Consider the following 57,671-nt stretch of genomic DNA (forward strand, 5'->3'; position numbering starts at 1 on the left):
CACCTCTACCTCGAATACGACTGGCCCGATGTCGATCCGCAACGCCTGACGGCCGCGTGGAACCGGGTGGTCGACCGGCATCCGATGCTGCGCGCGGTGATCGAACCGGACGGCACCCAGCGCGTGCTCGAATCGGTTCCCGTCTACCGGATCCCGGTAGTCGAGGCCGACGTCGCCGCCATCCGGGAGGAGGTCTCCCGCGATCTGGGTGACGCAGCGAACTGGCCGCTGTTCGACATCCGCGTCGTCCGCGACGGCGCGAGCGTCACCGTCTGCGCCGCCGTCGACACGCTGATCGCCGACGGATTGAGTGTGCTGGTGCTGCTGTCGGAATGGACGCGGCTCTACGCCGACCCCGGCCTCGAGCTGCCGGTCCCCGAACTCGAGTTCCGGGATTATGTGCTCGGGTGTGCGCCGTCGGAGGCGGACGTGGCGGCGGGGCTGGCGTATTGGCGGGAGCGGCTGCCGGAGTTGCCGGCGGGGCCGCAGCTGCCGTTACGGGTGTCGCCCGCCGCGATCGAGCGTCCGCGGTTCACTCGCCGGGAAGCGAGGCTCGGCCCGGAGGTCTGGGCGGGCATCGTGACGCGTGCGCGGGCGCTGGGCGTGACGCCGAGTGTGGTGTTGCTGGCCGGATATACCTGGATTCTCGGTCGATGGAGCGCCGAGCGTGAGCTGTCGGTGACACTGACGCGTTTCGACCGCCGTGACGTCCATCCCGACATCATGCGGGTGGTGGGGGATTTCAGCTCGCTGCTGCTGGTGGCGGATCGCCCCGGCGCGGGGGAGAGCTGGGCGGGCCGTGTCCGGCGGTTGCAGCGACAGTTGTGGAGCGACCTCGACCACCAGCAGGTGTCGGCGGTTCGGGTGCTGCGCGAGCTGGGGCGGGAGAGCGAACTCGCCGCCGAGCCGGTGCCGGTGGTGTTCACCTCGATGCTGGGGGTGGACGACGAACTGGCGCGGTCGGTGCGGTGGCCCGATTTCACGCGGACGCAGACGCCTCAGGTGTGGCTGGACCACCAGGTGATCGAGCTGCCCGGCGGTGTGGTGCTGAGCTGGGATTCGGTGGATGAGCTGTTCCCCGACGGGCTGATCGATGACATGTTCGACGCCTACCACCAGCTGCTGCTGAGGTTGGGTGATCTCGATTGGGAGCGCCCGCTGGAGCCGGTCCTGCCGTCCGGGCAGCGGGCCGTGCGCGATCGGGTCAACGACACCGCCGCAGCGGCTCCGGTGGGCCGGCTGCTGCACACGGCGATGTTCGAGGTCGCCGCCGAGGACCCGGATCGGATCGCGCTCGTCGTCGGCGAAACCACCGTCTCGTTCGGCGAACTCGCCGATCAGAGCCGCCGGATCGCCGCCATGCTCGCGCACCGGGGTGTGCGGCCGGGTGATGCGGTCGCGGTGTGTGCGGCAAGGGGTGCCGCGCAGGTGGCGGCGCTGTACGGGGTGCTCGCCGCGGGCGCGGCGTATGTACCCGTCGCGGTCGACCAGCCGGTGCAGCGGCGGTCCGCGATCCTGGCGCAGGCCGAGGTGACGGCCGTGCTGACCGATGACATCGACCGATTCACCGCACCGGCGCACCGTGCCGGCGGCCGAAGCGGTACGGGCACAACGGTTCAGGTCGCCCACCGCGCGAACGGTGCAGTCCGGGCTCCCAGTTCGATTTCGGTCCCGGTGCTGGACACCGCGGACGCCGACGGGCACGAACCCGCGCCCCTGCATCCGGGACGCGCGAGCGATCTCGCCTATGTCATCTTCACTTCCGGTTCTGCCGGCACTCCGAAGGGTGTGGAGATCGAGCACTGCCAAGCGGTGAACACCCTCGCCGACCTCGAGGATCGCTACCGTCTCGGCCCGCAGGACTGCGTACTCGCGCTCGCCGCAGTCGATTTCGATCTGTCGGTGTTCGATCTGTTCGGGGTTCTCGGTGCTGGTGGTCGTGCGGTGATCGTGGCGGATGCGGATCGGCGTGATCCGGATCGGTGGCTGGCGCTGGTACGTGCGCACGGTGTCACGGTGTGGAACACGGTGCCCGCGATGCTGGACATGCTGCTCACCGTCGCGGAGTCCGGGGCGGGTGACGCGTCGTCGCTGCGGCTGGCGCTGGTGTCGGGCGACTGGGTGGGGCTCGACCTTGCCGATCGTCTCGCGGCCCGCGCCCCGCACTGCCGGTTGGTCGCGCTCGGTGGTGCCACGGAGGCGGCGATCTGGTCGAACTTCTTCGAGGTCGATGCGGTCGATCCGGACTGGAAGTCGATCCCGTACGGTCGTCCGCTGCGGAATCAGCGCTTCCGGGTGGTGGACGAGAAGGGCGAGGACCGACCGGACTGGGTTCCGGGCGAGCTGTTGATCGGTGGTGCGGGCGTGGCCCGTGGCTACCGGGGCCGGGCCGATCTGACGGCTGCCGCGTTCTTCGACGCCGACGGCCAGCGGTGGTACCGGACCGGCGACCTGGGCCGGTACCGCTCGGATGGGGTGCTGGAGTTCTTGGGCCGTGCCGATCGTCAGGTGAAAATCCGGGGCCACCGGATCGAACTAGGTGAGATCGAACAGGCGATCACCGCCCATCCGCGGGTGCGGCGCGCGATCGCGGTCGCGGTCGGGGAGCGCGCGAGTGCGCGGTTGGTCGCCTTCGTCGAACCCGGCCTGCCAGAAGACCTTTCGAGCTTCCTCGCCGATCGAATTCCGGCCGGCTGGATGCCGGAGCTGATCGCCTTGCCCGACCCGCCGCTGACCGGCAACGGCAAGATCGACCACGCCGCACTCGTCCGGATCGCAGCCGACGCCTTCGACGCAACCGGCACCGGCGGCGACGAGCCGCTGCGACCCGGGCTGGAGACCCGGATCGGGCAGATCTGGTGTGATGTGCTCGGCGGCGCTCTTCCCAGCCGCACCGCCAACTTCTTCGGCGCGGGCGGCGATTCGCTCTCGGCCACCCGGCTCGTCGGCCGCCTCGCCCGTGAACTCGGCGTCACCGTGCGGCTGCGTGAGTTCTTCCTCGACCCGACCATCGCGGCACTCGCGGCCACCGGCACCGAGGAGGCGCGGCCGGTGGCCTCGCGTGCGCTGACTATCGACCCGCACCATCGATTCGACCCGTTCCCGCTGACCGATATCCAGGTCGCCTACTGGCTGGGCCGGTCGGCCGATTTCGACCTCGGCGGCATCGGCGCCCAACTGTATTTCGAGTACGACTGGCCCGACCTCGATCCGGCACGCCTGGAGCAGGCCTGGAATCGGGTCATCCGGCGCCACCCCGTGCTGCGGGCGGTGATCGACGGCGACGGCCGGCAGCGCATCCTGCCCGGCGAAGCAGACCATCGCATCCCCGTGATCGCCGCCGACGGTGACTTCGATACGGCCGCGAGCGTGCTGCGCGAGGAGATGACCGGCGGGGCCCTCGACGCCGCGACGGGACCGCTCTTCGACATCCGGGTGCTGCGTGATGGCGACCGTGCGCGGGTCTGCGTCGTCTTCGACAGCCTCGTCGTCGACGGGCTCAGCGCCCTCGTCCTGATCGCCGACTGGACCCGCTGGTACACCGACCCCGCCTACGAGCCCGCGCCCCTGGAATTCGAGTTCCGGGATTATGTGCTCGGGTGTGCGCCGTCGGAGGCGGACGTGGCGGCGGGGCTGGCGTATTGGCGGGAGCGGCTGCCGGAGTTGCCGCCGGGGCCCCAATTGCCGCTGCGAAAGCTGCCCGCCGTGATCGAGCGTCCGCGATTCACCCGCCGCGAAGCGAGACTCGCACCGGCGGTCTGGGCGGAAATCGCGGCACGTGCGCGCGGCCTCGGCGTGACACCGAGTGTGGTGCTGCTGGCCTGCTACACCTGGATTCTCGGTCGATGGAGCGCCCAGCGCGAGCTGTCGGTGACGCTCACTCGTTTCGACCGCCGCGACATACATCCCGACATCATGCGGGTGGTCGGCGATTTCAGCTCCCTGCTGCTGGTGGCCGACCGGCCCGACCCGGGCGAGAGCTGGGCGCAGCGCGCGCGGCGCTTGCAGGAACAACTGTGGAGCGACCTCGACCACCAGCAGGTCTCGGCGATCCGCGTGCTGCGTGAACTCGCCCGCGACAGTGCCGCACCCGTCGAGCCGGTACCGGTGGTCTTCACCTCCATGCTGGGGGTCGACGACGAACTGGCGCGGTCGGTGCGCTGGCCGGATTTCACCCGGACGCAAACGCCTCAGGTGTGGCTGGATCACCAGGTGATCGAACTGCCCGACGGGTTGGTGCTGAGCTGGGATTCGGTGGACGAGCTGTTCCCCGACGGGCTCGTCGGTGACATGTTCGACGCCTACCACCGGCTCCTGCTGACGTTGGCGGACCTCGACTGGGAGCAGCCGCTGGATACGCCACTTCCCCAGCGGCAGCAGGTGATTCGCGATCGAGTCAACGACACCCGGCTGCCCGCCGCCCTCCCGAGGGACCGGCTGTTGCACACGGCGATGTTCGAGGTCGCCGCCGCTCATCCCGATCGCCCGGCGCTCATCGACAGCGGCCTGACCGTGACGTTCGGCGCCCTCGCCGAGCACAGCCGCCGCATTGCCGCGCTGATCGCCGAGCACGGTGTGCGACCCGGCGATGCGGTCGCGGTATGTGCCGGCAGGGGCGCCGCGCAGGTGGCAGCCTTGTACGGCGTGCTCGCCGCCGGAGCGGCGTACGTACCGGTCGCGATCGATCAGCCGGTGCGGCGGCGGGCCGCCATCCTGGCGCAGGCCGAGGCCGCGGCCGTACTGACCGACGACATCGGACGCTTCACGGCACCGGCGTCCGGCCCCCACGCCGCAGCCGGAACTTCCCCCCGTCCCGCGGGCGAGAGCGCCATCGACGCCGCACCGCGACCGGCGTCGTCCTGGCTGGACACCGCATCCGTATCCCCGTGCGCGGACTCGGCTTGGACGCCGATACCCGTGCCCGTGATCGACATCGCGGACGCGGCCGGGCACGATCCCGCGCCATTGCACCCGGGAACCGGCAGTGATCTCGCCTATGTCATCTTCACCTCGGGGTCGACCGGCACCCCGAAGGGTGTGGAGATCGAGCACCGCCAGGCGGTGAACACCCTCGCCGACCTCGAGGTCCGCTTCGAACTCGGCGCAGACGACTGCGTACTCGCGCTCGCCGCAGTCGATTTCGATCTGTCAGTGTTCGATCTGTTCGGGGTTCTCGGTGCTGGTGGTCGTGCGGTGGTCGTGGCGGATGCGGATCGGCGTGATCCGGATCGGTGGCTGGCGCTGGTACGTGCGCACGGTGTCACGGTGTGGAACACGGTGCCCGCCATGGCGGACATGCTGCTCACTGTCGCCGAGACGAACGGCGTCGCGCTGACTTCGCTGCGACTGGCACTGCTGTCGGGTGATTGGATCGGCCTCGACCTGCCCGGCCGCCTCGCGGCCCGCGCGCCGCATTGCCGATTCGTTGCGCTCGGTGGTGCCACGGAGGCGGCGATCTGGTCGAACTTCTTCGAGGTCGATGTGGTCGATCCGGGGTGGACGTCGATCCCGTACGGTCGTCCGCTGCGAAATCAGCGCTTCCGGGTGGTGGATGACAACGGCGAGGACCGGCCGGACTGGGTACCAGGCGAATTGCTGATCGGCGGAGCCGGCGTCGCCCGTGGCTACCGGGGCCGGGCCGATCTGACGGCTGCCGCGTTCTTCGACGCCGACGGCGAGCGGTGGTACCGGACCGGAGATCTGGGCCGGTACCGCTCGGATGGGGTGCTGGAGTTCTTGGGCCGCGCCGATCGTCAGGTGAAAATACGCGGGCACCGAATCGAACTCGCAGAGATCGAACAGGCGATCATTGCCCACCCGCAGGTGCGACGGGCGTTCACGCTCGCGGTCGGACAACGTGCCGCGGCCGGGCTGGTCGCCTTCGTGGAACCGGCTCTGCCGGAAGGCCTTTCCCACTTCCTGGCGGAGCGGATCCCCGCCACGTGGATACCGGAGCTGATCGCCTTGCCCGATCCGCCGCTGACCGGCAACGGCAAGATCGACCACGCCGCACTCGTCCGGATCGCCGAAACCAGTGCGAGCACACCGGTTCCCGCGATCGGCGAGCCGATCCGTCCCGGCCTGGAAACCAGGATCGCCGATATCTGGACCGACGTCCTCGGCACACCGCCACCGGACCGGCACACCAGCTTCCTCGGCGCGGGCGGGGACTCCCTGACGGCCACCCGGCTCGTCGGCCGTCTCACCCGCGAGCTCGGCCTCCCAGTGACACTTCGCGATTTCTTCCTCGACCCGACCATCGCCGGACTCGCCGGCAACCACCCGCACAACGCGCTCGACCTCGAAGAAGGTGCTCTGTGAACGTTTCCGAATTGGTGACCGATCTGCGACAGCGCGGCGTCCACCTGTGGGCCGACGGCGACCAGTTGCGGTTTCGCGCCCCACAGGGGGCGCTGACGCCCGAGGACAAGCAGCGCCTGGTCGCGAACAAACCCGCCGTGCTCGCCCACCTCGCCGACGATCAGGCGACGTTCACCGTTACCCCCGATCCGGCCGCCGCACACGAGCCGTTCCCGCTCACGCCGGTGCAACAGGCCTACCTCGTCGGCCGCGACCCCACCTACCCGTTCGGCGGTGTGGCCTGCGCGAGCTACCTCGAGATCCGCTACGACGGTGTCGAACCGGAGCGCGTGGAGCACGCGTGGAACGCGCTCGTGCGCCGCCACGACATGCTTCGCGCCACCGTGCACCCCGACGGCCATCAGCAGGTCGCCGCGACGGTCCCGCATTACGAGATCCCGGTGACCGACGTCCACGGCGACGCGGACGCCCTCGACGCCGTGCTCGACCGCCAGCGCGACGACCTGCTCGGCCCCGCAGGCCCGACCGGCACCTGGCCGCTGTTCGCCGCGCGGATCACCCGCACCGGCACCGGATGCGTGCTGCACCTGCTGGTGGAACTGCTGGTCGTCGACGCCGCGAGCATGCAACTGCTGCTGGCCGAGCTGGACGAGCTCGTGCACGCCGGCGGTACTGACGCCGCGCCGCGGCCGGCCCCCGCCATCGGTTTCCGCGACTATGTTCTCGGCGTCCAGAAGCTGCGTAACGGCGCTCGGTACCAGCGCGACCGCGAATACTGGCAGCAGCGGATCGACACCCTGCCCGCCGCCCCGGAGTTGCCCACCCGCACCGACGACGCCGCCGAGACCGACCCCGGCTTCAACCGGTTGCATCACCCACTGCCGGCTGCCGTCCTGGCCGGGCTCACCCGCGCCGCGGCACCGCACGGGCTCACCCCGTCCGGCGCCGTCCTCGCCGCCTACGCCGAAGTCGTCGGGCGCTGGAGCCGCACCCGGCAGTTCACGCTGAACCTGCCGGTCGTCAACCGGCTTCCGGTGCACCCCGACATCGGCGCGGTCCTCGGCGACTTCACCTCCGTCGAACTGCTCGGCATCGACCTCGACGCCGAGGACACCTTCGCCGCCCGGGCACGGGCCATCACCGGCCAGTTGTTCGCCGATCTCGACCACCGCTGCTTCGACGGCGTGGAGGTGCTCGGCGAACTCACCCGCCGCGCGGGCAGCCCCGTGCTCATGCCGGTGGTCTTCACCAGCACCCTCGGCTCGGACGACGCGGGCGCCCGCGCGCTGCGCGGCCGCATCCGGCGCGGCATCACCCGCACCCCGCAGGTCTGGCTGGACTGCCAGGTCACCCCCTACGACGACGGCCTGATGATCGCCTGGGACGTGCGGCGCGGCGTGCTGGCGGGCGACACCGCCGCCGCGGCCTTCGCCGCGTTCATCGACCTGCTCACCCGGCTGGCCGAGGAACCCGGCACCTGGACCGAGCCGTATCCGGTCGCGCTGCCGCCCGCGCAGCGCAGTCGGCGCGATGCCTACAACGACACCGCCGTCGAACAGGCGCCGCGGCTGCTGCACGAGCGGATCCTGGCGCGTGCGGACACCGACCCCGACACACCCGCGGTGATTCACCGCGACACCGTGCTCGGCTTCGCCGAATTGCGCCGCCGCGTCGCCGCGACCGCAACCGCGCTGCGCAAGGCCGGGGTGCGGCCGGGCGACCATGTGGCCGTCGCGATGGACAAGGGCCCGGAACAGGTCGTCGCGGTGCTCGCCACTTCGGTGCTCGGCGCGGCGTATGTGCCGATCGCGCTCACCCAGCCGATGGCGCGCCGGGAGCGGATCTTCGACCGTGCCGGGGCCGCCGTCGTGCTCACCCAGTCCTGGCTGCGCGATCGCGGTGAGATCCCCGCTGCGGCGGCGCCGCTCGCCGTCGACCTGCTCCCCGGGATCGATACCCTGCCCGAGACCGCAGGCGATCCCGACGCGCCCGCCTACGTCATCTTCACCTCCGGTTCCACCGGCGAACCGAAGGGTGTCGTCGTCACCCATCGCGCCGCCGCGAACACCCTCGACGACATCGAGGATCGCTTCGCCCTTTCACCGGCCGACCGCGTCCTCGGCGTGGCGAGCCTCGCCTTCGACCTGTCGGTCTGGGACATCTTCGGGGTGCTCGCCGCCGGCGGCGCCATCGTGCTGCCGGAACAGGATCGGGTGGCCGACCCGGCCCACTGGCTCGACCTGGTACAGCGGCACGGGGTGACGCTGTGGAACAGCGTGCCTGGCCAGTTGCAGATGCTGCTCGACATGCTGGAGAGCACCCCGGGAGCGCATGCCGAGTCGCTGCGGCTGGTCCTGCTCTCCGGCGACTGGATCCCGCTGGACCTGCCCGGCCGGCTGCGCGCCCACCACCCGGACACGGCCGTCATCGGTCTCGGCGGCGCCACCGAGGCCGCCATCTGGTCGCTGCACCATCCGATCCGGGATATCGACCCACAGTGGCGCAGCATCCCCTACGGAACTCCGCTGCGGAACCAGACCATGCACGTGCTCGACGCCGCACTCCAGGACTGCCCCGAGCACGTGACCGGCGAAATCTTCATCTGCGGTAGCGGATTGGCCGAAGGCTACCTGGGCGACGACGAGCTCACCGCGCACCGGTTCCTCCGCCATCCGCGCACGGGTGCCCGGCTCTATCGCACCGGCGACCTCGGCCGGTTCCACCCGGACGGGCGACTGGAGTTCCTCGGCCGCGAGGACACCCAGGTCAAAATCCGCGGTCACCGGGTCGAACTGGGGGAGATCGAGTCCGCGTTGCGCCGCCACCCCGCCGTCGCCGACGCCGCCGTGCTGGTCGACGGCCGGGGCCCGGCGGCACGGCTGCTCGGCTTCGCCGAGATCGCCACCGACGGCGAGCAGGACCTCGGCGAACAGGCCGCGGCCGACGTACTCGCCGCCGCCGAGAACGCCGCGGCGGCGGCCCACCGGGACATCGACGGCGCGGCGTTCGTCGAGCTGATGCACGCCGTCGACGAGATGGCCATGCTCTCCATCGCCGCCGAATTGCGCGCCAAGGGGCTTTTCGCCGATCGCGAACACTCCCACGATCTCGCCGAGATCGCCGCGGCCACAGGTGTTTCCGAGCGCCAGCACGGCCTGCTGAAACGGTGGCTCGCGGCGCTCGCGGACGGCGGCGCGGTCGAGCACGATCCGCGCACCGGCCGGTACCGCGACCTGATCGCGACCGGGCAGCGTGCGGTCGAACAGGCGTGGGAGCGCATCGATGAGCTGGAGGCGACCGTCGGGTACGGCAGCGAGACCCTCGCCTACATCCGCGCCTGTAGCTCCCGGCTCGACGAGCTGCTGCGCGGCGCGCTCGACGTGCGCGAACTGCTCTTCCCGGCCGGGCAGGACGGTGCGGCGCACGCGGTGTACCGGACGAACCTGGTGGCGCGCAGTTCCCATCGCGTCGTCATCGAGGCCGTGCGCGCGATCGCCGGGCAGCTGCCGCACCGGTTGCGGGTGCTCGAGGTCGGCGCCGGGATCGCGGGTACCAGCACCGATCTGATCCCCGCGCTGGCCGAGTTCGACCCGGACTATCTGTTCACCGATCTATCCGAGTACTTCCTCGGCGAGGCCCGCGCGAAGTTCGCGGACTATCCGTGGATGCGCTACGGGCGCTTCGACATCAACGCCGATGCGCTCGAGCAGGGGATGCGGCCCAACTCCGCCGATGTCATCCTGTGCGCGAACGTGCTGCACAACTCGGTCGATGTCGACGAGGTGCTGGCACGGCTGCGCGACCTGCTGGCCCCGGGCGGCTGGCTGGTGTTCCTCGAGCCCACCCGGCAGCACAACTACGCGCTGCTGGTGTCGATGGAGTTCGAATTCTTCAGCGAACTCACCGCTTTCACCGACGTGCGGGCCGGCACCGGGCAAGCGTTCTTCACCCGCGACCAGTGGCTGCGCCAACTCGGCACCGCGGGCGCCGAGCATGTGCGGGTGCTGCCCGCCGAGGACACCCCGCTCGCGGCGTCCGGCCAGGGTGTTTTCCTAGCGCGGTTCAAGGGGCAGCGACGCACCGTCACCGAACAGCAGCTCACCGAGCACATCGCGACCCTGGTACCCGAGCACATGGTGCCCGGCGAGCTGAACCTGCTCGACGCGCTGCCGCGGTCGGCGAACGGGAAGCTGGACCGGGCCGCGCTCGCCGCGCGGGTCGCCGCCGCTCCGGCCGCCGCTGCGGACCCGTCCTACACTCCGCCCGCCGATGAGATCGAGGAGCGGATCGCGGCATTGTGGCAGGAGATGCTCGGCGTCCCGAAGGTCGGCCGCGACCAGAACTTCTATGCCCTGGGCGGTGATTCGCTACTGCTGTCGCAGATGGTGGGCAAGCTGCGTGACCGGGTGCCCGAGGTCGCCGATATCGAATGGCAGGAACTGCTGCGCGATGTGCTGCGCAACCCCACCGTCGCCGCGCTCGCGGCGCGCCGCCACCGCGGTCAGGAGCCGGTGGCGCCCGCACCGGCGCGGACGGCCGTGCGCTCGCTGGGCGGCGGCCCCGGGCACCCGAGCGGCAGCTGGGTCCTCGTGCACGGCGGCACCGGCACCCTCTCGCCCTATGACGCGCTGCTTCCGTACCTGCTCGACGCGCATCCGGGGCCGCTGCTCGGAGTCGAGGTCACCGATCCAGCCAAGTATCTGAACCTGCCCGCCGATACCGTGATCGGCAGGCAGGCAGCCGATTACGCGACCGAGTTGCTCACTCATGACCGGCGCTTCCGGATCATCGGCTACTCGGTCGGCGGCCTGCTCGCCGCGGAGATCGCCCGCATCCTCACCGAGGCGGGCGCGACGGTGGACGAACTCACCGTGATCGGCTCCTATCAGCCGCCTGCCGTGCACGACGAGCTGCTCACCGAGTACATCTTCGCCCAGTCCATCGGCATCGACCCGGCCGCGGTGGGTTTTCCTGCCGACGACGCCGCGGTCGCGGCCGCGCTACGCACGATCCTGGACCGCACCCCCGACCGGATTCCCGCCGGTGCGCTCGCCGGACTCACCGGCGACCCGGCGCTGCCTGCGGCGGTATTCCGGAAGCTGGCGACCGTGCCGCGGGCCGACCGCCTCGCCGCGCTGCACACCGCGGCAGGCTCAGGCACCGGGCCCTACCGGTCGAGCGGAACCGAGTTCGCGCAATTCCGTGCGCAATTCGAGATCTTCGCGCACAATCTGCGGGCGATGGGCGCCCACCGCGCCGAACCGTACTTCGGCGCGGTGCGGGTACTGAGCAACAGCAGCACCGCGACCCTGCTGGGCACCCGCGACGAGGTGGAGCGGTTCTGGTCGCGGGTCGGGCTCGGCGAGTTGGTGATCGAGGAGATCCCCGGCGACCACCTCACCAGCATGTCGGCCGCCCATGCCGCCGCACTCGCGGCCCGGATCACCGCGCCGCTCCCGCAGCCGGGAACTGCGCCGTGACCGGTTCGACGGGCCCGGTCGCGGTGCTCGGCGGCACCGGCGTCGTCGGCCGGGCCGCGATCGCGATGCTCGGCCGGCTCGGCATCGACGCGCTGCGCGTCGGTGCCCGTCGGGCGGAACCCGGTCGGCGACAGCATGATTCAGCGGCCATCGAATGGTGCCGGGTAGACGCGGACGACCCGGCCGCGCTGGCGCAGTTCTGTGCGGGAACGCGCCTGGTACTCAACTGCGCGGGTCCCTCCTATCTGCTGGCGGACCGGGTGGCGCGGGCCGCGCTGGCGGCAGGTAGCGACTACGTCGACGTCTCGGGGGACGGGCCGGCATATCGGCTGCTCGACGGTTCGACGCTGCTGGCCGGTGCGCGCACGGCGGTGCTGTCGGCCGGCATGCTGCCCGGCCTGGCGAATGTCGTACCGCGGGTGCTCGCCGACGATCTGACCGGTGCCCGGCTGGTCGTCTACGCGGGCGGCATCGAGCCGTTCGCACCGGCCTCGGCGGGGGATCTGGCCTTGTCGCTGGACAGTTCCGACGCCACCGACGGCGAGGGCCCCTGGTACGGCGAGACTCTCGCCGCGTGGTCGGGCGGGCGGCGCAGACGTCATGCCCTGTCGGTGCGCGAGAACGTCGAGGTCGCCGGGTTCCCCGGCCGGGTCACCACCATGCCCTTTCTCACCGCCGACGCCGAACGGCTGGCGCGTTCGACCGGGCTGGACGAATTGCACTGGCACAACGTCTTCGTGGGGCATGCGCTGCGGCTGCAACTGAGCACCCTGCGCGGACGCGTGCCGTCCGACCCGGCCGCGCTGGCCGCGATCACCGGCGAGATCGCCGCGGCCGCGGAGCTCGACCTCGCCGGGCTGGACCCCTTCTACCTGATGGCGTTCACGCTGCACCGGGCCGGCCGCACCGACACCGCGGTGCTGCGCACCCACAGCAGTTTCGAGCTCACCGCCGCGACGGCCGCCTACACCGTGGCCCAGGTGCTGTCCGGGGCGGTCGCACCGGGCCTGCACTACGCCGACGACGTACTCGACCCGCGCGGCCTGCTCGACGCGGTTACCGCCCTGGGGGCGTTGCCGGTCGTGCACACCCACCGCCACGCCCACGACGAGCCGATGGAGGCAGGCATCCTGTGAACGATGTGCAACCGAAGGTGGTCGTGTGCGGTACCGCGTTCGGCCGGGTGTACCTGCGGGCGGTCCACGACGATCCGGATGTCGAGCTCGCCGGCGTCGTTTCCCGGGGCAGCGCGGCGTCGGCGGAGTACGCGAAAATCTATGGGGTACCGCACTACACCGGCGTCGACAAGCTGCCCGACGACATCGATATCGCCTGCGTCGCGGTTCGCGCCGGGGCCGCCGGCGGCGACGGCGCGAAGCTGGCGCAGCGGTTGCTGAGCCGCGGCATCCACGTGCTGCAGGAGCACCTGCTGCATCCCGACGAACTCACCGACTGCCTGCGCACGGCCCGCGAACACGGCGTCCACTACCGGCTCAACGCGTTCTACCCCCACTTGCCGCCGGTGCGGCTGTTCCTGGCAGCGGCCGACATCCTGCGTGAACACGCGCGGCCGCTGCACGTCGACGCGGTGGCGGGCGGCCAGGTGGTCTATTCGCTGCTCGACATGATCGGCCGCGCGGTCGGCGGCCTGCGACCCTGGTCGATCGCCGACCCGGCGCCACTGCCGGCCGACATCGCCGCACTCGCCCACTCATCCCCGCCCTACACGCACCTGCATGCGGTGATCGGCGGTGTCCCGGTATCGCTGCGGGTGCAGAACCAGATCCACCCGGGCGACCCGGACAATCACGCATTGCTGCTGCACCGGCTGGCGATCGCCTTCGACGGCGGCGTGCTCTCGCTCGCCGACACCCACGGCCCGGTGCTGTGGAGTCCGCGACTGCACACCGGCCGCGATGCGACCGGGCGCCTGGTCATGGGCGGGCCCGGTACCGAACGACTCGACGTGCCGAGCACCGAGATCCTCGGGCCCGCCGCGGCACCGACCTTCCGGACCATCTTCGACCAGGTGTGGCCCGGCAGTGTCCGAGAGGCGCTGGGGGAGTTGCGTGCCGATATCGCCGACCCACACCGATCGACGGCCGCCGCCCAATGGGCGGTCACTGTCACCGCCCTGTGGCAGCGGCTCACCACCGCGCTCGGCCCGCCGGAACTGATCCGGCCCCCCGAGCCCGAGCCGGTCGCGCTGCCGGAGCTGCTCGCCCGGCGCCGGAACCGGGCCGGTGCCGCCTCATGACAGCGACCGGATCGCCGCGCGCACTGGCCGACCTCCAGGACTTCTCGGCCGATCCGTTCACGACGATGGACCGGCTGTACCGTGAGAACGGAGCGATCTCCGAACTCGGAGCGGGGCCGATGCGTTGCCGAGTCGCCCTCGGCGCCGAGGCGAGCGCGTTCATCCTCGCCAACAGCGACCTGTTCAGCTGGGAAGCGGCCTTCACCGCGCTGGCTCCGCTGACCGGACCGTCCGCCCTGCTGGTCACCGACGGTGAGCGTCACCGCAGACTGCGCCGCCTGGTCACCCCGGCACTGACCGCGCGCCGGGTGGAGCGCCACCTCGGCACCGTCACCCGCCATATCGAGGACGCGATGGCGGGCTGGGCGCCCGGCGATATCGTCGACCTCTACCCGCCGCTGCGCCGGGCCACCCGCGCCGCGACCCTGGAGAGCCTGTTCGGCGCGGCCGCCGTCGACCGGTCCGAGGGGCTGGACGATTGGCTGCACGATATCCACCGCGCCATCGACACCGACGTGGTCGGCGGCGGCATCGACCGCGGGTCCGGTTCGCGGGTCTGGCGGCGGGCGCTGCTGGCCCGTTCCTCGGTGCACCGCTGGGTGGTCGCGGAGATCCGGCGGCGCGGCGAACGGAACACACCGGGGGACGACGTGCTCGGCGTCCTGCTGCGCGGCATCGAGGGCGATCGGCTCACCGCCGACGAGATCACCGATCAGCTGGTCAGTCTGCTCGAGGCCGGTGCCGAGACGACGGCGGCGCAGCTGTCCTGGCTGCTCTACTGCACGCTGAGCGATCGCGAGCGCTGGGCCCGGGCCGCCGCCGGGCTCGACCCCGCCGCGCTCGACCATCACGTCTCGGAGGCGATGCGGCTGTATCCCGCCACGGCTGTCATCTCCCGGAAGGTCGCCACCGGATTCACCCTCGCCGGAACCGATTTCGCACCCGGCGATCTGCTGATCTTCAGCCCGTTCCACACGCACCGCCTGGCGAGCCTGTGGCCGGATCCGGAACGCTTCGACCCGGGCAGATGGGATCCCGGCTGCGATCGATACCGCCGTCCCGCGCCACACGAGTTCCTGCCGTTCGGCGTCGGACCGCACCGCTGCATCGGCGCCAATTTCGCCACCATGGCGATCAAGGTCGCCTTCACGACCATCGCGGGACGGATCGACGCGCAGCCGCTGACCACCGACGCGCGTCCCGCGGGGCTGATCGGTATGCATCCCGCGGACGGAATCACCGTGCGCATCACCGCGAAACGATGAGCTGGTGGGTACCCGTTCCCGGGTACCCACCCGGTTCAGCGGCGGGCGCGCAGCACCCCGGCCTGCGCGGTCAGCTGCTCGCCGGCCAGTCCGGTTTCCTCGGCCAGATCGTCGATGCCGAAGGTGTGCCACTCGCTGACATTGCGCACCGTCCGCGGCGGCGCAGCGGCACCGGTGATCTGCCAGGTCGAGGTCATCCGGATGAGGTCGCCGCCGATCGGCTCGGCCTCGAGAGTGCCTTCGTAGGTCAGGTCGCCGATCTGCTCGCGCCCCAACGGCATCGACGGCAGTACGGTGGGCCGCGCTACCGGCAGCAGTTCGACCAGCACCGGAGCGCCGGGAGCCAACCGGGGCAGCACCCGATCCCACAGCGCGCGGCGGTCGTCGGCGCCGATATGGCCGAGCACGCCGAACAGGATCAGCGCCGAGATCGACTCGGGCAGCCGCATCGATTCCGCGCGTTCGGCGACGATGGTGACCCGGCGCCGCAGGTCCGCGTCGGCGAGCACATCGTGGGTCAGCACCGCGCGCATCGCCGGGGCCGGCTCGCTCGCCAGGATCTTCGCGGTGGGCAGCACGTCGGCGACCACCCGGCAGGTGCGCCCGGTGCCCGCCCCGATGTCGACGACCGTGCCCGCGTCCGGATCGACCTCCGCCAGGATTTTCCGTAGCGCCGCTTCGCCTTCCGCGTGCGCACGGGGCACGAGGTCGTAGAACTCGGCAACGGGTGAATAGAAGTCGTCCATGCGCATCTCCTGTGTCGCTGACGGGCATCGCTCCCGGTTAATGAAAAAGATTATCATTATGCTTAGTTCACCGGTTCCGCCGAACGGCGCGATCTCCGGCACTTCCCTGTCGGGACGCGACGGGTTCCCGGCAGTAGTCGAGGATCCCCACGCGAGACTCGGCGCAGTTATGCTGACCCAGAAAAAAATACGCGTGTGTAAATTCGGATCGGGTTGTGGTGAGGCAGATGTCGCAGACCAGCAAACCGGCCGCCGTGCTGGCGACCGTGGTGATCGTGCAGTTCATGGTGTCGCTGGATCTGTCGGTGGTGAACGTCGCGCTACCCGCCATCCAGGCCGAGTTCGCCCTTCCGGCCACCACGTTGCAGTGGGTCGTCAACGCCTACGCCGTCGTCTTCGGCGGGTTCCTGCTACTCGGCGGGCGGCTCGGTGACGTGATCGGCCGCCGCCGCACCATGATCGCGGGACTCGTGCTGTTCGGCAGCGCCAGCCTCGTGGGCGGTCTGGCCACCCACGAATCGCTGCTCATCGGCGCGCGTGCGGTGCAGGGCCTCGGCGCCGCCGCACTGTCGCCGCTGTCGCTGGCGCTGATCACCGTGACATTCGAGGAGGGACAGGCCCGGACCAAGGCCGTCGGACTGTGGGCCGCGGCGACCATGCTCGGCGGCGCCCTCGGCGTCGTCGCCAGCGGGCTGCTCACCGATTTCGCGGACTGGCGCTGGGTGCTGCTGATCAATGTGCCGATCGTGCTCGCCGCACTCGCCACCGCCGTGCGGGGCATCGGTGGAGCTGTCGAGCAGCAGCGGCCGCGGCTCGACGTCGTCGGCGCCGTGCTGGTCACCGCATCGATGCTGCTGCTGATCTTCGGCGTGGTGCGCACCGACCAGCACGGCTGGGCCTCCGCCGTCACAGCCGTCACGCTCGGCGCCGGTGCACTGCTGCTGGCCGCGTTCGTCGCCGTGGAACTGCGGGTCCGCGACCCGCTCATGCGTCTGGGCCTGCTCGCGCACGGCAGCGTGGCGGGCGCCAACGTCTTCGGCTTCATGATCACCGCGGGCCAGCTGACCGCCTTCTATTTCGTGTCGCTGCATATGCAGTCGGTATTGCAGTACTCGCCCGCGACCGCGGGTGTGTGCTTCGTCCCGTTCGCGCTCGGCGCCGTGGCGGGCATGCGTCTGGTCGCGCCGCTCGTGGACCGGTTCGGCCACCGCGCGGCGCTGGTGACCGGCGGCCTTCTCGGCGCTGTCGGCATCGCCTGGTTCGGCGCGGGCGGACCGGGCGGCACCTTCCTCACCGACATTCTCGGCCCCTCGATCGTGGCCAGTATCGGCATCGGCATCAGCTTTGTGGTCATGGGAACCATCGCGATGCGCGGAGTGTCCGCCGAGGAAGCCGGCATGGCCTCCGGTTTGCTGAACAGCTCCCGTCAGCTCGGCGGCGCCCTCGGCCTCGCGGTGCTCACCACCGTGGCCGCCACCGTCACCGGCGCCGACCACACGCCCGCCGGGCTCAGCGACGGCTACTCCACCGCGTTCCTCCTCGGCGGTGCGCTGATCGCGGCCGGAACGGTGATTGCGGGGCTACTCGTCTCCCGGACGGCGGCCGAGCCGTCCGACGCGAAGGCCCCGGTGCAGGGGTGAGATCCGGCCGCGCCTACCGTGTGCGCACCACCGTCGAGATCGCGAGTCCGCGCGGCAGCTGTCCGGCCTTGCTCACGGAATGGCGGCGATACAGAGCGCGAGGTGGTCGCGCAGGTGCCCTTGTTCTTCGGCGGACAGCGGGGAGAACATCTGCCGTTCGACCGCCCGTACGGCCGCGCTGGCAGCGTGCAGCTTTTCTCGCCCGGACCTCGTGAGCTGGGTGGGCAGCACTCGGCCGTGCGGGGCCCGCCCGGGGCGGGTGAGCAGGCCGCGGTCTTGTAGCCCGCGCAGAACGAGGTTCATCGATTGGCGGGTGACGAACGCGCCGCGGGCGAGTGTTGACATACCGAGGGCGGTCGTCCACCCGAAAGAGTCCGGTCCGGCTTCGGCTCTATATCCACGACGGCAAGGAACACCGATGGCTGAGGCGCGCAATAAGGCGGACGATATCGACGACATCAATCGGCGGATTGGCAGCAGGAATACACGACCCGCGACGATCTCCGACAGCCACCTCGAAATTCTCGGCAAGAAGGGCTTCGCGCATCTCGCGTCTCTCGGCCCGGACGGTGAGCCGCAGTCACATCCGGTGTGGTTCGACTTCGACGCCGCCCACGGGCGGCTGCTCGTCTCGACCGGCACCGACCGGCAGAAGTACCGCAATATCCAGCGGGATCCGCGGGTTTCGGTATCGATCCTCGATCCCGACGACCCCTATCGCTACCTGGAAGTCCGCGGCCGCGTCGTCGAGATCGAGCCGGATCCGGGAAAGGACTTCCTGGATCAGCTGGCGCGCAAGTACCTGGATCTGGACACCTACCCCTACGAGCAGAGGCGGAATGTGCAGCGGGTGATCCTCCATATCCAGCCCGATCACGTCGTTGCCTGACCGGGCCAGCCCTCCCAGGCTCCCTTCTGGTACCGCCCGCGTGGCATGATCACCCGCTCGGTGTGCCGATCACAGGTACCGGACCCCGTCGAGAGGCCCCCTGCTGCTTGTGCGTTCGGTCCGGCTGGCGCGCAGTGAGTCTCGTCATGACCGGTGGGTCCTCACGCTGCGGCCGAAAACCCGGCCCGCTAGCTTGGTCTGCGACATCTAGATCATTTCAGGGGATGACACTGCTCATCCGCCGGTAGAGGGGAAATCGTGCGCGTCCTGCTAGTTGCCAGTGCCTTCAATAGTCTTACCCAGCGCGTTCACACCGAACTGCGTGCGCGTGGCCACCGGGTGGGGGTCGAATTGGCGCTCGGCGATGATCTGCTGCGGGCGCGGGTGGCGCACTTCCGGCCCGAGCTGATCGTGGCGCCGATGCTCACCACGGCGATTCCGGAGGACATCTGGACCGAGCACACCGTGCTGATCGTGCATCCCGGGCCCAAGGGCGACCGCGGGCCTTCCTCGCTGGACTGGGCGATCGCCACCGGTGCGCGGGAGTGGGGCGTGACCGTCCTGCAGGCGGTCGAGGAGATGGACGCGGGCCCGATCTGGGCGTCGGTGCCGTTCGAGGTGGCCGCCTGCGGCAAGAGCGAGCTGTACCGCAACGAGGTGTCCGATGCGGCCGTGGCGGCGGTGCTGCTGGCGGTGCAGCGCTTCGCGGACGGCACATTCGAGCCCGAGCCGCTGGACTACAGCCGGCCGGACGTGCAAGGCCAGTTGCGGCCGTATCACTCGCAGCAGTACCGCCGCATCGACTGGTCCGCCGACTCGACCGTTGAGGTGCTGCGCAAACTGCGAGCGGCCGACTCCCAGCCGGGCGTGCTGGACGAATTGTTCGGCCGGGAGTATTTCGTGCACGGCGGCCACAACGAGGACCAGCTGCGCGGTGCGCCGGGTGCGGTGATCGCCACCCGCGACGGCGCGATCTGCCGGGCCACCGTCGACGGTGCGGTGTGGCTGCCGCAGCTGCGGCCCCGCCGGGTTCCCGGTGGTCCGGCGACGTTCAAGCAGCCGGCGGTCGACGCCTTGGGCGCAGATCTGCCGGAGGTCCCCGAGGTGCCGGTGACGCCGGCCGAGGCAGCGATCCGCGACACCTGGTCCGAACTGCGCTACCGCGAGGACGGCTCGGTCGGCTACCTGGAGTTCGCCTACAGCGGCGGCGCAATGAGCACCCGCCAGTGCGAGCGGTTGCTGGCCGCCTACCGGGACGCCTGCGCGCGGCCGACCGGCGTGCTGGTTCTCGGACCCGCCCGGGACTTCTTCTCCAACGGCATCCACCTCAACGTCATCGAGGCGGCCGCGGATCCGGCGCTGGAGTCCTGGCACAACATCAACGCGATGAACGATCTGGTCGAGGCGATCCTGACCACCACCGACAAGATCGTCATCTCGGCGCTGGCCGGCAATGCCGCGGCCGGCGGGGTGATGCTGGCGCTGGCCGCCGACGAGGTGTGGTGCCGGGAATCGGTGGTGCTCAACCCGCACTACCGGCTGATGGGGCTCTACGGCTCGGAGTACTGGACCTACTCGCTGCCGCGCCGGGTCGGCGAGACCGAGGCCGCCCGGCTCACCCGGGAGACGTTGCCGGTGGGTGCCCGCGCCGCCGCCGAGATCGGACTGGTCGACCGGGTCGCTCCGGGCAGCACCACGGCCTTCCGCGACTGGGTGCGCCGCGAAGCCGCCGCCCTGGCCGATTCGCCGGAGCTGGAGGCCCGGCTGGTCGCCAAGAAGCAGCGCCGCGAGGCCGATGAGATGAGCAAACCGCTGGCCGACTACCGGGCCGAGGAGCTGACCGAAATGCGCCGCAACTTCTACGGTGAGGGCGAGCCCTACCACCGGCTGCGGCGCGAGTTCGTCTACGGCGCGGTTCCCGCCGCTACACCGGCGTATCTGCTCAGCTGACCGGCCCGGGCGCCCGATGGCGCAGAGGAGACACCGATTGGCGACGCCCAGCACATTCGTGGTGAACTTCTCATCTTGAAATCCTCATTTCGGTGGTTCGCACACTCGTGCACCCGATCGCGGATCGGAAATCGACTAGCTACATCGGAGTAGACGTGCATCTCGAGCACTTCAGCAATGGGTGGGTAACCCCTGCCCTGGCGTATTTCATGTCTTTCATCGGTTCGGTCCTCGGCCTGCGCTGTGCCGCGCACGCCCGTACCGCGAAGTCGCCGGCCGGGTGGCTGGTCGCGGCGGCGGTGGCCCTCGGCGGCGCCGGTATCTGGGTCATGCACTTCACGGCGATGCTCGGGTTCGCCATCGACGGCGTGGACATCCGCTACGACGTGCCGTTGACGCTGTTCAGCGCCGCCATCGCGGTGGTCGTGGTGCTGATCGGGCTGGCGATCGTGGTGCGCGGGCACCGGGAGGTGATCGCGCTGCCGCTGGGCGGTGCGATCACCGGTTTCGGCGTCGCGGCGATGCACTACCTGGGTATGGCCGCGATGAACACCGGCGCCGCGATGGAATACGACGCCGGTCTGGTGGCGCTGTCCATCGCCATTGCGGTCGTCGCGGCGACCGCGGCGTTCTGGTTCATGGTGCACGTGCGTGGCTGGGCCAACACGGTCGGCGCCGCGGTCATCATGGGCTTGGCGGTCTGCGGTATGCACTACACCGGCATGATGGCGATGAGCGCCCACCACGGTGACCACCAGGGGACACCGGAGGGCCTGGCGCCGGTGGATCTGCTGACGCCGCTGATCACGACCGTCGCGCTGGTCGTCGTCGGTCTGGTCGTGCTGGTCGGCGTGGCCGAACTGGAGGTCCGCAGTACGGCCGCCGCGGCCGCGTCGCTGGAAGCCGAACGTCCCGTGGCCAGCACCTTGGCCAGCACCGATCCCGCGACCCTGGTGAGCAGCGGACGGGAATGGCCGCGGCAGATGGTCGACAACTGACCCGCCCGGATCAGGGCAGTGGCTGGGCGTCGCGCTGTCCGAGCAGGGCGGCCATCACCCCCGATTCCTGGGACTGGGCGTGGATCATCGACCGGGCGGTTTCCTTGACCGGCCCGGATTCGATGAGTTGATCGGCGGCTTGCGCCATGGCCACCCCGCCCTGGTGGTGGCGCAACATGAGTTGCAGGAACAGGATCTCCGCGGCGCGCCCCCGGGCGGTGGCCAAGGCGTCGAGTTCGGCCATGGTCGCCATGCCCGGCATGGTGTGGCCGGTGGTTTCCGCGGCGGGCGCCGAACCGGCGTGGTGATGGTCCGGTTCGGTGCCCGCTCCGTGCATCCACGCCATCGGCTGCGGTGACAGCGGCGAGGCGTTGGCCAGCCGCAGCCAGCCCAGCATGGTCCCGATCTCCAGGCGCTGGGTGTCGGCCATCTGCTGAGCCAGCCGGGTCACGGCCGGATCGACCGTTGGATCGAGCCGCTGCACCATGAGCAGCGCCTGCTGATGGTGGGCGGTCATGTCTTGGACGAAGCCGATCTCGACTGCGTTCAGCACCGGATCGGCCGCCCGGTCGTCATCGATGAACAGCGGACGTAGCGCTGCCCCGATGACGAGCAGCAGTACCGCGACCGCCGCATAACCGGCGATCCGCATTCCGCGCGGCATGCTCACGATCCGACGATCGAGGACTGGTTCGGTGGTGGCGTGTACACGCCGTTGTTCAGCTCCAGCACCATGAAGCCGTTGTCCGAACACGCAACGTACAGCTTGGTGCCGCGCCATTCCGGTGGGGAGAAACACCAGTCCGTGGAGACGTCACCGAAGGCGAGTCGCCCGGTGCGCGGAGTCAGCGCGTCCATGGGGTTGAACTGGCCTTCGAGCACCGCCCGCACCGCGTTCGGCGCGCTCATCAACGGCACTCCGATGATGGAGGCCAGGGCGTGCGGGGAGTTCCACAGTTCCAGATTGCGTCCGGTGCGGGCGGGCGGGTTGAAGTAGGCGATCTCGCGGATATTGTGCGGATCGCGTACGTCGAACACCCGGATACCCGAGGAGATCCAGCCGCAGGCGAGCGCGGTCGGATTCTCCTGCCGGTCGGCAGCGCAATAGTGCGATTCGTAGGCGAAGGCCGAACCGCCCATCGAGGATCCGATATTGCTGTCGATGTGTTGCGGCAGGTTGATCTCGAGCTTGAGCTTGGCCGCGACCTTCGGTGCGGTGTCGTCGGAGATATCGATCAGTTTGACGCCACCGGAGCCACCCTCGTCGACCGTGTAGAGATACGGCTTGCCGTCGTAGCTGACCGGAACACTGTGCTGGGTGGCCCACCCGTCGGTCCAGAACACCCGGCCGATGTGATGGACCTGCGGATTCGGGTCGCGCCGCTGGACGGCGCTGATGTCGAGCACGGTGAAGCCGCCCAGCGCGGAAATGTACATCCGGTTGCCGTCGGGGCTGATGCCGAAACCGTGCGCTTCGATCCCGGTGAGCCCCTGCCAGATCACGTGCGGATTCGCCGGGTCGGTGAGGTCGACGGCGCTGACGAAACCGGGGGCGATACCCGAGGCCCAGTAGGTGCGGCCGTCGGGGGAGAAGCCGCCCTCGTGGGTGGTGATCGGTAGCGGCATGGCCAGATTCGTGCCCGGACCCGGGTTGAGCAGCCGCGGGTGCGCGCAGTCGGAGATGTCGTAGACCGACAGGTAGCCGACGCCGATGCCGACGGGCACGCCGGTGCCGACCAGCAGTTTGCGCTCCTTGTTGACCTTCAGGCTCTCCCAGGTGCCGGCGAGCATGGCCGGTTCGGTGAGGGTGGCCGTCGGGCGTGGGTTGGCCGGATCGGAGACGTCGAGTACCTGCACACCCCGGCCCTCGCCGAGCAGATTGCCGGGGAAGAACGAGCCCATGTACGCGCAGTGTTCGAAGCTGGTGGAGGTGATGCCCGCGCCGCGCCCGGCGAATTGGCCGACCATCGACATATTGCAGCGGTAGCCCTGGGTGCTGCGGCCGCTGTCGCGATCGGCGGCCGGCACATCGCCTTGGAGTCCGGGTTCGGGCATCGAGCCGGGGCCGCAGTCGGCACGCGGTACCGAAGTGCGGCCGACATCGAGGAATTCGCGGACGCCGTTGGCGATGTCGGATTGCAGGTCGGCCGACGCGCCCGCGGGCAGCATCATCGTGGCGATCAGTGCCGCCGCAGCAAGGGCGAACGGTCTGACACGGCGCAGCATCAACGGACGCCTCATCGCATCCCCCAACTTCCTTGTTGTCGTCTGACGCCTGCCCAAGGCTGAGATCCAGCGTCTCAGACACCTGGGCGGACGTTACTGACCGGAGTTTAATAAGGGGTCTGGGCTCCGGGGGTGTTTTCGCGGAATTGTCCGGGATCACAGCGGCGGTGAGTTCGCTTGTGTCGGTGACCGGTGAAATCGATGGCTGGGTGGCTGAATTCGGGCCTGATGGCGGTGAATGGTGGAAGCTACTAGTAGCCAAGCGCTATGAAATGCCGAGGCTTGACCTGTCTGGGTCGTGGGCTCGCCGATCGGGCTATTCGTGCCGATCGGCGACGTCCAGCAATTCCTCGCACTCCGCGAGCAGTCGCGCCCGCAGCGGTGCGGCCCGCTCGGCGAGTGCGGCTTGTGCTCGCGCGTATTCGGCGCGCCCGGGCGGAGTTTCGATAGCGACGGGGGCGTAACCGTAATCGGTGAGATCGTAAGGGCTGGCGCGCATGTCGAGTTCCCGTGCGGCACACGCGAGTTCGAAGCAGTCGGCCAACGGGCCCGAACCGATGAGGGGAACCAGCTTGAAACCCCACTTGTACAGATCCATGTTCGCGTGCAGGCAGCCCGGCTGCTCGCGCAACGGCTGATCGTCGCGGGTGAGGACTCGAGAGTTGCGTCCGACGGCATCCGGGGTGAAGAACCGGTAGGCGTCGAAATGCGTGCAGCGCAATGACATCGACTCCACGACGGCGTCGGTGCCCGTTCGCCCCAGGCGCAGCGGCACCGCACCGTGGCGCACCTCCTCGGAGCGATACACCATGGCCCATTCATGCAGTCCGAAACACGACAGTTGAGCGGGCCTCGTCGCCGTCGCGCGCAGCAACCGGGCCACGAACTCGACGGTGCCGCGTCGTTTCGCCAGAAACGCCGGATCTGCCGTCACGATCATGCCCTCGGCATTCACCCGGTGGTAGCCCCGGGCGCCGTCATACTCGGCGGCGTCGGCGAGCCCGACCCCGAAACCGGGATGCCAGCGCCGCAGCTGCGCCGGCTTATGGCCGTAGTAGGTGAACAGGAAATCGATGACCGGATGGGCCGCCCCCGATGCACGGCGTCGCAGATAGGGCCCGATCAGATCATCGATCCGCTCCCGGTGTGCCCGCGTCCGTGCTCGCCACTCGGTCTGCGGTAATACCCGCAGGTCGAGGGAGTGGGCGAGAGGGATGCGCGTGCTCACCCGACCATTGTCTCGTATCGGTTCGGGCTCGTTGATCTGCCCCGAAACGCCGAGCACCGGTCCCGGCACCGGCACGTCCTACTATCGGAGCGGCTCCGGGCTATCGACCAGGAACCACATCGAACCGAAGGGATCGAGGAGACACCATGCTGTTGTCACCGTCGCCGCGCGGGGCCGAATTGGTCGGACGAGTGAAGGAGTTCATCGACACCGAGATCGCACCGGTCGAGGCGATCTATCACAGTGAGCTTGCCGAGGCGCGCGCCGCGGGCACAGTGTGGGCGCCGCTGCCGCGGATGAAGCAACTGCAAGCCAAAGCGCGGGCGGCCGGATTGTGGAATCTTTTTCTGCCTGCCGGGCACGGTGACGCCTACGCCGAGCGATTCGGCACCGCGGGCGGCGCGGGCCTGACGAATGTCGACTATGCGCCCATCGCCGAACTCACGGGGCGCTCGCTGATCGCGCCGTATGTGTTCAACTGCAACGCACCCGACACCGGTAACGCCGAGGTGCTGTTGCGCTACGGCAGCCCCGAGCAGCAGCGGCAGTGGCTGGAACCGTTGCTGGAGGCGAAGATTCGCAGCGCCTTCCTGATGACCGAGCCCGGGGTGGCGTCCTCGGATGCCACGAATATGGAGGCGACCGCCATTGTCGACGGCGACGAGATCGTGCTCAACGGCACCAAATGGTGGTCCACCGGCATCGGCCACGCCGATTGCGAATTGCTCATCTTCATGGGTCTCACCGATCCGGAGGCGTACCGGCACCGGCGGCATTCGATGGTGGTCGTGCCGCGCAGCGCGCGGGGTGTCGAGGTGGTGCGGATGCTGCCCACCATGGGCTGGTACGACGAACCGCACGGACATGGCGAGATCCGACTCACCGATGTGCGCGTTCCATTGTCGAATGTGATCGCCGGTCCCGGTCGCGCCTTCGAGATCGCGCAGGGCCGACTCGGTCCGGGCCGCATCCATCACTGCATGCGGCTGATCGGGCTCGCCGAACATGCGCTGGAGCTGGCGTGCCGTCGTGCGTTGTCCCGCACCGCATTCGGCAAGCCCCTGGCCAACCTGGGTGGAAATCGTGAGCGCATCGCCGATGCGCGGATCGCCATCAATCAGGCCCGTTTGCTGGTGTTGCACGCGGCCTGGCTGCTGGATACCGGGGATTTCTCGGCCTACGGCGCCGTCAGCGAGATCAAGGTCGCCGTCCCGGCAATGGCTCAGCAAGTCATCGATATGGCCATGCAATTGCACGGAGGTGCGGCCATGTCCGAGGACCTGCCGTTGGCGGCGGCCTGGGTGCAAGCGCGCGCGATCAGGTTCGCAGATGGACCCGACGAAGTGCACCGCGGCGTCGTCGCCCGCCTCGAACTCGGCAAATACCAGCGGAAGGCCGACGCCTGAATTCGTAGTGCCGGCCCGCCGACCGCTGGACACTGAACGAGGGCGACGTGCGTCCGTGGCGCATCTGGGCCGAGGAAAAGTAGCGGGTCCGCTCCGCTCCTTCTTCGAGGACGGATGAGGCGCACCGCCGTCGCGACACCGATTGCCGCATACGGGCAGCAAACAAGCCTCGTCGCCGTGACCGAGAGCTGACAGCTCAGTCGGTAGCGGCGACCGCGGTCGATCTTGTTGCCCTCCCGTGTCATCGCCACGCCGCGTTGTGATCGGCGACAGGAAACGGTTTCGGTTGTGATCGTGGACGGTTTCGGCCGTTATGTTCTGTGCGGCCTCCAGGACCGCTTGCGGTCGTGGCCTTCCCCCATCCACTCGGCCGGGTGTGGCGTGACGCGAAAGGTGTTGCGGCACACCGTCGGCCATGCGGTGCTGCCCGAAGGAAAGTCTTGTCCAGATCTGCATTCCGACTACTGACCCTGGTGCTGAGCGTTGCCTGCCTCGGCTTGCTCTGCGCGCCCGCCGGTTCCGAACCGAGATATCCCGACCCCGACCCGGACCCGTTCTACACCGCACCGGCCGATCTCGCCGCACGCCACCCGGGGGACGTGGTGCGCATCCGCAAGATCGACACCGGCCTCTACGTCGGGACCGAGGGCTGGCAGGTGGCCTTTCGGTCCACCGACTCCACCGGCGACCCGATCATGGGCATGACCACGGTGCTGATGCCGATCGGTGTGCCGAACCCGCCGCTGGTGTCGTATCAGGCGCTGATCAATTCGCTGGGTACCCAGTGCAATCCGTCCCGTTCGCTGTTCAACGGCGAGTTGCAGGATGCGGTCGGTGCCATGCTGCCGATCGGGCGGGGCTGGGCGATCTCGCTGCCGGACTACCTCGGCCCCAACGTCGCCTACGGTGCGGCGCGGTTGAGCGGCATGGTCACCCTCGACAGCGTGCGCGCCGTCCAGAAGGTCGCCGAACTGGGATTGCACGATGCGCCGGTGGTGATCGCCGGGTACTCCGGCGGCGGTATGGCGACGGCCTGGGCCGCGGCACTGCAGCCGAGCTATGCGCCCGACCTCGAACTCACCGCCGCGGTGGCCGGCGGCATCCCCGCCGACCTGGAACAGATGGCGCTGGGCCTCGGTTTCGGCCCGCATCCGGGCTTCGGGCTCGCCTTCGCCGCCGCCATGGGCCTGGAACGGGAGTATCCGCAGCGGCTGCCGATCTCCGACCAGCTCAACGACCACGGCCGCTGGTTCCGCGAGTTCACCCATAACGCGTGCCGGCGCTTCCTGCTCTTCCACGGTGTGTTCCGCAGTGCCGAGGAGATGGCAGCGTCCAAGAGCCTGATGGACAGCCCCGAGGCGCGGGCCGTCCTGCACGAGAACAGCCTCACCCATTTCGACGGCGTCCCGACCGCACCGACCTACCTGTGGCACGGCCGCTACGACACGCTGACCCCGTACAACGCCATCTCCACCGTCGCCGATCGCTACTGCCGCGCCGGCGCACCGGTCAAGCTGGTCACCTACGACATCGCCGAACACATGACCGCCGCCGTCGCCGGATTCGCCGACGCCTGGAACTTCGTCGAAGCCCGCTTCCGCGGCGACCCGTCGCCGCGCGGGTGCTGACTGATGCGGGACCGTGCGCCCGGCGGTCCCGCATCGACTTCACCCTGATCGGGTGAGGTTGCTCCATCGGCCCGCCGCATACGGTCGGTGACGGCGTCGAAGCCACACCGGTTCGGGCCCGGCGGTCGGCGGCCGCACCGACATAGCGCGGGCGAACCGGGAGCGTCCGGTCAGCGTCGACCGGCAGCGGTGCCGGCACACGCGAGCGAGGCCGGTGCCCCATCGACACGATCGACGCTCACCCAAGTCGAACTCGTTTGCGATGGAGGGATCATGAGGACCGTAGCTGCCGACCTGCGCACATTGAGTCGCGAAGCCTACATCTACCTGTATCCGCTGGTGACCACCGACGAAACCCGGCGCCAGCAGATCAACGGGGCGACCGGGTCGAAACCCGGCTTCGGTCCGCCGAACCAGTTTCACCACATTCGTACGTTCCCGGACGCTACGTTCCGGACGGTCGTGCGCCCCAACTTCGACACCCTGTACTCCAGCGCTTGGATCGACCTCGGCAAGGGCCCGGTCCAAGTGCACGCACCCGACAGCGGTGATCGCTTCTACATGCTGCCGATGCTCGACGCGTGGACCGACGTATTCGCCAGTCCAGGCACACGCACCACCGGCACAGGACCCCAGGATTATCTGCTGGTCGGGCCGGGATACCGCGGGGACCCTCCGCCCGATATCCCGGTGATCCACGCACCTACCCACAATGTCTGGATCATCGCCCGCCCGCAAACCAATGGGCCCGCCGATTACGCGACGGTCAACGCCTTCCAGGACGGACTACGGATCATCGAGATCGGCGAGCGAGCACCGTTCGAGCCCGATCCCACCGTCGAGAGCAGTGTGGAACCGCTGCATGTCGTCGAATCGTTGTCGGCGACGGATTTCTTCCGCCGCGGTGCCGCGGCGCTCGCCGTCGATCCGCCGCACCTCACCGACTTCTCCCAGCTGGCCAGGATCGAGCCACTCGGCATCGTCCCCGGCCGCCAGTTCGATGCCGACCGGTTCGCAGCCGCCGAACTCGACCAGATCGAGGCTGGTGTGGCCGACGCGCGAGCGGCGATCACCAACGCGCCGCGATCGGTCGTGCCGCCGGTCGACGGCTGGGTGACGCTCAACACCGGCGTCTACGGCAACGACTATCTCACTCGTGCGGCCATCGCCAAGGCCGGGCTCGGCGCGAACCCGCCCGAAGATGCCATCTACCCGTTGCTTCTCACCGATTCCGAGGGCAAACCGCCCATGGGCGACTCCGACTACACCATCCATTTCGACGCGGACCGGCTGCCGCCCGTCGACGCCTTCTGGTCGATCACGATGTACGACGCCGAGGGATTCCAGACACCCAACGAGCTGAATCGGTTCGCCATCGGCGACCGCGACCCGCTGCGCTACAACTCCGATGGCTCCCTCGATATCTATATCTCGCACACCAACCCGGGGCCGGACCGCGAATCGAACTGGCTTCCGGCACCCCTCGGACCGCTCGGAATCACCCTGCGCCTGTACGCACCGCACCCCGCGGCGCTCGATCGCACCTGGACACCGCCGCCGCTGCACAAGGTCGGGTGAGTATCGCCGTCGCTCCCCGCTACTCGATCACCCGGTGGGTGCCGTCGCGCACTGTGCCGACGAACTCCTCCACCAGATCCTCGAGCGCCACGATGCCGACAGTATTGCCGCGATTGTCGACCACCCGCCCGAGGTGACTGCTGGTCCGGCGCAACCGGGCCAGCGCCTCGTAGAGCGGGGTGCCGGCCAGCACGGTGGGCAGCGGACGGATATCGGTGCGCGGGATCGGGGTACTCGGCCCGGCCGACTCATCGGCGACCAGATCCAGCACGTCCTTGACGTGCAGATACCCGACCAGCGAGCCGTCGTCGGCGGAGACCGGGTACCGGGAGAACCCGGTTTCGGCGACCGCTGTCTCGATATCGCCGAGGGTGGTGCCGTTGCCGCGCAACGGCACCGTCCGGGTGGTGTCCAACCCCACCATGACATCGCCGACCACCCGTTCGGAGGTGCCGAGGGCCTGGGTGAGCCTGCGGTGCTCCTCCTCGTCGAGCAGCCCCTCCGAGCGGGATTCGCCGATCATCTCGGCCAGCTCCACACTCGAGACGGTCGCGTCGAGTTCGTCTTTCGGCTCGATCCGCAGCATCCGCAGCGTCAGGTTGGCCGCCAGGTTGTAGACCGCGATCAGCGGTCGGGCCAGCCGCAGCCACATCAGGTGGATCGGCACCAGCAGCAGCGCCGAGCGTTCGGGCCCGGCCAGTGCGATGTTCTTCGGGATCATCTCGCCGAACAGGATGTGCAGGACCACCACGATGGCCAGCGCGATGGTGAACGCCACCGGATGCAGCAGTTGATCGGGCAGCCCGGCCAGATGGAACGGACCTTCCAGCAGGTGCGCGACGGCGGGCTCACCCACCCGGCCCAGCAGGATCGAGCAGATGGTGATGCCCAGCTGCGCCGCCGCCAGCATCATCGACAGGTTCTCACCCGCCCGGATGACGGTGTTGGCATTGCGTTTGCCTTGTGCGGCAAGAGCTTCCAGCCGGTCGCGGCGCGCCGAGATCAGCGCGAACTCGGCGCCGACGAAGAACGCGTTACCGGCCAGCAGGACCACGGTGAGCGCGACACCGAACAGATCACCGCCCATGATCGGCCTCCTGCCCGTCGAGCACCTCGGCGGTGACCGGGATCAGCCGCACCCGGTCCACCCGCCTGCCGTCCATCCGCTCCACCCGGGCCAGCCAGCCGCCCTGCCCGTCGCCCGGATGACGTTGATGCGAGCGCGGATCCGGCAGCACCACGATGTCGCCGGCCTCCGGAATCCGGCCCAGCCGGATGAGCACCAGCCCACCCAGGGTTTCGTATTCGCCTTCGGGCGCTTCGTATCCGGTGGCGCGGGAGACCTCGTCGATGCGCAGCAGGCCCGAGCAGTCCCAGCCGTCGGAGACCCGCCGCACATCGCGTTCCTCCTCGTCGTGCTCGTCGCGCACATCGCCGAGGATTTCCTCGATCACGTCCTCCATGGTCACCAGGCCCGCGGTGCCGCCGTATTCATCGACCACCAGCGCCACCTGCATGCCATCGGCCCGGATACGTTCGAGCACCTCGTCACCGTCGAGGCTGGCCGGCACGATCGGCACCGGCCGGGCCAGCAGATGCAGGGCCAGCCCGCGCCGGGATTCGGCCGGAACGGTGAACGCCTGCTTGACGTGCACCACGCCGAGGGTGTTGTCCAGATCGCCGTCGATGACGGGGAACCGGGAGTATCCGGTGCGGCCCGCGGCGGCGATGAGATCGGCAATGGTGTCGGACTTGTCGAGCGCTTCGATCTTCACCCGCGGCGTCATCAGTTCCTCCGCGCTGCGCTCACCGAACTCCAGCGAGCGGTCCATTACCTGTGCGGTGCGCTGATCGAGCGCTCCGCGCTGGGCGGACGTGCGCACCAGCGAACCCAGTTCCTGCGGTGAGCGTGCCGATCGCAACTCTTCGGCCGGTTCCACGCCGAGTCGGCGGACCACCCAGTTGGCGGTGCCGTTGAGGAAATGGATCAACCATTTGAACACCACCGAGAACGCGACCATCGGGCCCGCGGTGATGCGGGCGGTGGCCAGCGGCGCGGCGATGGCGATGTTCTTGGGCACCAGCTCGCCGTAGATCATCGACAGCGAGGTGGCCAGGATCAGCGCGAGCGCGAGCGAGACGCCGCGGGCGGCGCTGTCGGCGAGGCCGACTGCCGAGAACACCGGGGTCAGCAGCCGCGCCAGCACCGGCTCGGCGATATAGCCGGTGATCAGGGTGGTGATGGTGATGCCGAGCTGGGCGCCGGACAGTTGGAACGACAGCGTGTGATGGGCTTTGCGGACCATGCGGGCCCGGACGTCACCGTCGCGGGCATGCGCTTCGACAGTGCTGCGTTCGAGGGCGGTGAGGGAGAATTCCGCGGCCACGAACAGCGCCGTCCCCGCGGTCAATGCGATGAAACCGATCAGGCTGAGCACGGTGAGCACGACGGACACGCCTCAGCACCACCCGGGCCGGTGAGCGGTGGGCACGGTCGTGCGTACTGCGGTGAGCTGGACGGCTGCGAGATGGAGGACGCCGGGTTGGTCACCCGGCTCGATAGAGGAGCCCTCCTGTGCGGCGTCCTCGGACGCGGGTGACAACTGGTTCCTTTCGCATGGGGAATGGATACCGGCGGTGCCGGCAACCTTTATGCTACCGGCCCACGCGGTGCTCGCGTGGGCCGGTCCGGGGTTGATTCACCAACCACTGGGCAGCGGCCGCCCCTCGGCGAATCCCGCCGCCGACTGCACACCGAGCACCGCCTTGTCGTGCAATTCGGCCAGCGTGCGCGCGCCGGCGTAGGTGCAGGCGCTGCGCACACCGGAGCAGATGTGGTCGATGAGGTCTTCGACGCCGGGACGTTCGGGGTCCAGCCGCATCCGCGAACTCGAGATGCCTTCCTCGAACAGCGCCTTGCGGGCCCGGTCGAAGCCGCTGTCGGCGGCCGTGCGGGCGGCGACGGCACGCTTGGAGGCCATGCCGAAGCTCTCCTTGTAGGCATTGCCGTCGCGGTCGATGCGCAGGTCGCCGGGCGATTCGTAGGTACCGGCGAACCAGGAGCCGATCATCACGTTCGACGCGCCCGCAGCGAGGGCGAGGGCGACGTCACGCGGATGCCGCACGCCGCCGTCGGCCCAGATGTGCACGCCGAGTTCACGCGCGGCGCGCGCGCATTCGGCGACCGCGGAGAACTGCGGCCGGCCGACGCCGGTCATCATGCGGGTGGTGCACATGGCGCCGGGGCCGACCCCGACCTTGATGATGTCCGCGCCCGCTTCGGCCAGATCCTTGGTGCCCTGCGCCGAGACGGTGTTGCCGGCGACCAGTGGCACGCCGAGGCCGAGATCGCTGATGGCGCGCAGGGTTTCCAGCATCTTGACCTGGTGGCCGTGCGCGGTGTCCACGACCAGCAGGTCGGCGCCGGCGTCGACCAGGGCCTTGGCCTTGGCGGGCACGTCGCCGTTGATGCCGACGGCGGCGGCGATCCGCAACTTGTTCGCGTCGTCCACGGCCGGGGTGTAGATGCCGGTGCGGATGGCGCCGGTGCGGGTGAGCACGCCGGCCAGCGTGCCGTCCTCGGCGAGCAGCACGGCCAGGCTCGCATGCGCGGCCTCGAGCAGATCGAAGATCTCGCGCGGTGCGGCGGTGACCGGCGCGGTGACGAAATCGGTGGTGGCCACATCGCGCAGCCGGGCGAAGCGGTCGACGTCGGCGCAGGCGGCCTCGGTGACCACACCGATGGGCTTGCCGTGCTCGTCGACCACCACCGCGGCACCGTGGGCGCGCTTGTGGATCAGCGCGACGGCCTCCGACACCGACTGCTCCGGGCTGAGCGTGACCGGGGTGTCGGCGGTGAGCGAGCGGCTCTTGACGAAGGCGATGGTGTCGGCGGCGGCATTGTTGGGCAGATCCTGCGGCAGCACCACGATGCCCCCGCGGCGGGCCACGGTCTCGGCCATGCGGCGCCCGGCCACGGCGGTCATATTGGCCACGACGATGGGGATGGTGGTGCCCGAACCGTCGGTCGTCGACAGATCGACGTCGAACCGCGACGCCACATCCGTCCGGTTCGGGACGAGGAAGACGTCGTCGTAGGTCAGGTCGTACGGCGGCTGATGTCCAGGGAGAAACTGCACTGCACCGATGGTAATCGCGCCGCACCGAACGTGCGTCGTTCTCGGACTCGGCGGTGGTTGCGTCGCCCAGCCCCTTGGGCGATGGTCGATCCGGACCACCCGAGTCCTGCCCGCCCTCGAGAAAGCGAGTCGGCCGATGTCATTCACCGAAGACGAGCTCACCTACCTGCGGTCGCAACCGGTGGCCAGGGTCGCCACCCTGGGCGAGGGCGAGCAGCCCGACGTCGTGCCGCCGGCGTTCGAGTTCGACGGCACCTACTTCTGGATCGGCGGCGTCGGGGCATCCGTGCTGGACACGCGCAAGTTCCGCAATATCCGGGCGGGCAGACGGAAGGTGGCGCTGGTGATCGACGACGTGGTGTCGATGGACCCGTTTATCAGCCGCGCGATCCGGGTCTATGGGGAGGCCGGCGATCCCGTCGAGCGAGTCGGCATGGTCGGACCGGGCATCTTCGTTCCCATCACGCCGACGGTGTCGTGGAGCTGGAACATGGCGGGCGAGCCGGCGGGGGAGAGCTGGTATCCGGCGCGGAAGACGGTGCACCGCCGGCCCGAGTGAGAGGCGGGCGGCCGGATGGTTGAGCGCGTGGTTACCGGAACTCCAGCTAGTTGCCAGGTGACAGCCTGCAGCCAGCCCCCAGTGTTCCCGAATGGTGGAAATCGGTGGGCGGGTCGACGGCCGTGGCGCCGAAGACGGCGCCGCGATGGCCTTCGATGACGGCGCCGGTCTCGTCGTCCAGGATCCGGGCATCGGTTGCCGATATGCACGCAGTGCCGGATTGCTCGCGCTGCGATGTTCAGTGGTCGTGCGTGGGCGCGCCGCGTGCGCAGGCGTGTGACGCCGAGTTCGCGATGGAGGCCGGCTCGTAGTCGGGTCGTCGGCGTGGATGGCGCCGGGCGAATCGTCAGTTTGCGCGGCGGTTGCGGTCTGGCCGGAATCGCGCCGAATTCCCGGTGTGGCGTCGCGGCTTCCCGAGCGTGTCGCGAGGACGACCCGGGCGTCGCGGCGTCGAAGACTCCGCCGGCGAAACCGTCGCGGGCGGCGGAACCGGGACGCCTGGTGGTTTGCGGGCACCGGTGAGGCGGCGCAGCAGCCGATCGCCGGGCGCGATAGTGGACTCGGCGGCGTCGATGCCGGCGCGGCGGGTGAGGGCGGCGGCCTCGGCGCGTTGGTCCTCGGTGACCAGGGTGACGACCGTTCCGGTGGCGCCGGCGCGGGCGGTGCGGCCGGCGCGGTGCACGTAGTCCTTCGGGTCGGCGGGCGGGTCGACGTGCACCACCAGCGAGATGTTGTCGACGTGGATGCCGCGGGCGGCGACATCGGTGGCCACCAGCACCGGAACCGACCCGTCGGCGAACGCGGCCAGCACCCGATTGCGGTTGTTCTGCGATTTGCCGCCGTGCAACGCCTGCGCCGCGATGCCGACCTCGCGCAGCCGTCCGGTGAGTTTGTCGGCGCCGTGCTGGGTGCGCACGAACAGCAGCGTGCGGCCGTCGCGGGCGGCGATCTCGGCGACGACCTCGCGTTTATCGGCCTTGCGCAGATACAGCAGGTGATGGGTCGCGGCGGGTGTGGCGGCGTCGGTCTCGGGCACCGGATCGGCGGCGTGGGCGACGGGGTCACGCAGATAGCGGCGCACCACCTCGTCCACAGCGCCGTCGAGGGTGGCCGAGAACAGCAGGTGCTGGGAGTCGGCGGGGACCTGATCCACCAGAGCCTGTACCTGCGGCAGGAAGCCGAGTTCGGCGAGATGGTCGGCCTCATCGATGGCGGTGATGCGCACCGCGTCCAGCGACAGCGCCTGCTGGGCGACCAGATCGGCCAGCCGGCCGGGCGTGCCGATCAGCAGGTCGACGCCCCGGGCCAGGCGCTCGGCCTGTCGCTTGATCGGCAGCCCGCCCACGGCGGTGCCGAGGCGAAGACCCAACGCCAGGGCAGCCGGATCCAATGCGGCCTCGATCTGCACCGCCAGTTCGCGAGTCGGGGCCAGCACCAGCCCTCGCGGGCGCCGCGGCGCCGAGGGCGCGCCGGCGAGCCGAACCAGCATGGGCAGCCCGAAGGCGAGGGTTTTTCCGGACCCGGTGGGGGCCCGGCCGAGCACATCGCGCCCGGCGAGCACGTCCGGAATGGTGGCCGATTGGATCGGGAACGGTGTGGCGATACCGTCGCGCCCCAACGCGTGCACGAGCACGACGGGCAGCCCGAGCGCGGCGAATGTGGGCGCGGCAGTGCTGGATTCAGGCACGGAACAGCCGAGTCAGCTCGACCAGCCACGGAATCGCGACGGCCAGCGTCGGCACCACCAGAATGGCGATCGAACCCAGATAGGCGGCGGCCGCGATCTTCACATCACCCAGCGGCCCGGACAGCCGCTGGATGCGGATGAGCGTGCTCGGACCGCCGACGGCCAGCGCACCCTGCGGCGCCGAGGACTTCGAACAGGCCACCAGCGCCCGCGCCAGCGGCTTGGGTCCGGTGACCTTGACCGCGGAATCGTCGGCCAGCAGCTCGATCAGCAGCTTCACCGAATCGAGCGCGGACTTGCTGCGCACGAAACGCGGGAAGGCCTCATGGGCTGCGGTGAACGCCTCGAGCACCAGATCGTGGCGGGCCCGCAGATGCGAACGCTCATGGCTGAGGATCGCGGTGAGTTCGCGCTCGTCGAGGTTGTCCAGCGTCCCTGCGCTCACCACCACGCGCTGGCGCAGCCCGGGCAGGCAGTAGGCGATCGGCTCGGACGCGGCGAGCACCCGGATATCGGCGGCACGGCGTTCGGGACCGCTCTGGTCCAGCAGGTCGACCAGCATGCGGTGGCGGGCGCGGCGGCGGCGGGTGTGCACGCCGACCCGGATCGAGGCGTAGATCAGCCGGGCGCCGACCATCAGCGTCAACGCGAACACGAACACATAGGCCAGCCACAGCGGCAGCCCGAGCGCATCGATCTCGTCGGTGGGTGAGGTGGTGGGCCGTCCGTCCTCGCCGGGCACCAGCAGTTCACTGGCGATGGCCAGGCCGGAACCGAAGGCGCTGAGCACGGCGGCCAGCGCGATCGCCTGCCACAGCACCAGTGCGGCCCGGGGAGTGCGGTATGTCCACTTCGACCGGGCGAGCAAGGCTGGGGCAGGCCCCGCGAGAAGCAATGCGAGACCGGCGAAGACCGGCGCGGTTGCGTTCATCGACTCAGCTCACTGCGTTGTGGGGCCAGGGGTCGAAGACACTGCGGTCACGGCGACGGTGCGGTGTCCTCATCTGCTTCGAGCTTAGCGAGTGCCTCGCGCAGCGCCGCAGCCTCGTCCTTACCGACCTGTTCCACGAAGTGCACCAGGGCGGCGGCCTTGCTGCCCGCTTCCTCGGCCTGCTGCAATGCATCGACCATGAGGCTGGCCACCAGCTCGTCGCGGGTATGCACGGGAGCGTACCGATGGGCGCGGTCATCGCGCCGCTGAACGACCAGGTTCTTCTTCGCCAGACGCTGGAGCACCGTCATCACCGTGGTGTACGCGAGCTCGCGGCGCGCCGACAGCGCTTCGTGCACCTGCCGGACCGTTTGCGGTTCGTCGGCCGACCACAGTTGGTCCATGACCGCTTTCTCGAGTTCACCAAGTCCTGCCATCCCACAATTTTACGGACTCAACGACGCGGATGCGTACTACAGGGTGTCGTAACTGGCTGGTAGCTGGTGTGGTATTGGTCATACTCCGTCGGTGGCGGCCTCGGCGACCGGTCCGCCGGCCGTACCGAGCACATGCCTGGTGCCGATCGGCACGATCATCGGCCGCCCCGACATCGGATCTTCCAGCACGGTGGCCTCGAGGCCGAACACCTCGCGCAGCAGATCCGCGTCGATGATGTCGGCGGCGGCGCCCTGGGCGATGATGCGGCCGTCGCGCATGACGATCAGCTGGTCGCTGTAGCGGATGGCCAGGTTGAGATCGTGCAGCACCATCACCACGGTGCGGCCGAGCTCATCGTGCAACCGGTCCACCAGATCCAGCACCTCCAGCGAATGCGCCAGGTCCAGGTAGGTGGTCGGCTCGTCGAGCAGCAGGATGTCGGTGCCCTGAGCCAGCGCCATGGAGATCCAGGCCCGCTGACGCTGACCGCCCGACAGCTCATCGAGCGAGCGATGCGCCAGATCGGCGATGCCGGTCTGCTCGAGTGCGGTGAGGACCTCGGATTCGTCGGTGGCCGACCACTGCTTGATCCAGGACTGATGCGGATGACGACCGCGCGCGACAAGATCGGCCACGGTCAGCCCCTCGGGCGCGACCGGCGTCTGCGGCAGCATGCCGACGATGCGGGCGACGTCCTTGGTCTTCATCGACGAGATCGCCTTGCCGTCGAGCAGCACCTGCCCGGTGCTCGGCTTCAGCAGCCGGCCCAGCGAACGCAGCAGCGTGGACTTGCCGCAGCCGTTGGGCCCGATGACGGTGGTGATCACCCCGGGGGCGATGTCGAGGCTCAGTCCGTCGACGATGACCCGTTCACCGTAGCCGAGCGTCACGCCGTCGGCGGCCAGCCGATGCGAGCCGTTCTGCGGGGCTTGTCCGGTCTTCACAGCGTGGCCTTCCGATTCAAACGAATGAGCAACAACAGCAGGAACGGGCCGCCGATGGCCGCGGTCACGATGCCGACGGGCAATTCGACCGAGAACAGCGTGCGCGAGACGATATCGGCGCCGACTACCAGGATCGCACCGATCACCGCCGAACCGATGAGTGGTTCACCGGGGGTGCGCAGCAGGCGGCGGGCGATCTGCGGGGCGGCCAGTCCGACAAACGCGACCGGTCCGACCGCCGCGGTCGCCACCGCCGCGCCGATCACCGCCGCACCGATCAGCACCGCCTGCTGGGTCTGGATGCGCACACCGAGGACCCGGGTGGTGTCGGTGCCCAGCCGCAGTGCGGCCAGCGTGCGCGCCGACCCGACCGCCACCACCAGCACCACGGCCAGCGCGATCGCGGCGGGGATGAGTTTGGAGTCGTCGGCGGAATTGAGCGAGCCGGTCAGCCACAGCTGGGCGCGGGCGGCGTCTTCGAGTTCGGCGCGGGTGAGCAGCCAGCTGATCGCCGACAGCAGCAGCGAGTTCACCCCGACGCCGATGAGTACCAGCCGCATGACCGTCACCCCGCTGCCGCCGAGCGGGTTGCGTCCCCAGGCGAGCAGGTAGATGACCGCGGCGGTGCCGAGGCCGCCGATCATGGCGGCGATCGGCGTGCCGAGCGAGATCGCCCAGCCGGTGGTCGCGCCGCCGGTGCCGACCATCACCGCGACGGCGCCGAGCGCGGCACCGGAGGTGATGCCGAGAAAGTCCGGCGCGGCCAGCGGATTGTGCAGGATCGATTGGGTGATGGCGCCGGCGATGGCGAGCGCCGCCCCGACGACGACGGCCGTCAGCGCGCGTGGCAGCCGGGATTCGAACACGATGAACCGCTGCGACCGGCTGCCACCACCGGCCAGCACATCGAGCACCTTGCCGAAGCCGAGATTGGTTTCGCCGATGGCCACATCGAGACAGAACAGCCCGAACAGCGCGACCGCCAGCACCGCGATGATCAGTACCATCCGCGGCCGCAGCACCAGAGAGACCGGTCCCCACCGCAGCGCCGCACGCAGCGGTGGCGCTGCGGTCTGTTCGGTCTTGGTCAGCGAGATCGTCATACGCTCACCAGCTTCCGCCGCCGGACCAGGGCGATGAAGAACGGCGCGCCCACCGCGGCCAGCATCACTCCGACCTGAAGCTCGCCCGGTCGCGCGACGACCCGGCCCGCGGTATCGGCGATCAGCAGCACCAGCGCACCGAACAGTCCCGAGTAGGGGATCAGCCAGCGGTTGTCCGGGCCGGTGAACACCCGCGCGATATGCGGAACAACCAGGCCGATGAAGGCGATCGGCCCGACCGCCGCGGTCGCCGCACCACACAGCAGCACTACCGCGGTCAGGCCCAGTGCCCGGCTGCGCCCGATGTGCACGCCGAGTCCGCGCGCCACATCGTCACCGAGGCTGAGCAGGTTGAGGCCGGGTGCGGCGATCAGGGCCAGCAGGGCCCCGGCGCCGAGGAACGGCAGTACCTGCCAGAAGACTTCGGCGCCGCGTCCGGCGACCTCACCGACCACCCAGAACCGGTAGCTGTCGAGCGCGCTGGTGTCGAGGGTGACGATGGCGTTGGTGAGTGCCTGGAGGAACGCCGTCACCGCGGCGCCGGCCAGCACCAAGCTCAGCGGGCTCGCCGAACCGGCCCCGATCGAGGACGCACCGAACACGACCACACCCGCGATCAGCGTGCCCGCGAACGCGAACCAGATGTACTGCTCGGGCGCGGTGAACGCGAACAGGTACATGCTCAGCGCCGCCAGGAACGCCGCACCGGCATTGAGGCCGAGCAGTCCGGCATCGGCCAGTGGGTTGCGGGTGTAGCCCTGGATCAACGCACCGGCCATGCCGAGGGCGATGCCGGTGACGAGCGCGAGCACGGTACGCGGCAGCCGCAGCCCGCGCACGATCTCCTCGTCGGTGGACAGGGCGGCGCAACGGAACGGCCCGTCGGCGCAGGACAGGGCGTGGTCGAGGGCGTCGTAGACGGTGGACGGGGCCAGCGATCGGGTACCGATCGCGACGCTGGCGATCAGCGTCAGCCCCAGCAGCGCAATGAGCAGCAGGAGACCGGTGATACGACGCCGCCTCATGGTCGCAAGGGCGGTCACGGCGGCGGGAGACTCCTTCACTGTGTTCGACGCAATACTTGCTAGGTCTGGTAAGGCTAACCTATCTTCCGAGTGACACCGCGACGGAGTCCACCCCGAGGAGGTTCGATGCCCGAACTCGCGACCACTGGCACATTCCGTGCCACCCAGCCGGCCTTCGGGCGCGCCTGTTCCCGGCTGCGGGCATTGCAGCCGGAGCATCCGCGAGTGTATGCCGTCGCCGCCATGGCCGAACAAGGCAAACGCCGCTGGTGGCGGCTGGCCGACGGGCTGCGTGAGGGCCGGATCGAGCTGATGTACCGGCGGCACGCGGCGGAGATGATCAGCGCCGATATCGCCGCGGAAGTGGTTGCCACCGCGCTCATTCACGCCGTGCTCGGCCGGGTGGTCGCGCTGCTGGTGGCCGAGGGCCGGGCCTGGGATCCCGGCTTGGAGAACCTCTGGATCCACACCGACAACGACGGCGGCATCGACTGGGCGGGCCTGGTCGACACCACCATTCGCGCCCTCGACGAGGACATGCGCCCGGGGGAGCAGGGTGTCGTCGGATTGCCATGTGAGCAGGCGTTGTTCGTCTGGCTGGCCCATCGCTGCGAGCCGTCGCTGACGCTGATCCAGGAGTGCCTGACCCGCTGCGCGGGACTGAGCGCGCGGCGGTTCTGGGCCCTGGTCGGCGAATCCGTTTCGGGCGCCGCGACTTACGTGCCCGATCTGGCGCGCACCGATGCCGCGGTGGGCATGCGCCGTGGTCAGGGCCTGCTCATGGCGCTGGAAGAGCGCGGGCTGCCGGTGCGGCGCGCAACGGGTTGCTTAGTTAGGTAAGCCTGACCTATACTCGTTTCCGGCGTACGGATCGCGCGAGAGTCCCGAGGGCTGCGGTGACCCCCGATCCATTGCCGCGACGGGCTCCACTCCGGTGGGGCCCGTCGCTCTGTCTCGGGAGGCCGATAAACCGGACATCGCGCCGACGGCCGAGGCCGGTGGTGTAAAGGTGGATCCATGACCCAACAGCAGACCCACGCGCCCGCCTCGCTGGCCGATATCACCCCCGAGCTGATGACGAAGTACAGCGAAGGCACCTTCACCGATCTGATCGGGCTGCGCTACACCGCGGTCGGGCCGGATCTGGTGCGCGGCGAATGGGAGGTCACCCCGAAGCTGCACCAGCCCGCGGGCATCCAGAACGGCGGCGTGCTGTGCACCGTCATCGAATCGCTGGCCAGCGTCGGCGGCGGCGTCTGGTACGGCGAACGCGGCAACGTGGTCGGGGTGAACAACAGCACCGACTTCCTGCGCGCGGTCCGCGAGGGCGTGCTCACCGGCGAAGCCACGCCGATCCATCAGGGCCGGCTCCAGCAACTGTGGCAGGTCGTGATCACCGACGAGACCGGCCGGCTGGTGGCGCGGGGTCAGGTGCGGTTGCAGAACCTGCCCCATCAGTCCTGATTCATCTCCTCGGTAGTCACTCGTAGCGCGCTCGGGTCGGGCACGGCGGGGCTGAGCAATCGGCTCCGCTAATGTCCAGCGTTTCCCTGCCGGCTCCGTCGCGCGTGCGGAAACGCTTCTCGCTCAGCGGCTTTACCGGCGGGGTTGTTACGATCGCGCGGGCGTCGGCCGCGGCGCCCGGTGGCCGATGTCACCCGAAGTCGACGTGAAATCGGTGGCGTCCAGCAGCTGGGCGCGGCCGCGCGGGAGTGAGGGAAAACGCTGTGTTCGGACTGACCAGGCGGCGCAGCCGGCAGATTCTGGCCGTGTTCGCGGTGCTCGCACTGGCCATGGGAATGCTGAGCTCGACCCTGTTCGACAAGGTGCAGGGCGGCGGATATATCGCCCCCGACAGCGAATCCAGCAAGGCGACCGAGGCGCTGGCCGACGAGTTCGGCCAGGCTCCGCCGAATCTGGTGCTGCTGGTGGAGGCCGACCGTCCCATCGAGGACGACGAGGTCGCTACCGCCGCAACCGAACTGGTCGATCAGCTGAAGGGTGAAGCCGGCGTCACCGGCGTCAGCTCGTTCTGGACCGACGAGACCCCCGCCTTGCGCAGCGCCGACGGCCGCAAGGGCTTGATCGTGGCCAGCATCCTCGGCGAGGAAGCCGAAGTGGACCGCCGGGTCGGCGATATCGCCGACCGCTTCGAGGGCACGCACGGCCCGGTCGAGGTCCGAATCGGTGGTTACGCCATGCTGCTGCGCGAAACCGTGCAGCAGAGTGAAAAAGACGTGGTGATGGGCGAATCCATCGCCTTCCCGATCACCCTGATCGCGCTGCTGTTCGTCTTCGGTGGCCTGGTCGCGGCGAGTCTGCCGCTGGTGGTCGCCATGGTCACGGTGATGATCACCATGGGCACGCTGTGGCTGATCGCCTTGGTCACCGATCTGGCCGCCACCGCGACCAATGTCGCCACCCTGCTCGGACTCGGGCTGGCGATCGACTACAGCCTGCTGATGATCAACCGGTTCCGCGACGAACTGGTCGCGGGCACCGACCCCGGCCCCGCCGTCGCGGCCACCATGCGCTCGGCCGGTCGCACCGTCGCCTTCTCCGCCGCTACCGTCGCCGTCGCGCTGTCGGGGCTGCTGTTCTTCCCGCTGCTGGCGGTCCGGTCGATGGGCTACGCCGGCCTGGCAGTCGCGCTGATCGCGGCCACCGTCTCGCTGACGGTGCTGCCCGCCATTCTGTATCTGGTCGGCACCCGCATCGACAAGGGCCAGCTGGGCTGGTTCTTCCGCGCACCGCGTCCCGCACCCGGCGAAGGTTTCTGGCATCGCCTGGCGACGGCCGTCATGCGCAGGCCGGTGCCGATCGGACTGGCTGTCGCGGCGCTACTGCTGGTGCTCGGCGCGCCATTCCTCGGCATCAAACTCGGCTTCCCCGATGAACGTTCGCTGCCGGAGTCGATGAACAATCGGCAGGTCACCGAGGCGATCCAGCGCGATTTCACCGTCACCGAGCAGAGCGGACTGTTCATCGTGCTGCCCGAGGACAAGTCCGGCCTGGACGCCTACGCGCGCCAGATCTCCGATATCGATAATGTGCAGCGGGTCGACACCGCGACCGGCAGCTACGCCCACGGTGGTTTGCTGACTCCGGCCGCCGAGATCCACGAGCAGTTCGCCACCGACTCCGCCGCCTACCTGTCGGTGGTGCCGGACACCACCGATCCGGACGTGCTGGATCAGATCGTCGACGACGTGCGCGCGGTCGACGCGCCCTCGGCGGTGCTGGTCGGCGGAGTGGCGGCGGCCAATGCCGACGCCATCGACGAGGTGATCTCGACGCTGCCGATCGCGCTCGGATTCGTCATCCTGGTGATGCTGGTGGTGCTGTTCCTGCTCACCGGCAGTGTGGTGCTGCCGCTGCTGGCGGTCGTGCTCAGCTTCCTCAGCCTGACGGCGACCTTCGGTGCGCTGGTCTGGATCTTCCAGGACGGGCACCTGTCCGGGCTGCTCGATTTCACCGTCACCGGGGACCTGCCCGCCACGGTTCCGGTCATGCTGTTCGGCGTCGCCTTCGGTCTCGCCATGGATTACCAGGTCTTCCTGCTGGCCCGCATCCGCGAGGAGTACGACCAGACCGGCAAGAACGAGGTCGCCATCGCGGTGGGCCTGGAACGCATCGGCCGCATCGTCACCGCCGCCGCGGTGCTGATCTCGCTGGTGTTCCTCGGCTTCCTGGCCTCCGACATCACGTTCATGAAGGCGTTCGGCATCGGCCTGCCGCTGGCGGTGCTGGTGGATGCGACCCTGGTGCGCGGGTTCCTGCTGCCCGCGGCGATGAAGGTGCTCGGCGACTGGAACTGGTGGGCGCCCGGCCCGCTGCGCCGCCTGCACGATCGGTACGGGCTCGACGAGGGGCCGTCGCTGCCGCCGGCCCCGGCCGACAAGGACAACTGGCGCCAGCCCGTCGGGGTCTGAATACGACGGTGGTGTCCGCGAATCCGCGGACACCACCGAATCGTGCTGGTCTTTCTCAGATGCCGCCGGTCGAGAGCAGACCGCCGTCCACGCGCACCGTCTCGCCGGTGATCCAGCCGGATTCCTCCGATACCAGGAACCCGATCAGCCGTGCGACATCCTCGGGCGCACCCAGCCGCTTCAGCGGGTACACGTTCGCCGCGGCTTCTTCATCGGCCGAATACAGAGCATCGGCGAACGACGTCTTCACTACGCCGGGCGCCACCGCGTTCACCCGGATCTTCGGCCCCAGCTGCCAGGCCAGTTCCTCGGTGAGCCGGATCAGCGCGGCCTTGGATGCGCCGTAGGCGGCGATCACGCCGGTGGACCGGATGCCGGCCACGCTCGCCACGTTCACCACCGCACCACCGTGCTCACCCATCCACGCCCGGTGCGCCTGCTGGATGTAGCCGAGCGCGGCCACCACGTTGACGTCGAAGATCTTGCGCACGGCATCCAGGTCGGCATCCATGAGGGAGCCGTAGACCGGGTTGATGCCGGTGTTGTTGATCAGGATGTCGAGCGAACCGAATTCGGTCACCGCACGGTCCACCGCGGCCGCGCGCGCCTCGGCGTCACCGGAGTTGCCCGCCAGCGCCACCACCTGGCCCTGATGGCCGAGTTCACGCAACTGCTCGGCCGCCTGCTCCAGCGGCTCCGCCTTACGCGCGGTGATCAGCACATTCGCGCCCCGGCGCAGCAACTCGGCCGCCACCGCGTGCCCGATTCCACGGCTGGCCCCGGTCACCAGCGCGCTCTTGCCCAACAGATCCGTAGTCATGTGATGTCACGTTACTTCAGTCTCGGTCCGGCGGTGCGGGGCCGGGCCGTCCGCCGCATGTACCGCCGCCCGGAGCGAGCGGGCGATAGCCGAGTGCCATCACGACGACGGCGGAAAGGGTAATGGCTCTCACGTTCGGCGGATGTCGGGAGCGGGGTGGGTGGCAGGTAAAATCGGTGGTTCTTGTGCGCATCGCATCGCACAATCGAGCAGCATCCCCACCACGCGCCGAGGAGACATCTGTGATCACCGCGACCGACCTGGAGGTCCGGGCCGGAGTCCGCACCCTGCTGTCGGCCCCAGGGCCGGCCCTGCGCGTGCAGGCGGGCGACCGGATCGGGTTGGTCGGGCGCAACGGTGCGGGCAAGACCACCACCTTGCGCATCCTGGCCGGTGAGGGTGAACCCTACGCGGGCAAGATCCTGCGTTCGAGTGATATCGGCTACCTGCCGCAGGACCCGCGCGAGGGCAATCTCGATGTGCTCGCCCGCGACCGGGTGCTGTCGGCGCGCGGGCTGGACACGCTGATCCGCGATATGGAAAAGCAGCAGGCGCTGATGGCCGAGGTGGCCGACGAGGCCGAACGCGATCGTGCGGTCCGCAAATACGGCCGGCTCGAGGAGCGGTTCTCGGCGCTGGGCGGTTACGTCGCCGAGAGCGAGGCCGCGCGCATCTGCAACAGCCTTGGCCTGCCGGACCGGGTGCTGGGCCAGCCGCTGCGCACCCTGTCGGGCGGTCAGCGCCGCCGGATCGAGCTGGCCCGCATCCTGTTCGCCGCCTCCGACGGCAGCGGCGGGCGCTCCGACACCATCCTGCTGCTCGACGAGCCGACCAACCACCTCGACGCCGACTCCATCACCTGGCTGCGCGGGTTCTTGCAGAACCACGAGGGCGGGCTGATCGTGATCAGCCACGATGTCGAACTGCTCGCCGACGTGGTGAACAAGGTGTGGTTCCTGGACGCGGTGCGCGGCGAGGCCGATGTCTACAACATGGGCTGGCACAAATACCTCGACGCCCGCGCCACCGACGAACAGCGCCGCCGCCGTGAACGCGCCAACGCCGAGAAGAAGGCCTCGGCCCTGCGTGCCCAGGCCGCCAAGCTCGGCGCCAAGGCCACCAAAGCCGTTGCCGCGCAGAACATGGTCAAACGCGCCGAACGGCTGATGTCCGAACTCGACGACGTGCGCGTGGCCGACAAGGTGGCGCGGATCAAGTTCCCCGAACCCGCCGCCTGCGGCAAGACCCCGCTGATGGCGGAGAACCTGACCAAGGTCTACGGCTCGCTGGAGATCTTCACCGGCGTCGACCTGGCCATCGACCGGGGCAGCCGAGTGGTGGTGCTCGGGCTCAACGGCGCAGGCAAGACCACCCTGCTGCGGTTGCTCGCCGGAGTGGAGAAGCCCACCGCGGGCGGACTGGTCGCCGGGCACGGGCTCAAGGTGGGCTATTTCGCCCAGGAACACGACACCCTCGACGACAACGCCACGGTCTGGGAGAACATCCGCCACGCCGCCCCGGACGCCGGTGAACAGGATCTGCGCGGCCTGCTCGGTGCGTTCATGTTCACCGGTCCGCAGCTCGAACAGCCCGCAGGCACCCTGTCCGGTGGTGAGAAGACCCGCTTGGCGCTGGCCGGTCTGGTGTCCTCGGCGGCGAATGTGCTGCTGCTCGACGAGCCCACCAACAACCTCGACCCGGTCTCGCGCGAACAGGTGCTCGACGCGCTGCGCACCTACGCGGGCGCGGTCGTGCTGGTCACCCACGATCCGGGCGCGGCCGAGGCGCTGGCACCGGAGCGGGTGATTCTGCTGCCGGACGGCACCGAGGACCACTGGTCGGCCGAATATCTGGAACTGATTCAGCTCGCGTGATTTTCATCACGGGAATCCGTTGATCACGGCCCCCGGAGTGCTTAGCCTGGAATGACGCTGCTCGGCGACTCGGAGGAAGCCATGAGCGACAGGCCGGCACACAGAGCCACATCGGGAAAGACCACCCTGGGTAAGGGCACACGCGTCACGGGAAAGTCGCGCGACCGCCTGCAATCGCAGTTGAAGAAGCAATACGAGGCGGGCGCGAGCATCCGCTCCCTGGCGCGCGCGACTGGCCGCTCCTACGGCTTCATCCACAACGTGCTGGTGGAGTCGCATGTGCAGCTCCGCAGCCGCGGCGGGGCCAACCGGCGCAAAGCCCAGTAAGTCACACCCGGTAGGGCCGCGCACCGTACGGTGGCGCGGCGGCTACCGGTGCGCGCGGGTCAGCGCTCGGCGACCGCGCCGTCGCCGAGGACCAGCAGATTGGCCAGGCTGGTGAAGATCGGCAGCCCGGTCTTGATCTCCAGATACGCGAACTGGCCCTGCGGATTGACCTCGAGGAAGTAGTACTCGCCGTCCACGCCCAGGCGCAGATCCAGTACACCGAAGCTCAGGCCCAGCGCACCCATGAGGATCGCCAGCGATTTGCTCACCGACGCGGGTAGCTGATCCGGGGCGAACTCGACCGAGGTATCCAGCCGCGAATCGACGTGCCCGGCGCCGGCCTGGGAATCGATGCGCACCGTCCAGGCCACCCCGTCGACCCACACCACCCGCAGATCGCACTGGGCGACGACATAGTCTTGGAAAATAGTCGGCGCGCTGCGGATGCCCGCGAGCCTGGCCAGATCGGATTCGCCGACGATCCTGGTCTCGGCGAACTCGGCCCGGCTGGTGCCGGTGCGTTTGTAAACCACTGCGCCGGGCCGTGATTCGACGAAACTGCGGGCCTCGTCGGGATCGTTGGTGATCAACGTCTCCGGGATGGCGAACCCGGCCCGATGGGCGGTTTCGAGCTGCACGATCTTGCGGTTGGCGGTGCGATCGTTGCCCGGATCGTTGACCCACAGCGCCGGGATCGACCACAGCAGGCCCTGGATGAATCCGTCGCATTCGGCCTGCCGGAAGGCGTCGTCGGTGGCGCGCACACCGGCGGGTACCTGGGTCGGATGCGGGCGCCGCCACCACACCGAGCGCACCTCGTCGAGGCCGATGAGGTGTGACATCGACCGTGAGGTGCCGAGCCGGTCGAGCCGGAAACTTCCGGACTCGCGCGGAAAGTCACGCAAATCGAGATGAATCGGGTTGACGCCGTGCTGTTCTCGCAGCGTCACCGCCATGGCGGTCGCGTGCAGATCGTCGGATTCGGAGACGATCAATACCGAACCCGTCCGGGGAGCGGCCACCTGCCCGCCGCTCAGTCGAGGCTGTCGCAGTTGATGCCGTCGTCGCTGCCCGCGTGCGATTTCGTCTGGCAATAGGTGTAAGTGGCGCCGGTGCCGGGGGCGTCGAGCAGCTGGAGTTCGTCGGCCCAGGACTCGGTGAGCTCACGTAGTAGATCGTCGCCGAACGCCGGTGAGGGTGGTGCGGCCAGCGTCATCGGCCGGTCGACGACGTCGATGCGCAGCCTGCGGGTGAAGTCGGCGGTGGCGCCGGGGCGGATGTCGACCAGCACCGGACGCCCCGGCGCGGCCGCGGACGCGTCGGATTCCAGTACCCGCAGCACATCGGCGCGCCGGAAGGTCCACGTCCCCTCGGCCACCCGGACGGTGATATCGCGTTCCGACTGGGCCACGAGCATGCCCTGGAGTGCGGGAACACGGTCACCGGTCGCCGCGGCGCCGGGGAAGTGGATGGCATCGGTCATGGTGGAAACTCCGATCTGCTCACGATTTGCCAGGACCCCCGAGCGTGCTCTGGATCATATCGCGCGCGGGGTGGTCCACGGCCCGGATCGGGAGATTTACCGCGGCTCCGGCAAACCGGAATTCTGCGCGGGAAGCGCTAGCGCCGAAAGATTTTCGGTGTAGGGGTGCGATGGGGCGCGCAATCGCGCGGCTATCGCCCGCGCAACCCACTCGCCTGCGGGTATTGCCCGAAAGTGGCGTGCGGGCGATGTGCGAGCGCAGTCAGACCCGCCAGAGTTTCACACCGAGGCCCGGTGGATCGGGTCGTTCGGGTCTCAGAGCCCGAGCAGTTCGGCGCGATCGGTGAGCGCGCGGAAGCGTTCGCGGGGATCGGCCACGAGCTTGCGCGCGGACAGATCGAGCAGCCCGCCCACGACCCGGAACTCCGCCGCGACGGTGCCGTCGAGTTTGCGGATCTGCTGGACGATGCCGAAGATCTTGCCGTCCTGCCAGTCGAACTCGCAGGTGACCTCGACCTCGTCGCCGCCGCGCAGTTCGCGCAGGTATTTGATGTTCTGTTCCAGCACTACCGGCCCCACCCCGCTGGCGATCAGCTTGTCCTGGCCCACCCCGGCCGCGCGCAGCAACTCCCACCGGGCGTGTTCGGCGTATTGCAGGTAGACGGCCTGGTTCAGGTGGCCCTGCGTGTCGAGCTCGTATCCACGGACGATGACGGGGACGGAGAAGGTCATGTTCTGGCGAACCCCGGCGCGGACGCAAATGTTCCCGGCCGCGCTGATAACCGCATCACAGCTGTTGCGGGCACAATTGGGGTAGTTCGCTACTCGGGCCCTGCTCGCGGCCCGGCCGTACCGTTGGGTGCCCCGCCGGCGTCGGCGGGCCGGTGAGGAGGGACTGGCGATGATCGACATCATCACGTTGCGCGGTACCGGGGAGTCGCGCGATCCCGGCGGTGCTCCCACGGGCATGCTGCGCGATGTCACCAAATTGCTGGATCCGCAGCGGTTCCGGTGTTTCGAACCGGACTGGCCTGCCTCGGTGGGTCCGTCGCCGGACGTCTGGGGTCCTTCGCTGGAGACCTCGGTGCGCCTGGGCACCGCCGCGGGTGTGGCTGCGATCCAGCAGTCGCCGAATGTCTGTGGGCTGCTGAGCTATTCGCTCGGCTCGATCTGTGCGAGCCGGATCCTGGAGGGCGTGCGGGCGGGCACCTACACCAATACCGATGGCAGTCCGCTCGAGATCGCGTTCGTGGTGAACTTCGCCAATCCGCTGCGCCGCGCGGGGGAGTCGGTGGGGAATCTGTGCCCGCCCGACACCTTCGGCCTGCACGGTCAGCGCGGCGACTGGCCCGACCTGGCGGTCCGCGAATACGCCAACCCCGGCGACATCATCACCTCGGTGCGCGCGGATTCGCCGTTGCGGGTGATCGATGTCGGGATCTCGCCGTTCTCGTTCGTGGAGGGCGCCCGGATCGGCAATGTGGCGCCGTTGATCTTCGCCGAACTGCTGCGCTTCCTGCTGATCGACCCGCTGGCCAATGCCGCCCGCTACGCCGAGGCGGTGCACGGGGTGATCGGCTATCTCACGCCCTGGCCCGACGGCCAGCACGTGCTGTACTCCGGCCACGAAATGCCCGGCACCGGCGTGCTGTGGACCACCCACGCCGCCAACTACCTCAACGCGACGTTCTGAGCCCGGCCGCCGTCACTCCCGGCGGCGCACCGAGGCTTCGACGAGATCCAGTACCGCGGAAAGGTTTTCGTTGGTGTGGCCCGAGGCGATGCGGGCGATGAGGCCGTCGAGCACCAGGTCCAGATAACCCAGCAGGACATCGGTGGGCACATCGTCGCGCAGCGCGCCCGCGGCCTTGCGCCGCTCGAGCCGGGCCAGCGTGGCCGCGGTCAGCTCGGCCGAACGCTGCGTCCAGCCGGCCCGGAACTCCGGATCCGTGCGCAGTCTGCGGGCGATCTCGAGCCGGGTGCCGAGCCAGTTGAACTGCTCGGGATTGGCCAGCATGTCCCGCATGACCTGCACGATGCCCTGATTGGCCGCGACATCGGCCATCCGCTCGGCGTCTTCCTGGGCGAGCGCCAGGAACAGTGCGTCCTTGTCGCGGAAGTGGTGGAAGATCGCGCCGCGGGAGAGCCCGATGGCCTCTTCCAGCCGGCGCACGGTGGCGCCGTCGTAGCCGAATTCGGCGAAGCAGCGCCGGGCACCGTCGAGTATCTGGCTGCGCCGGGCAGCGAGGTGATCGTCACTGACCTTCGGCATGGTGCGAACTCCCTGGGAGTTTGGGTGCGTGCGAGAACAAGTCGAATCGAAGGAATGCGCGAAGGTCCGCGCACCGCGGGCACGGTGCGCGGACCTCACTCTGCGCTACGACCGCAACCGGTCGCGATGATCATCCCCGCGTGCGCGGGGAAGTGGCATGGTCAGCCACGGATCATGTTGCGCAGCACGTACTGCAAGATACCGCCGTTGCGGTAGTAGTCCGCCTCACCGGGGGTGTCGATGCGGACCACTGCGTCGAAGACGATCTTCTCGCCGTCTTCCTTGGTAGCGGTGACCTTCAGCGTCCGGGGGGTAACACCCTCGTTGAGCTGGGTGATGCCCTCGATGTCGAAGGTCTCGGTGCCGGTCAGACCCAGGGTCTTGGCCGACTCGCCCGCCGGGAACTGCAGCGGGATGACGCCCATACCGATCAGGTTCGAGCGGTGGATGCGCTCGAAGGACTCGGTGATGACGGCCTTGACGCCCAGCAGGCGGGTGCCCTTGGCGGCCCAGTCACGCGAGGAGCCCGAACCGTACTCCTTACCACCGAGCACGACCAGCGGGATGCCGGCCTTCTGGTAGTTCTGCGAGGCGTCGTAGATGAACGCCTGCGGGCCGCCCTCCTGGGTGAAGTCTCGGGTGTAACCACCGGAGACGTCGTCGAGCAGCTGGTTGCGCAGCCGGATGTTGGCGAAGGTGCCGCGGATCATCACCTCGTGGTTACCACGACGCGAGCCCAGCGAGTTGTAGTCCTTGCGCTCGACACCGTGGGCGTCCAGGTACTGCGCGGCCGGGGTGCCGGGCTTGATCGGGCCGGCCGGGCTGATGTGGTCGGTGGTGACCGAGTCGCCCAGCAGCGCGAGCACGCGCGCACCCTTGATGTCCTCGACCGGCGCGGGCTCGAGCTCCATGCCGTCGAAGTACGGCGCCTTGCGGACGTAGGTCGAGCTCTCGTCCCACGCGAAGGTGTCGCCCTCCGGAGTGGACAGGTTCTGCCAGCGCTCGTCGCCCTTGAAGACGTCGGCGTAGGACTTGCGGAACATGTCCTGGCTGATCGCCGACTTGATGGTGTCGTCGATCTCCTGCGGCGAGGGCCAGATGTCGCGCAGGAACACGTCGTTGCCGTCGGTGTCCTGGCCCAGCGGGTCGGTCTCGAAGTCGAAGTCCATGGTGCCCGCGAGCGCGTAGGCGATGACCAGCGGCGGCGAGGCCAGGTAGTTCATCTTCACGTCGGGGGAGATGCGGCCTTCGAAGTTGCGGTTACCCGAGAGCACCGCGGTGACCGACAGGTCGTTGTCGTTGACCGCCTTGGAGATCTCCTCCGGCAGCGGACCGGTGTTACCGATGCAGGTGGTGCAGCCGAAGCCACCCAGGTAGAAGCCCAGCTTCTCCAGGTAGGGCCACAGGCCGGCCTTCTCGTAGTAGTCGGAGACGACCTGCGAGCCCGGCGCCATGTTGGTCTTCACCCACGGCTTGGACGACAGGCCCTTCTCGACCGCGTTGCGGGCCAGCAGGGCGGCACCGATCATGACCGACGGGTTGGAGGTGTTGGTGCAGGAGGTGATGCCCGCGACCACGACCGCGCCGTGGTCGAGCACGAACTCACCGCGCTCCTCGGAGACCACGCGCACCGGCTTGGACGGACGGCCCTCGGCGCCGTTGGCCGCCGAGGTCACATCGATCGCGCCGTCGTCGGCGAAGGACAGCTCGGCCGGATCCGAGGCCGGGAAGGACTCCTCGATCGCCTCGTCCAGCTTGGTGTGCGGGGTGGCGACGGAATCGTCGGTGTAGTTGTAGATGTCCTTGCGGAAGGCGACCTTCGACTCGCTGAGCAGGATGCGGTCCTGCGGGCGCTTGGGGCCTGCGATCGAGGGGACCACGGTGTTGAGGTCCAGCTCCAGGTACTCGGAGTAGGCGGGCTCGTGGTCCGGGTCGTGCCACATGCCCTGCTCCTTGGCGTACGCCTCGACGAGCGCGAGCTGCTCGTCGCTGCGGCCGGTCAGGCGCAGGTAGTTGATGGTCTCGGCGTCGATCGGGAAGATCGCGGCGGTGGAGCCGAACTCGGGGCTCATGTTGCCAAGGGTGGCGCGGTTGGCCAGCGGCACCTCGGCCACGCCCTTGCCGTAGAACTCGACGAACTTGCCGACCACACCGTGCTTGCGCAGCATGTCGGTGACGGTGAGCACGACGTCGGTGGCGGTCACGCCCGGCTGGATCTCACCGGTCAGCTTGAAGCCGACCACGCGCGGGATCAGCATGGAGACCGGCTGGCCCAGCATCGCGGCCTCGGCCTCGATGCCGCCGACGCCCCAGCCCAGCACGCCGAGGCCGTTGACCATGGTGGTGTGCGAGTCGGTGCCGACGCAGGTGTCGGGGTAGGCCTGGCCGTTGCGGACCATGACGGTGGGGGCCAGGTACTCGATGTTGACCTGGTGCACGATGCCCATGCCCGGCGGCACGACGCGGAAGTCGTCGAAGGCGCCCTGGCCCCAGCGCAGGAACTGGTAGCGCTCGGCGTTGCGCTCGTATTCGAGGTCGACGTTGCGCTCAAGGGCGTCGGCGCGGCCGAAGACGTCCAGGATGACCGAGTGGTCGATGACCATGTCGGCGGGGGAGAGCGGGTTGACCTTGTTCGGGTCGCCGCCCAGGGTGGTGACGGCCTCACGCATGGTGGCGAGGTCGACGACACAGGGCACGCCGGTGAAGTCCTGCATGATCACGCGGGCGGGGGTGAACTGGATCTCGACGTTCGGCTCGGCCGAGGGATCCCAGTTGGCGATCGCGCGGATGTGATCGGCGGTGATGTTGGCGCCGTCCTCGGTGCGCAGCAGGTTCTCCGCGAGGACTTTCAGTGCGTAGGGGAGTTTTTCGGTACCGGGCACGGCCGAGAGCCGGAAGATCTCGTAGGAGTTGCTTCCGACCTCGAGGGTGCCTTTGGCGCCGAAAGTATCGATACTTGTCGTCACGTCAGCTCCACTCGTCTGTGAGGGTTGCCGTCGGCGGGGCTGTGCCGGCGGCGTACGTCTTCGGAGGGCAGCCCGCACCGTCAGGTGCCGGTTCCTCGCGACTGCGACTCTAACAGTACGCTTGTCCTATGAACGCGCCGGGGCGTACGTCCGGCGCCGGTCGGCGTGGCGAGTGGCGTCGGTGCGACACTGCGTCGCGTACTGTGCCTCGTGAGCTGTCGGGGCGGCCGGTCCGGACGGACGGCCCCATCGGCGTGCTCATCCGCAGTGTAGGAGACCCCGTCGCCTCGCGTGCCGATGCGGCTCGACAAGACCGGATGGAAGATGACCGTCTCGCACACCTGGGCTTTTTCTCTCGTCCCCGCCGGGCTGCCGGAGAACACCGACCTCGGCCAGATCCGCGCGGATCTGGCCGATGACGGCGTCGCGGCGCCCAAGGGCAAGGATCAGTCCGAGCTGGCCGCCATCGTGGCGCAGGCGCGCGCCGATGGCATTCCGCTGAGCGTGGTCGTGGTGCAGGGCAATCCGTGGCACGACTCGAGCCTGCGTGATCTGGCCACCGAGGTGGGCAAGTTCCAGCACGGCACCGTCGCGGTGTTCAGCGACGACTGGATGGGCACCTACAGCGATTCCATCAGCCGGGTGCATCTGGAGTGGGCCGAGGATGCCGCGAAGTGGAAGGGCGGCAACTCCGAGGAGGCGGTGCAGATCTTCACCGACCGGCTCCAGCAGCCGGAATCGGTGCCGTGGACCGGATTCACCAGCGTGCTGCTCGCCGGCACCGTCGCCGCCGTGGGCGGGCTCTATTGGATCAAGCGCCGTCGTGCCGCGGCGGCCGCGGACGAGTCCGCCGACGAGTCGGTGTCGGCGTCGGCCTGAGTCCCTTGCTCGGCTCGGATCTCGATCCGAGCCCGATTTCCTGACGGTCGGTTTGTTTTCCAAGGGCGAACCCTGTGCCGCATCCGGCTAATTTCGAGCAAAACGCAAATTACTCGTCTGTGATTTCGTCGCTGTAGTTCCCGCGGTGACGGAAGTGTCGTACGGTTCGAATGATCGCTGTTGGGGAAAGAGTGTTGACAGGGCAATTTGCCGACCACAGTGCTGGATGGGTCGGCTGGTGCTCGTGATGCCACACCACAGTCGGATCGTCTGGAGGTGCGATGCGCAACAAGCGAGGGTCCGGCCGTCGTCGTCCGCTGTCGATCGCTCTCGGTTTGCTGGTCGCGGCGGCGATCGTCGTCACCGGTGCGCCGTCGACGGCCGTCCCGCCGCCTCCGCCGAATCCGAGCGACGGTGAACTCGCCGACGCCGGCGCCCGGGTCGACGCCGGCATCGGCCAGGTGGGTGTGCTGATCAATCAGGTCGCCGCCGTCGACGAACAGGTCCGCCAACTCGACGACGCGGTGGCGCTGCGCCGCGAACAGGTCAACAAGGCGCTGGTCGATCTCCAGAACGCCCGCGATGCCGCCGACGCCGCCGCCGACCTCGTCGCCGGCACCCAGCGCGAGCTCGCCGACGCGGGCACCCGAGTCGACCAGGCGCGCACCAACTTCGACGAATTCGCCACCCAGGCCTACACCCGGCCCGGCACCGGCACCATGATGACCTACCTCTCGGCGGCCGATCCCGACGCCGCCCTCGATCGCGCGCAGATCATCGGCCTGGTCACCAAGAACCAGCAGCAGGTGATGGACGGCCTGCGGCGCGCCCAGATCGATCAGGGCAACAAGAACGCCAGTGCCCGTCAGGCCAAGACCGCCGCCGACGCCGCGGCCGCCGACGCCGAGCAGAAGAAGACCGCCGCCGAGGCCGCGGTGAACGCCGCGACCGCCGAGCTGAATCAGCAGACCGCGGTCCGCGATGATCTGCTGCGCCAGCGCGCCGACGCGCAGGCCCGGCTGGACGCGGCGCGGATGAACGTCACCGGGTTGCAGAACCAGCGCGACGCCTATCAGGCCTGGGATCAGCAGCGCCGGGCCGAGGAAGCGGCGATCCTGGCCGCCGCCGCGGCCGCCGCGGCCCGCGCCGCCGCCGACCAGGCCGCCAAGGATCGCGCGGCTCAGCTCGGCGCGGGCAAACGCCCGCACACCCAGCTCGAGGACTCCCCTCCGCGCAAGAGCAAACCCACGCCGCAATCGGACTCCGACGAGGACGAATCCGAATCCGACAGTGGTGACAGCGACGTTCCCTCGGTCACGGGGAGCGAGGCGATCGAGATCGTCGTCGACCGGGCCATGTCCCAGCTCGGGGTCACCTATGCCTGGGGCGGCGGCGACGAGGACGGCCCCACCCTCGGCATCCGCGACGGCGGCGTCGCCGACAGCCACGGCGACTACAACAAGGTCGGATTCGACTGTTCCGGGCTGATGATCTACGCCTTCGCCGGCATCGGCGTCTCGCTACCGCACTACAGCGGCTACCAGTACAACGCGGGCACCCGCGTACCGGTCGATGAGCGCGAACGCGGCGACATGCTGTTCTGGGGACCCAACGGCAGCCAGCACGTCGCGCTGTATCTCGGCGACGGCAAAATGGTCGAAGCACCCCAGTCCGGCGACGTGGTGAAGGTTTCCCCGGTGCGGGAAGCGGGCATCATGCCCTACGCGGTCCGCATCGTCACCTCCTGAGCGGGCGCGCGAATCCACGTACGGTGGACCACGTAACGTCGCGCGCAACGCCGATTCCGGCGCCGAATCCCGGCATATCGGGTCCGGTTGCGGCGAATGCGGTCATTACCTGGAATAGTTGTGGCAACACGCACAAAGACCAAGGCGAAAGCGGGGATGTTGGTGACTTCGACGGACGGTGTGAGCGGGGCAAGTTTGGCGAAGAAGGCGCCTGCACCCGGGTCGAGCACCCTCGAGCGTGACGTCCAGACCCTCGAGAAGGCGATCTACGAGGTCAAGCGGGTCATCGTCGGACAGGACCGGCTCGTCGAGCGGCTGCTCGTCGGCGTGCTCGCCCGCGGCCATGTGCTACTCGAAGGTGTTCCCGGTATCGCGAAGACCCTCGCCGTGGAAACCTTCGCCAAGGTCGTCGGCGGTTCGTTCTCCCGCGTGCAGTTCACCCCCGACCTGGTGCCCACCGACCTCATCGGTACCCGCATCTACCGGCAGGGCCGCGAGGAATTCGACACCGAACTCGGCCCGGTGGTGGCGAACTTCGTGCTCGCCGACGAGATCAACCGCGCGCCCGCCAAGGTGCAGTCGGCGCTGCTCGAGGTGATGGCCGAACGGCACGTCTCGATCGGCGGCAAGACCTACCCGATGCCCGATCCGTTCCTGGTCATGGCGACCCAGAACCCGATCGAGAGCGAAGGTGTGTACCCGCTGCCCGAGGCGCAGCGCGACCGCTTCCTGTTCAAGGTCGTCGTCGACTACCCCTCGGTCGAGGAAGAGCGCGAGATCATCTACCGGATGGGCGTCAGCGCGCCGGAGGCCAAGCAGATCCTGGAGCCGGCCGAACTGATCCGGTTGCAGCAGCTGGCCGCCAACACCTTCGTCCACCACGCGCTGGTCGACTACGTGGTGCGCGTCATCGCCGCGACCCGCACGCCCGC

The 57,671-nt window shown here is 69.1% G+C and carries 43 protein-coding genes (2 of these 43 running past the window's edge); 23 read left to right on the plus strand and 20 right to left on the minus strand.

All coding sequences use genetic code 11. The features are described 5' to 3' along the window. The 5 genes in view from NOCYR_RS12890 to NOCYR_RS12910 are tightly spaced (each overlapping or abutting the next) and all read left to right on the plus strand, a layout consistent with a single transcriptional unit that may run on beyond the window. Window positions 1-6,321: the 3' portion of a non-ribosomal peptide synthetase gene (locus tag NOCYR_RS12890; protein ID WP_014350814.1), read on the plus strand. It extends 3,531 nt beyond the left edge of the window; 6,321 of the gene's 9,852 nt are visible here — the last part of the coding sequence; the start codon falls outside the window, past its left edge; it ends in the stop codon at window positions 6,319-6,321. Beyond that, a complete protein-coding gene (locus NOCYR_RS12895) occupies window positions 6,318-11,801 on the plus strand; it encodes a non-ribosomal peptide synthetase (RefSeq protein WP_148280617.1) in 5,484 nt (1,827 codons plus the stop codon). Before NOCYR_RS12890 ends, NOCYR_RS12895 begins: the two co-directional genes overlap by 4 nt. After that, window positions 11,798-12,937, plus strand: coding sequence for a saccharopine dehydrogenase NADP-binding domain-containing protein (locus NOCYR_RS12900; protein WP_014350816.1), 1,140 nt, complete (start codon window positions 11,798-11,800; stop codon window positions 12,935-12,937). The genes NOCYR_RS12895 and NOCYR_RS12900 overlap by 4 nt, the downstream gene beginning before the upstream one ends. Further along, entirely contained in the window at window positions 12,934-14,058 is a 1,125-nt protein-coding gene (locus tag NOCYR_RS12905; protein ID WP_048833315.1) for a Gfo/Idh/MocA family oxidoreductase, read from the plus strand. The genes NOCYR_RS12900 and NOCYR_RS12905 overlap by 4 nt, the downstream gene beginning before the upstream one ends. Continuing rightward, window positions 14,055-15,323 (plus strand): cytochrome P450, encoded by a 1,269-nt coding sequence (locus NOCYR_RS12910; RefSeq protein WP_014350818.1) that lies wholly within the window; start codon window positions 14,055-14,057, stop codon window positions 15,321-15,323. The genes NOCYR_RS12905 and NOCYR_RS12910 overlap by 4 nt, the downstream gene beginning before the upstream one ends. Before the next feature lie 35 nt (window positions 15,324-15,358). On the opposite strand, the gene NOCYR_RS12915 is transcribed toward NOCYR_RS12910, so the two are convergent. Further along, window positions 15,359-16,069, minus strand: a complete 711-nt coding sequence (locus NOCYR_RS12915; protein ID WP_014350819.1) for a class I SAM-dependent methyltransferase — start codon at window positions 16,067-16,069, stop codon at window positions 15,359-15,361. A 227-nt stretch (window positions 16,070-16,296) separates the two neighbouring features. Here NOCYR_RS12915 and NOCYR_RS12920 point away from each other — a divergent pair, with 227 nt between their 5' ends. Next, window positions 16,297-17,709 carry an MFS transporter gene (locus NOCYR_RS12920; RefSeq protein WP_014350820.1) on the plus strand — a complete coding sequence of 471 codons (1,413 nt, stop codon included), beginning with the start codon at window positions 16,297-16,299 and terminating at the stop codon, window positions 17,707-17,709. 72 nt (window positions 17,710-17,781) lie between these two features. Here the strand turns inward: NOCYR_RS12920 and NOCYR_RS12925 are convergent, their stop codons facing one another. Then, window positions 17,782-18,054 (minus strand): MarR family winged helix-turn-helix transcriptional regulator, encoded by a 273-nt coding sequence (locus NOCYR_RS12925; RefSeq protein WP_052315500.1) that lies wholly within the window; start codon window positions 18,052-18,054, stop codon window positions 17,782-17,784. A 73-nt stretch (window positions 18,055-18,127) separates the two neighbouring features. Between NOCYR_RS12925 and NOCYR_RS12930 the strand changes: the two genes are divergently transcribed. The 3 genes from NOCYR_RS12930 to NOCYR_RS12940 all read left to right on the plus strand — a co-directional run bounded on the left by NOCYR_RS12930 (window position 18,128) and on the right by NOCYR_RS12940 (window position 21,546). Beyond that, complete coding sequence (locus tag NOCYR_RS12930) at window positions 18,128-18,598, plus strand: PPOX class F420-dependent oxidoreductase (RefSeq protein WP_014350822.1); 471 nt, start codon at window positions 18,128-18,130, stop codon at window positions 18,596-18,598. 339 nt (window positions 18,599-18,937) lie between these two features. After that, complete coding sequence (locus NOCYR_RS12935; protein WP_014350823.1) at window positions 18,938-20,548, plus strand: enoyl-CoA hydratase-related protein; 1,611 nt, start codon at window positions 18,938-18,940, stop codon at window positions 20,546-20,548. A 209-nt stretch (window positions 20,549-20,757) separates the two neighbouring features. Then, window positions 20,758-21,546 carry an MHYT domain-containing protein gene (locus tag NOCYR_RS12940; protein WP_052315527.1) on the plus strand — a complete coding sequence of 263 codons (789 nt, stop codon included), beginning with the start codon at window positions 20,758-20,760 and terminating at the stop codon, window positions 21,544-21,546. Between the two features lie 10 nt (window positions 21,547-21,556). On the opposite strand, the gene NOCYR_RS12945 is transcribed toward NOCYR_RS12940, so the two are convergent. From NOCYR_RS12945 to NOCYR_RS12955, 3 genes are all read right to left on the minus strand, one after another. Further along, window positions 21,557-22,216 carry a DUF305 domain-containing protein gene (locus NOCYR_RS12945; protein WP_014350825.1) on the minus strand — a complete coding sequence of 220 codons (660 nt, stop codon included), beginning with the start codon at window positions 22,214-22,216 and terminating at the stop codon, window positions 21,557-21,559. Next, window positions 22,213-23,787, minus strand: coding sequence for an LVIVD repeat-containing protein (locus tag NOCYR_RS12950; protein ID WP_014350826.1), 1,575 nt, complete (start codon window positions 23,785-23,787; stop codon window positions 22,213-22,215). Before NOCYR_RS12950 ends, NOCYR_RS12945 begins: the two co-directional genes overlap by 4 nt. Before the next feature lie 301 nt (window positions 23,788-24,088). Continuing rightward, window positions 24,089-25,000, minus strand: a complete 912-nt coding sequence (locus NOCYR_RS12955; protein WP_014350827.1) for a hypothetical protein — start codon at window positions 24,998-25,000, stop codon at window positions 24,089-24,091. A 146-nt stretch (window positions 25,001-25,146) separates the two neighbouring features. On the opposite strand from NOCYR_RS12955, the gene NOCYR_RS12960 reads away from it, so the two are divergent. From NOCYR_RS12960 to NOCYR_RS12970, 3 genes are all read left to right on the plus strand, one after another. Then, window positions 25,147-26,406, plus strand: a complete 1,260-nt coding sequence (locus NOCYR_RS12960) for an acyl-CoA dehydrogenase family protein (protein ID WP_014350828.1) — start codon at window positions 25,147-25,149, stop codon at window positions 26,404-26,406. Between the two features lie 440 nt (window positions 26,407-26,846). After that, window positions 26,847-28,034, plus strand: coding sequence for a lipase family protein (locus NOCYR_RS12965; protein ID WP_148280618.1), 1,188 nt, complete (start codon window positions 26,847-26,849; stop codon window positions 28,032-28,034). Between the two features lie 273 nt (window positions 28,035-28,307). After that, the gene (locus NOCYR_RS12970) at window positions 28,308-29,612 is read left to right on the plus strand and encodes a DUF1254 domain-containing protein (protein ID WP_014350830.1); all 1,305 of its coding nucleotides are present in this window, start codon (window positions 28,308-28,310) and stop codon (window positions 29,610-29,612) included. A gap of 19 nt (window positions 29,613-29,631) precedes the next feature. Here NOCYR_RS12970 and NOCYR_RS12975 read toward each other — a convergent pair whose 3' ends face one another. From NOCYR_RS12975 to NOCYR_RS12985, 3 genes are all read right to left on the minus strand, one after another. After that, window positions 29,632-30,699: a hemolysin family protein gene (locus NOCYR_RS12975; RefSeq protein WP_014350831.1), complete on the minus strand. Its 1,068-nt coding sequence runs from the start codon at window positions 30,697-30,699 to the stop codon at window positions 29,632-29,634. Beyond that, complete coding sequence (locus NOCYR_RS12980; protein ID WP_014350832.1) at window positions 30,689-32,068, minus strand: hemolysin family protein; 1,380 nt, start codon at window positions 32,066-32,068, stop codon at window positions 30,689-30,691. Before NOCYR_RS12980 ends, NOCYR_RS12975 begins: the two co-directional genes overlap by 11 nt. Before the next feature lie 243 nt (window positions 32,069-32,311). Further along, complete coding sequence (locus NOCYR_RS12985) at window positions 32,312-33,751, minus strand: GuaB1 family IMP dehydrogenase-related protein (RefSeq protein ID WP_014350833.1); 1,440 nt, start codon at window positions 33,749-33,751, stop codon at window positions 32,312-32,314. Window positions 33,752-33,887: 136 nt separating this feature from the next. On the opposite strand from NOCYR_RS12985, the gene NOCYR_RS12990 reads away from it, so the two are divergent. Both NOCYR_RS12990 and NOCYR_RS12995 read left to right on the plus strand, forming a co-directional pair. Next, a complete protein-coding gene (locus NOCYR_RS12990; protein ID WP_014350834.1) occupies window positions 33,888-34,310 on the plus strand; it encodes a PPOX class F420-dependent oxidoreductase in 423 nt (140 codons plus the stop codon). Between the two features lie 91 nt (window positions 34,311-34,401). Then, on the plus strand, window positions 34,402-34,590 hold the full coding sequence (locus NOCYR_RS12995; protein ID WP_148280619.1) for a hypothetical protein: 189 nt from the start codon (window positions 34,402-34,404) through the stop codon (window positions 34,588-34,590). 66 nt (window positions 34,591-34,656) lie between these two features. Here NOCYR_RS12995 and NOCYR_RS13000 read toward each other — a convergent pair whose 3' ends face one another. The 6 genes from NOCYR_RS13000 to NOCYR_RS13025 form a co-directional block, all read right to left on the minus strand. Beyond that, entirely contained in the window at window positions 34,657-35,997 is a 1,341-nt protein-coding gene (locus NOCYR_RS13000; protein ID WP_014350835.1) for a DEAD/DEAH box helicase, read from the minus strand. Further along, a complete protein-coding gene (locus tag NOCYR_RS13005; protein WP_048833318.1) occupies window positions 35,990-36,928 on the minus strand; it encodes a M56 family metallopeptidase in 939 nt (312 codons plus the stop codon). The genes NOCYR_RS13000 and NOCYR_RS13005 overlap by 8 nt, the downstream gene beginning before the upstream one ends. Window positions 36,929-36,975: 47 nt before the next feature. Further along, window positions 36,976-37,365, minus strand: a complete 390-nt coding sequence (locus tag NOCYR_RS13010; RefSeq protein WP_036536516.1) for a BlaI/MecI/CopY family transcriptional regulator — start codon at window positions 37,363-37,365, stop codon at window positions 36,976-36,978. Window positions 37,366-37,443: 78 nt separating this feature from the next. Beyond that, window positions 37,444-38,310, minus strand: a complete 867-nt coding sequence (locus tag NOCYR_RS13015) for an ABC transporter ATP-binding protein (RefSeq protein ID WP_014350838.1) — start codon at window positions 38,308-38,310, stop codon at window positions 37,444-37,446. Continuing rightward, window positions 38,307-39,413: a FecCD family ABC transporter permease gene (locus NOCYR_RS13020; protein ID WP_014350839.1), complete on the minus strand. Its 1,107-nt coding sequence runs from the start codon at window positions 39,411-39,413 to the stop codon at window positions 38,307-38,309. Before NOCYR_RS13020 ends, NOCYR_RS13015 begins: the two co-directional genes overlap by 4 nt. Continuing rightward, entirely contained in the window at window positions 39,410-40,456 is a 1,047-nt protein-coding gene (locus tag NOCYR_RS13025) for a FecCD family ABC transporter permease (protein ID WP_014350840.1), read from the minus strand. Before NOCYR_RS13025 ends, NOCYR_RS13020 begins: the two co-directional genes overlap by 4 nt. 108 nt (window positions 40,457-40,564) lie before the next feature. On the opposite strand from NOCYR_RS13025, the gene NOCYR_RS13030 reads away from it, so the two are divergent. The 3 genes from NOCYR_RS13030 (at window position 40,565) to NOCYR_RS13040 (ending at window position 44,370) form a co-directional block, all read left to right on the plus strand. After that, complete coding sequence (locus NOCYR_RS13030; protein ID WP_014350841.1) at window positions 40,565-41,278, plus strand: hypothetical protein; 714 nt, start codon at window positions 40,565-40,567, stop codon at window positions 41,276-41,278. 234 nt (window positions 41,279-41,512) lie between these two features. Beyond that, window positions 41,513-41,902, plus strand: a complete 390-nt coding sequence (locus NOCYR_RS13035) for a PaaI family thioesterase (protein WP_228780444.1) — start codon at window positions 41,513-41,515, stop codon at window positions 41,900-41,902. Window positions 41,903-42,165: 263 nt separating this feature from the next. Beyond that, window positions 42,166-44,370, plus strand: a complete 2,205-nt coding sequence (locus NOCYR_RS13040) for an MMPL family transporter (protein ID WP_014350843.1) — start codon at window positions 42,166-42,168, stop codon at window positions 44,368-44,370. Window positions 44,371-44,425: 55 nt separating this feature from the next. Here the strand turns inward: NOCYR_RS13040 and NOCYR_RS13045 are convergent, their stop codons facing one another. Then, entirely contained in the window at window positions 44,426-45,190 is a 765-nt protein-coding gene (locus NOCYR_RS13045; protein WP_014350844.1) for an SDR family oxidoreductase, read from the minus strand. A gap of 242 nt (window positions 45,191-45,432) precedes the next feature. Here NOCYR_RS13045 and NOCYR_RS13050 point away from each other — a divergent pair, with 242 nt between their 5' ends. Continuing rightward, complete coding sequence (locus NOCYR_RS13050; RefSeq protein ID WP_014350845.1) at window positions 45,433-47,064, plus strand: ABC-F family ATP-binding cassette domain-containing protein; 1,632 nt, start codon at window positions 45,433-45,435, stop codon at window positions 47,062-47,064. An 81-nt stretch (window positions 47,065-47,145) separates the two neighbouring features. Continuing rightward, a complete protein-coding gene (locus NOCYR_RS13055; RefSeq protein ID WP_048834140.1) occupies window positions 47,146-47,391 on the plus strand; it encodes a helix-turn-helix domain-containing protein in 246 nt (81 codons plus the stop codon). 59 nt (window positions 47,392-47,450) lie between these two features. On the opposite strand, the gene NOCYR_RS13060 is transcribed toward NOCYR_RS13055, so the two are convergent. The 3 genes from NOCYR_RS13060 to NOCYR_RS13070 all read right to left on the minus strand — a co-directional run bounded on the left by NOCYR_RS13060 (window position 47,451) and on the right by NOCYR_RS13070 (window position 49,606). Continuing rightward, window positions 47,451-48,413 (minus strand): hypothetical protein, encoded by a 963-nt coding sequence (locus tag NOCYR_RS13060; RefSeq protein WP_231856073.1) that lies wholly within the window; start codon window positions 48,411-48,413, stop codon window positions 47,451-47,453. 11 nt (window positions 48,414-48,424) lie between these two features. Continuing rightward, window positions 48,425-48,874, minus strand: coding sequence for a hypothetical protein (locus NOCYR_RS13065; protein WP_014350848.1), 450 nt, complete (start codon window positions 48,872-48,874; stop codon window positions 48,425-48,427). Window positions 48,875-49,189: 315 nt separating this feature from the next. After that, the gene (locus tag NOCYR_RS13070; protein ID WP_014350849.1) at window positions 49,190-49,606 is read right to left on the minus strand and encodes an acyl-CoA thioesterase; all 417 of its coding nucleotides are present in this window, start codon (window positions 49,604-49,606) and stop codon (window positions 49,190-49,192) included. Window positions 49,607-49,775: 169 nt separating this feature from the next. Between NOCYR_RS13070 and NOCYR_RS13075 the strand changes: the two genes are divergently transcribed. Next, entirely contained in the window at window positions 49,776-50,567 is a 792-nt protein-coding gene (locus NOCYR_RS13075; RefSeq protein WP_014350850.1) for a hypothetical protein, read from the plus strand. Between the two features lie 12 nt (window positions 50,568-50,579). Here the strand turns inward: NOCYR_RS13075 and NOCYR_RS13080 are convergent, their stop codons facing one another. Both NOCYR_RS13080 and acnA read right to left on the minus strand, forming a co-directional pair. Further along, window positions 50,580-51,146, minus strand: coding sequence for a TetR/AcrR family transcriptional regulator (locus NOCYR_RS13080; protein ID WP_014350851.1), 567 nt, complete (start codon window positions 51,144-51,146; stop codon window positions 50,580-50,582). 161 nt (window positions 51,147-51,307) lie between these two features. Further along, window positions 51,308-54,112, minus strand: coding sequence for an aconitate hydratase AcnA (acnA, locus tag NOCYR_RS13085; RefSeq protein ID WP_014350852.1), 2,805 nt, complete (start codon window positions 54,110-54,112; stop codon window positions 51,308-51,310). A gap of 297 nt (window positions 54,113-54,409) precedes the next feature. On the opposite strand from acnA, the gene NOCYR_RS13090 reads away from it, so the two are divergent. From NOCYR_RS13090 to NOCYR_RS13100, 3 genes are all read left to right on the plus strand, one after another. Then, entirely contained in the window at window positions 54,410-54,991 is a 582-nt protein-coding gene (locus tag NOCYR_RS13090; protein WP_228780319.1) for a DUF6676 family protein, read from the plus strand. Between the two features lie 281 nt (window positions 54,992-55,272). Continuing rightward, the gene (locus tag NOCYR_RS13095) at window positions 55,273-56,739 is read left to right on the plus strand and encodes an NlpC/P60 family protein (protein ID WP_014350854.1); all 1,467 of its coding nucleotides are present in this window, start codon (window positions 55,273-55,275) and stop codon (window positions 56,737-56,739) included. A 156-nt stretch (window positions 56,740-56,895) separates the two neighbouring features. Continuing rightward, window positions 56,896-57,671, plus strand: the 5' portion of a protein-coding gene (locus NOCYR_RS13100; RefSeq protein ID WP_048833319.1) for an AAA family ATPase. Its footprint extends 436 nt past the window's final position; only the first 776 of its 1,212 coding nucleotides appear in the window; its start codon is at window positions 56,896-56,898; its stop codon lies off the right edge, out of view.

The organism is Nocardia cyriacigeorgica GUH-2, from assembly GCF_000284035.1.
GTDB lineage: Bacteria > Actinomycetota > Actinomycetes > Mycobacteriales > Mycobacteriaceae > Nocardia > Nocardia cyriacigeorgica_B.

Excerpts from the sequence above, each read along its gene's own strand:
- NOCYR_RS12940 (WP_052315527.1), top strand. The coding sequence starts at position 20,758 with ATGTCTTTCATCGGTTCGGTCCTCGGCCTGCGCTGTGCCGCGCACGCC.
- NOCYR_RS12930 (WP_014350822.1), top strand. The coding sequence starts at position 18,128 with ATGGCTGAGGCGCGCAATAAGGCGGACGATATCGACGACATCAATCGG.
- NOCYR_RS13095 (WP_014350854.1), top strand. The coding sequence starts at position 55,273 with ATGCGCAACAAGCGAGGGTCCGGCCGTCGTCGTCCGCTGTCGATCGCT.
- NOCYR_RS13010 (WP_036536516.1), bottom strand. The coding sequence starts at position 37,365 with ATGGCAGGACTTGGTGAACTCGAGAAAGCGGTCATGGACCAACTGTGG.
- NOCYR_RS12970 (WP_014350830.1), top strand. The coding sequence starts at position 28,308 with ATGAGGACCGTAGCTGCCGACCTGCGCACATTGAGTCGCGAAGCCTAC.
- NOCYR_RS12995 (WP_148280619.1), top strand. The coding sequence starts at position 34,402 with ATGGTGGAAATCGGTGGGCGGGTCGACGGCCGTGGCGCCGAAGACGGC.
- NOCYR_RS13070 (WP_014350849.1), bottom strand. The coding sequence starts at position 49,606 with ATGACCTTCTCCGTCCCCGTCATCGTCCGTGGATACGAGCTCGACACG.
- NOCYR_RS13090 (WP_228780319.1), top strand. The coding sequence starts at position 54,410 with ATGCGGCTCGACAAGACCGGATGGAAGATGACCGTCTCGCACACCTGG.
- NOCYR_RS13035 (WP_228780444.1), top strand. The coding sequence starts at position 41,513 with ATGACGAAGTACAGCGAAGGCACCTTCACCGATCTGATCGGGCTGCGC.
- NOCYR_RS13080 (WP_014350851.1), bottom strand. The coding sequence starts at position 51,146 with ATGCCGAAGGTCAGTGACGATCACCTCGCTGCCCGGCGCAGCCAGATA.
- NOCYR_RS12925 (WP_052315500.1), bottom strand. The coding sequence starts at position 18,054 with ATGTCAACACTCGCCCGCGGCGCGTTCGTCACCCGCCAATCGATGAAC.
- NOCYR_RS13020 (WP_014350839.1), bottom strand. The coding sequence starts at position 39,413 with ATGACGATCTCGCTGACCAAGACCGAACAGACCGCAGCGCCACCGCTG.
- NOCYR_RS12975 (WP_014350831.1), bottom strand. The coding sequence starts at position 30,699 with ATGGGCGGTGATCTGTTCGGTGTCGCGCTCACCGTGGTCCTGCTGGCC.
- NOCYR_RS13055 (WP_048834140.1), top strand. The coding sequence starts at position 47,146 with ATGAGCGACAGGCCGGCACACAGAGCCACATCGGGAAAGACCACCCTG.
- NOCYR_RS13030 (WP_014350841.1), top strand. The coding sequence starts at position 40,565 with ATGCCCGAACTCGCGACCACTGGCACATTCCGTGCCACCCAGCCGGCC.
- NOCYR_RS12915 (WP_014350819.1), bottom strand. The coding sequence starts at position 16,069 with ATGGACGACTTCTATTCACCCGTTGCCGAGTTCTACGACCTCGTGCCC.
- NOCYR_RS12990 (WP_014350834.1), top strand. The coding sequence starts at position 33,888 with ATGTCATTCACCGAAGACGAGCTCACCTACCTGCGGTCGCAACCGGTG.
- NOCYR_RS13075 (WP_014350850.1), top strand. The coding sequence starts at position 49,776 with ATGATCGACATCATCACGTTGCGCGGTACCGGGGAGTCGCGCGATCCC.
- NOCYR_RS12910 (WP_014350818.1), top strand. The coding sequence starts at position 14,055 with ATGACAGCGACCGGATCGCCGCGCGCACTGGCCGACCTCCAGGACTTC.
- NOCYR_RS13005 (WP_048833318.1), bottom strand. The coding sequence starts at position 36,928 with ATGAACGCAACCGCGCCGGTCTTCGCCGGTCTCGCATTGCTTCTCGCG.
- NOCYR_RS13065 (WP_014350848.1), bottom strand. The coding sequence starts at position 48,874 with ATGACCGATGCCATCCACTTCCCCGGCGCCGCGGCGACCGGTGACCGT.
- NOCYR_RS12950 (WP_014350826.1), bottom strand. The coding sequence starts at position 23,787 with ATGAGGCGTCCGTTGATGCTGCGCCGTGTCAGACCGTTCGCCCTTGCT.
- NOCYR_RS13045 (WP_014350844.1), bottom strand. The coding sequence starts at position 45,190 with ATGACTACGGATCTGTTGGGCAAGAGCGCGCTGGTGACCGGGGCCAGC.
- NOCYR_RS12920 (WP_014350820.1), top strand. The coding sequence starts at position 16,297 with ATGTCGCAGACCAGCAAACCGGCCGCCGTGCTGGCGACCGTGGTGATC.
- NOCYR_RS12960 (WP_014350828.1), top strand. The coding sequence starts at position 25,147 with ATGCTGTTGTCACCGTCGCCGCGCGGGGCCGAATTGGTCGGACGAGTG.